Below are 57,671 nucleotides of genomic sequence, written 5' to 3'. Positions count from 1 at the left end.
TGCCGGCGTTGTATCCAAGTCTAAGTTTTCTATGACTTTGGATAAGATGGCTGGCGTTTTAATAATGACATTGTACGTATTGATAAGTTGTAAGTTCGTTTGAATATCTTGAGAGTCAAATGATTGTTTCTCTACTTGTTCTTGATTGACTAATATCTGTGTAGAAGCTTGATAAATAGGGGTTAAATAGAAATAACTAATAGCCGCCGCTATAATGGCCGCTACTATTGTCGTTCCTATAATTAAACCAAGACGTTTTTTCAATGTTGCAAATAACTCTTGTAAACTGATCGTTTCTTCCATGTTGTAAAATTGCTCCTTTTCGGCAAACTTGTGCATATTATAGCATAGCATAACATATATTCGACATGAAAAATATCGAATTTCCAATTAAATCTAAGCTTCTTGTTTTATTATGATATAATAGATATATGAAAAAAGTCTCCGCTCTTATTATCGTTCTATGTATTATCGGTAGTTTATTTATTTCTTCTAGTCAAACGTATGAACAACAATCCTTGATTCCTACATTAGAAAACGTATTACCCAACAAGCCATTTGAAACCGCACTATCCACCTTGTCCATCCCGTACTGGAATACCACCATTTCCGTAGGAGAACGTGGATATTATCATTTTGTAGAATTTCTACTACGTAAAGCTGCACATTTTATATTGTTTGGTCTACTCGCGGTTGGTATTTTCTTATCCCTACCTTCCCGTCTACCTAGACTCGTCATTGCAAGCGCTTCTACTTTACTACTTGCATGCATAGATGAAACCCATCAATATTTCACAGGAGGACGGACCGCCACTTTTCGCGACGTCCTACTGGATATGTCGGGTGCACTGACGTTCTTGCTTGTTTTGCAACTCATCATATGGCTTCGTTCAAAAAAATGAAAAACGACTAGTTTAAAAGGAACTCCTTTAAACTAGTCGTTTTTCTATTTAGTTCCCCATGATTTCGCTCTGCATACTATTACGACGTGCGTTCTTTTGTGCTTCGTATTCATCGCGTATGCTTTGAGAACTCGATTTGTTGTGGCCATTGGCCTGCAAATCCCTTTCAAGCGAGCTCATGATGCCATTAAATTCAGCATCTGTCTGCGCTTCTAGTCCCGCTATAGATGACATGTACTTGTTGTAGAAATAACCGTAGTCAATACTCTCGCCGTTCGCCTTTTTTGTACTGTAGTCTTTTTTCGCACGACTGACTAATGTATTGAGCTCACTGTCCACTTCTTCTTGAAGCTTGTTAATAGTTGGTTTATATTTACTTTTAATCTGTGCTACGGATTTTTTATCATCTGAGTTTCCCGTTTGCGTGTTTCCTGTTGCAGATTTATCACTTGTAGTGCCGCCCGTTGAAGATTGTCCAGTTGAAGTTGTTTGGTTTTCTGAGGAAGGCTGCTTTCCATTATTCGTTTGGTTGTTAGGTGATGGATTACTTCCTTTAGTACCTGTGCTGTTTCCTGTCGTGTTGGAACCTGAAGTCGTTGTTCCTTCATTTATACCATTTGACGATGATCCATCAGTCCCCTGCTGACTTTCTGTGTTTTTGCTACCCTTATTAGAGGAACCATCCGTCTTTTGACCATTTCCCTTATCGTCTTTTGGTTCTTCCCCTTCAATAAGAAGTTCGCTATTGGGTGAGTTATCGTCATACGGATTCTCTAACGTCTTATCTCCTCCTCCAATTACCCATTCATACCCCTTGGTTTGGAAATGATACACAATAAAGATACCGCCGAAAACGATAATAGATAATGACGTGATGAAGAAAATTTTAAGTTGCTTATTCATATGGACCTCCCTTGCCTGTTCCTAGTAGTTTGATTTTAACAGATTTATAGAGTGGTGGATAGCAAGTTAGCGAAGGGTAATCATACTACACACAAAATAGTAATAGCCTCCTCAAACGGCAAGGAGACTATTACTATTTTGAAAGTGTGGATTTTTAGAATTTGAATTCGTATGTGCTGTTGAATGGTTGAGATTTAATTGCGCCATCTACTGTCAACTTGACTGTCTGACCTTGTAAGATGTTTAACGCTGCATTGCGTGTTAAACCTGTCTTAGCCAATACTTTATTGAACACTGTATCGAAGTCCAGGCTGTTATCAATGTGCTTAGCTTCTACCTTAATTTCTTTCCCACCAAACATAACCGATACCGTTGCATTATTAACAACTGCATCTTCCTTCATAGAGTTAAATACTGGCTTCACTGCTTCACCAAATTCTCCAAATGTGCTTGCCGGATTCTTAACCGTTACGTTGAACGTTTTCTCTCTTAGCGCAATATACACCGCATCTGTAGATGTGTTTACTTTTGAGAGCTCCGCTTGGATCGTGCTTTGCAACAACTTGTCTCCAGCTGTTTCTACAGGTGCATTTTCATCTTTCAACGCTACTTCTGTACGTACGACGAATGTTGCCATTTGTCCTCTTGTTACTAATCCGTTCGGAGAGAATGTAGTAGGCGTTGTACCAGTTGTAATATCAAGATCCAATAGCGCCGCTACATAGCCCGCATATGCATCAGTTGGCTTTACATCTTTAAAACGATTTGCAGCTAATGGACTTTGATCCAATGCGAAACCTAATGTAAGAATTTTCGCCATCTGTGAGCGTCTCAAGTTATCATTCGGCTTGAATGTCTTCACACCGTTTTCTGTGTAACCTTGGATGTATCCACCTTGAGCAAGCGCCGCAATTGGACCATAGTATTCGCTAGACTTCTTCACATCTGCGAAGCCTGGATCTTTAACATTTACCGTATCCAAGTCCAATACGTGGGCTAAAATCTTAGAAGCTTGTGCTCTTGTTACTGAAGCATTCGGACGATATGTACCGTCATTATACCCTTTTACCACTTTACGATCTGCTAGTTCCAATACCGGTAAATAATAGTGCACGCCAGGTTTTACATCCGTGAACGTTACCGCTGCACTTGTTTCCATAGGGACCGCTGCAACAAATGCTCCTGCTGCCATTGTTGTCGCTAATGTCGCTTTAAACAATTTGTGTGATGCTTTTGTAGTTTTCTTCATCTTTTCTACCCCCTATATTTTTGATACGTTGGAACTATGCCAACTACTATTAGTATAGTGTATTTCTTGTAATGGACAAGTGTTATTTGTCTGGCTTCGAGGGTTTACGTACTGAGAATTCAGAACCACCGTAGTTACATAAAAAAAGAAAGAGAAACCGCAACGGGTTCCTCTTTCTTTTTCACTATTTTCACTGTTTCAGCGGAAGCACCATTCATATACTCAATTTCTTGAACGTTTTCAGCACCACGAATTTCTTTCACGTTCTTTCCATCTATGATTACTTTCTTCACATGCGTACCTGCAAAGTCGATAATAGCTTCTGCCTGAGCTGGTTTTACATGCACAGTCACATTCTTAAATCCTTCTCCTTGGAACTTCGCATAACTACCCGTAAACAAAATAACTTCACGGATAACGGATTGGCCGTCCAACTGTACATCGACGCTTGTCTTATTAATGATCAGCTTATTCGTCTTAAATGATTTGAAGTTATAGAATTTCTCTACTTTTGGTGACGAACTGACTAATGCGACTTGTACCATCACTGGATCATGATCACTTGCACGACCCGCCATATCGGTATAGTCCGCGTTTACGTGGAGCATATCCACTTCTGCCTCTTCCACCATATTATTCGAAACCAATATGTGATCTAGTACTTGGGAGTTTCCTTGGTATACATAAGAATACCGATCGTCTTCCGGTACTTTATTGACCAGATTCGTCATCAGTTCTCCTTCGTGAATCTTGAGTGCATCCGCAAACTGGAAGTCGTTAAAGTCACCAAGTGAAACAATATTTGCATGCGGATTCTTTTCTTTCACATCTGCGATGAAATCATAGATGATGTGCGCAATTTGTTTACGTTGAATTTCACTCTTTAAGACAGGTGGCTGAATCGCACCGAAGATCGGTGTATCTCCACCTTTTGAATTCCAGTGGTTTCCAATGACAATGACGTCATCTCCATTAAACGTGAATTCCGCTGCTATAGGTTTACGGCTACTAGTAAATGCAGGATTCGACGGATCAATTCTACCCGGATTCATCGTTAATCCATTATCTTTATATCCTAGCGCCGTCATCGCATCACCATGTGGAGCATCTTTAAGTTTCACCCGTTCAGGGTTGTACAAAAAGCCTACGCGAATATTCGCATTCGGCTGTCCACCGTCTTGATTATTAACGGGATCGATGTTGACATACTCGTACTGAACGCCTCCCGCTGTAACAATCGCATCGATCAAGCGCTCATAACTTTCATTCGCTTCAGGACCGCCAGCATCCGGACCGTTGTTATCTTGCACTTCTGTTACCCCTACAATGGCGGGGCTATGCATATCCTTCGCAAATGCACGTGCTAGTTTTTGTGTTTTATCATTAGATGTCGTGCTCTTGTTGTTCGAGAAGTTTTCCAAGTTGTACGAAGCGATTGTCAGCTTTTTGTTATTCTTCACAATCGTAGTCGTCTCAGGAACCGCATCTCCTTTAACAAATTTCTTTTTCATTTCTCCATAATCTACGTAAATCTTGTAGTTCTGGAATGAATAGCCTACTACTCCGACGATCGGCCCTTTGAATTTATCACCTGTCGCCACTTCGAAGTTTCTCGCTTCATCGTTCGGTTCTAAACGGAATTGAATCAAATCTGCATTCGGTTGATCTTTCTTTAAAAGAACGCCACCGCTTTTCGTTTCGGTTTTACGACTTTCTAGGACAGTCGTTAGGTCACCGTGTTGTTGGGGGCCTAACGACTTTATATCGCCCACTTCGACACGCATTGCTTCACGGCTTTCCCAGAAATCCCCTGCATATGTTTCAATATCAAATTCTTTTAGACCTTCACTTAGTACGGCATCTGTTGGTAAATTGCTTTCATTAATTACAAACGGTTCAGGGAGTTCCACATTCCTCTTGACTACACGGACTTGACCGCCCTGATCTTCACGTACATTTATCTGTGTAGTTTTTAAATCTGTTTGCTGACGATCGGCATATCCGTCAATGGCGTACTCACTTACTTGTCCATCCACTTCAACTAAATCACCCGTATTTAAATTCCACGCATCACGCCCGCTATACAACACAATCGCTTCCGACGTTTTCAAATTGCCGTCACGCTCGTTGTCTGGCGTTTGGATGTGATAATACGTAGAACCCGACAATACAAATTTATAGGTCACAATTCCTTCGATTCCCTCGACCGCACTTCCATTAAGCGGAGACTCATGGCCTTCGCCTTGAATATCATGGATGCGTAATGCATCTGTAATCGTATAATCATACACTTGAACTACACTCGTACGGCCATCACGTGTTACTGCCATCGTTTGTAGTTGTGTATCTTTCGTTAATTGGAATGGCCCTGTATATTTCTTCGAATTAATTGTGGGTGCTGATCCATCCAACGTGTAGTAGATCGTTGCATCCGACTCTCTCGTTTTCAACGACACTTCTACGTTTTCTACAAATGTTCCACTACCGGGACTCGCTCCGACTGGTCTCACTACCGTAACATCTGCTACGATATCGAGCTCATCCCGTGGGATGAGCTGATAGCTATCTTCAAATTGCTGAACGATACCTGTCACCGAGTCATAGGTCATCCCTGCTTCTAAGCCTAAGTCGTCGTTTTCGTCCCGAACGAGCAAGTCTCCCTTACCGTCTGTTGCAGCAAAGTTCGCCCAGCCTGGTCCCGCTTCTTTATCGGAAAGCGTAAGATTATTCACTGTGACCAATTGAGATTCTACCGCTTCTCCAACAGCGTCACCTGTGAGTACTTTTGCTTCCGGTACTGCGCCTGCGGTCTTCTCCACTAGCTGTGCTCCGTCAATCTGCAGTAAGTTTTTATATTCAGCCACTTTCCCGACAACTGTTACTTTATCGCCTATTTGCGCATCTAAGCTAGTAGGACGTAGCGTGACACCTGCCTCGCCATCTTGAATCGTGATGGAGTTTTTCAGTCGAGCAGTAACTGTTCCTTTCACTGAAACCGTTTCGCCGATCGACTTAGCACGAGCAGCTGCAATACTAATGACTTCCACTGGTTCCGGTTCTGGTTGGGCATCTGCGAAAGTGATGGCAGATGTATCTTTTAATCCAGGACTGGTGAAGTACGCTTTCAAATTACCTGTTACAAGAACTTGCTGTCCTACTAAATCAGGATTTGTTTGCAAGCCCCATTCACTGCGTAAATTAGTTGGAAGCTGAACAAACAACATCTTCGTAACGTCCGTTTCACCCGCTTTACTTGCAATGGCTATGTTCGTATCTCCCGTTGCAACTGGTACAACATTTGTCGCAGATACAACAAACCCTACAATATATCCAGAGACGGTCGCAGTTCCTTCATTATTCGCTCGCGCCTCTTCAACTGTGATAGTTCCCGATTTTACAGCGATTGTTGCTCCGGTCGCAGCTTGTACCATTGGAGTCGTCGGCAAGACCAAGCTAAACACCAAGATAAACATCAGGCTCATACGCAATACTTTTTTACCTTTCAATTACCACACCTCGATTTCATTAGTTAGGTAGATAGATAAAGCCTTCTGAAATACAGAAGGCTTTGTTTGGTACTTACAAAATGGTATCGCCTTTGACATCTACACCGTCAAAATTAAACAAATCTCCATCCAGATTTGATACATCTAGATTGCCTCCGACCTGAATGTTGGAGAATGATAGTGACTCTCCAGCAGTACCGGTTAGAATGAGATCCCCCCCTACAATAGCATTTTCCAAGCTATCCATATCCGTGACAGAAACCGTTACATTACCTGGATACACTTTCGGAGTACTTTCCGTACCTGAAAACGCGCTTCCATTCACCGTTTGATCTTTGCTATTCCTGCCTTATACTGCATACTCGCAGCTTTCATACAGGTCTACACCGTACAAGCGACTTTGATCGCATACGGCGTGCCATCAGCGGCAGTTTTCTACACTTTATTTCCCCTATCCTTACTCTATTACAATAGATTGGAAACAAGCAATGATAATAATTGACTATTTAGTTTACTCAGAACTCAACCTAAACGTATATAAAGAAATTCCAGAAAGGCATACCCATGCTAAAGATAGTTCCTAACTACTGACTATCGTAAAGAATAGACTGTTTCACGGATTGTACAAGTAATCTCGAATATAAAGAAGTCTCCCAATCGTTCATGCACGACTAGAAGACTTCTTCTAAACCTACCTATAAAACCAATTTACTTCTGCTGTCTAACTACGCTATAAACTGCTCCACCAACTAAATCGATCATTTCTTTTAGTCGATCCTTACTCACGTGTTCCATCACATCAGTCTCATTATGATAGTACGGCTCCAAGTTGTGTGTTCCAGGCTCTCTTCTGATAAAGTTTGCTGCCGCAATATCAACTTCGTGGAATGCCACATGGTCCGAAGATCCACGTTTGAACAACACAAGCTCTGATGGCGTACCAATAATTTTAGCTACTTTGTTTGCTGATTCCGTAACCAAGTTCGGTTTACCATCTACCGTATTCGTATAGATAGCTGTTGCAGGTTCCCATGCTGTCGCCACCATATCCATATTGAAGTTTGCAATACTACGAGAGACATCTCCAGCACTTAGTGATTGTGCATATACTCTTGCACCCACCAGACCAATCTCTTCAGCACCGACAAATGCAATACGAAGTTCCTTGTCTAACGGCTGATCCTTTAACACGCGTGCCAACTCGAGCGCCGCCGCTGTACCTGCCGCATTGTCATTCGCTCCTGGCGCACCCGGGACGCTGTCAACATGCGCTGAAATATAAACTATTTCGCTGTTTTTACTACCGTTAGCCGGATATTTCGTCGCAATGATATTTTCTGAAGTCTCTTTTCCTAACACATTGACCTTGATATTCACATTGTCAGTAGAATTCTCCTTCAGCGCTTCACCTTGTGCTTTTGTAATCCCAAGTGCCGGAATGGTAGATGTTGCAGAATAACTCAATGGTGTTTCTTTTTCTGCGTTGTCATAAATAATTACACCTACAGCACCAGCATTTTGCGCACGATTCACTTTATCTTGGAACGTTACGCCTCCACCTCTTGCGATCAACGCGATTTTACCTACTGCTTCTGGTTTGAAATCGGATTCTTCTCCAAACTCCGCAAAGTATAGAGGTGCCGTCACACCGTTAGCGTCTGTCGCTACGGAATTATTCGCTACTGCACTCGCAATCAGGCTATCCCCAAGTGTAAACACCGATTCTTTCTTTTCAGGTAGGTCAAACTCTTGTCGTTCTACTTTGTAACCGTATTCATTTAGACGGTCAGCAATCATTTTAAATGCGTCTTTCTCTGCTTGTGTCCCCGTTACTCTAGGACCCATTTTTGTAAGCGCTTCCGTATCAGCGAATGCTGAGTTTACATTAAACGCTTTAATGAAGTTCTTTATTGCATTTGCTTCCTCGCTATTCCCGTCTTATACCGCTTCAAGCGGCTTTCGATAGGGCCTACACCGCACAAGCGACTTTGATCGCATACGGCGTGCCGTCAGTTTATTTCCAGTATTATCTTACTTCCCCAAAACAAGTATAGTACATCCATATTTATTTACAATAACAATATAAAGAATTGTTTGTTTTAATACGAAATTGATTCTTTCGATACCCGAAGAAAACATGAGCAAAGTAACGAGTTAATGTGCTACTTTTACTTTTTATTATCAAAGTAGATAATACCGCCTATGGTAGCGCTTACTTTTGTGTTTTATGTTTGATAATATCAATCAGCCTTCTAACCGTGTGAACGATCAGAAGGCTGATTCTTTAATAAAGTCTTTACTTTAGTAGAAAAAGCATCGATTTTAGTTGCACATCGCTTTTCCCGACTCCCGCGACCAATAATGCTGTAAGGAGATTTTGATCGTATACCGAGTGTGTCAGCAGTTTTGACACTCTAATTTATTGACTGTTTCATCGTGTACCCTACCCGGAATAGACAATTAATGCGTATATGCCTATAAATTATGTAACAGTAAAGCCCAATCAGAAAATACTGATTGGGCTCTATTGCATTTACAAAGCTTAGATTTGGGGAAATAAGCTTATTAGAATAACTACCACTGACTAGGTTCCTTCGCTCCCGCCAGTTTTATCCTCCTCACATGTTACCATGCAAGTCCAAACGGCTGACGATCGACACTACTATGAACCCGCTGCCATCTTACCGGCATCTTCGGTGCTGAAACACCTCTTCCGACAAGACTTCAAACGTTCCGTTACGTCCATCCCTTGTTTTGACAACCGTAGGTCTCCACTATCCAGGCGTGAGAAAGACTAGTTTAACAGTCAATTATACTAATCTCCTATTACCATTTCAGATCATAGGATGAGTGCCGAACCCCTAGCTTAATTTCGCGACACCCACTACCTCACCCTGCCTACACGGATTCGTCTTCCTGACCGTAGTTGCCTTTTAAAGAGCCCCGCCTCAGTTCGACTGAGTACGACTTCACCTGACTTAGTCCCTTTTGCGAATTCAGCGCATCACTGGACCCAGGAGGATTAGGCACTTGCATATAGACTGTTTGGCAAGAATCGGAACTTCACCGAATAATTGGAACATAACAGTTAGAATAATGACCTCATAGAACAAAAACTAATTAAAGTATAGTCTATGAGGTCAAATTCCACTAATTTCGCTAGTACACTAGCTTATATAGTAACGTTTCGTTTAGTTTTATTGAGGAGTCAAGTTTACTTTTACTTCTTTAGTAATTCCACCGATATTAACTTTTACAGTTAACTCAGCTTTAGATACATTATCAGCCAATTGTGCTTGAGCTGCATACGTACCGTTATTTGTGATGTTCACTTCAGAAGCGTTTGCAGGTACGATTGTTACCTTAGCTGTATCAGGAGTCGCTTTAAGAACTTTCGCTCCGAACTGATCAGTTGTTACCACTTGGATAACCTTGTCATTTTGCATTGCAGTTGCAATAGTGAAAGTACCTTTTGCATCTACAGGCATAGTGATTTCTTTCGCCACTTCTACATTAGATTGTTCTGAAGTGAAGATGAAGTCTTTTACTACTGGAGCTGCATTAGAAATCTTGTACGTCTGTTCTACTGTTGAACCGTCGTTGTTGATTGTGAATGTCACTTTAACATCACGCTCAGAAACTTTTTTACCGTCAACTGTAAATACAGCTTCAAGATCTTTAGCTGCAACACTTAATTTGCCATCTACAACTTTTACTCCAGAAATGTTTGTAGTTGCTTTGTAATCATTAGCATTAAGTGCTACTTTACCGCCATCTGCAAGTACACCGGAAATTGCTAATGGGTTTGCTTTTTCAGCTTTAACATCAAGAAGTCCTAATTCTTTTACTTCATAAGATTTGAACTCTTTACCGTCAGTTACTTGAACAGATACTTCAATTGCTGAATCTGGCTTACCAGCTAATTGGATTTTTACTTTGTCAGATCCGTTTTTCTTACCAGTAATGTCTTTGCCGCTTACTGAAAGGATATCTGAGTTTGTATTCACTTGCTCAACTGTGAAATCTCCAACTTTTGCAGCTGCAAGGTCACGGCCATACTGATCTTTAACGATTAAATCAGATGCTGTTACAGTTTTAGTTCCTTTAACCACTAGTGGAGATTTAACGCCAGTAATGATTGTCGGTACTGCAGCAGCTTCCAATTTCACGTTAACTGAAGCAGTTTTATTAGTAGAAGAGATAACTAGTACCGTTACGTAGTCTCCTGCTTTTTTGTTTACAGTATCTGCTTTTACGAATGTTTTGCCGTCTTTAACAACAACTTCACCATTTGTAACGCTGATTCCTTTAACTGCAGCTTTCAATACTTTTAGATCCGTGATTTGTTTTCCTTCTTTATCTTGTACAGATAGTGGAAGTAGAACGTCTTCACCAAGGATTGCATTTTCAGGGTTTGATAATGCAACAGCGTCTGTGCGTGTAGTTTCAGCAACTGCGATATCGAAGTTAGCTGTAGCTCCATTTGCAGAAGAAATTAGGATAGCTTTTGTAGCGCCAGCTTTCTTAATGTCAGAGATTTCTACAACTGCTTCGTTAGCGTTACCGATTTTCTTGATTTCAGGCTTCGCTGCTAGTGTTAATACGCTTGAATTAGTATTAGTTACGATCATTTTTTCAACAGCTTTTGCATCTGTAACTTTCTTTCCGTATTGGTCAACCAAGTTAAGCACTAGGTATTGTTTACCTGTTGTATCTTCATTCAACGTTACTGTATTACCTTTTTCATCATAGATTCCTTTAACACCAATTTCCATTACTGCTGATGCTTTAGAAACAGTTACAACTTTAGTTGCTGTAACGCCTGTTGCTTGATGAATTAGTACTACTGGAACTTTTGAATCCGCTTTAATTTCAGATGTTCCGTTTGTAATTTCTACTGTATTTCCTACAATCTTCTGATTATCAGTATCCCCAGTAGTGACCTTGAAATTAGAGTTTGTAGTGACATCTACACCATATTGATCTTTTACGATGAATGATACTGTAGCTTTTTTGCCATCAGCACTTAGTACTGCCAAATCATCCAAGATTTCGATAGAATCAACTTTTTGTGCTTCTACTTTAACTGTGTTAGTAAGTGGTTTTTCAGTTAAGCCAGTGATGTTCACTGTGTAATCTGCAGTCTGAAGTTGTCCAGGAACTTCTAAAGTTACAGATTTCTTATCGTCAGCCCATTTAACTGTAGCATTTTGCTTGAACGTCCCGCGAAGCAATTCAACGTTAGCTTTTGAAGTGTCCTTCACAGCGTTGTTAAATGTAACTGTGATTGTTTTAGAATCTGTTGCCTTTGCAGATGCAACTTTAATATCTTCAGCTTTCACTTCGTCATAGTTCGTTTCTGCTGCCTTGTAAAGGAATGATGCGAACTGTCCACGAGTTGTTGTATTTTTTGGGTTGAATACTGGTGCAGCTGGGTTTGTGATATCGAAGAAGTCTAATACGTCAATAGCCGGACGTGCTTCAGCTTTTGCTTTATTAAGATCTGTAACATCCTTTTTCCAGTCTTGCTCTTTTACATAAGCAACTAGGTCGAAGTCATTTAGTGTGTTTAAAGCACGCACTAATACAACAGCCATGTTTTCACGAGTAATGTTGTCAGCTGGTAAAAGCTTACCATCGTTACCGTTGAATACGCCGTTGTCTTTTACTATTGCAGCCATTTGTAGAAGCTCATCATTAGATTTAGAAGTTAAATCTGTGAAACGTGGGTTAGTTTTGTAATCAGTTGGCACTTTATATCCTTGTGCGATCAACCATTTACCCATTAACTTTGCAACGTCAGAACGTGTAAGAGTTTTGTTCGGTTGGAACGTTCCGTCTGGATATCCTGAGATTACACCAGCGTCAGAAAGTGCGTCGATTGCCGCCTTGTGTGAGTTGTTGTCTTTTACATCTGTAAATTCAGCCGCGAATGCAACTGGTGCTACTGCTGATGCTACTAGTGCAGCTGAAGCAGCCCCTACTACAAACTTGCGATATTTCGTTGGTTGGTTAGCCATTAAATAATTTCCTCCTTGATGATTCTGTTTTTGCCAGTTACTACCTATGTATGAAAGTAGTAGGCATTACATATTAAAGTATAGATAAGAACAAGCTGAAAGTCAATTAAATATTAGTACACATGATAGTCTAATAGTGAGTTTTTCCAAGTAATTCGACTCATATTCTATCGGATAAATAGTCTATAGAAATATTAATATCTTTTTATGTATTGCTCGATATAGTTATTTAGCAATACATATGTTTTTAAACAAACAAAAAAGCTCGAACAGATGGGAACTGTTCAAGCTTTTTTGTTTGCGGTCAACCAACCGTAACGCTTTGCACATATTGTGCTATATACAATGAGGAAATTATTCTTACAAGTGTGATTCTATCATTAACTTAACTAGATTACAAGATAGTAATATAGCTAGGGTAGTGAATATGTAAGAGGAACGGGAGGGGAAAACCTATCCTCCCGATTCATCCCCCACTTAGAGTGAAAAACACCTAATCCGGTTCTTACTTCTTCTTATATACCTCAACCAAAAACTTCGGCAAGTTCATCTGACGCTTGATCCGACTTGGTTCAAGCAACAATCGATATAGCCACTCAGCACCTGCTTTTTGGAATGCTGCCGGCGCTCTTTTAATATTCCCTGCTAGCACATCGAAGGATCCACCTACTCCTTGGAATACTACCGGATGTAGCTGATCGCGGTGTTGTTCAATCCACTGTTCTTGCTTCGGTGAACCCATTGCGACGAACAGTATATCTGGTTTCGCTTGGTTAATCGTGTCGAGTACGACTTGTACATCTTTTTCATAGCCGTGCTGAACACCGGCGATTTGAATGTTCGGATGCATCTCTTGTAATTTTGCTGCTGCTTCTTCCGCCACTCCAGGTTTCGCGCCGTAGAGGAAAATACGTTTTCCTCGCACTGCTGCTTCTTGTACGACACGGTCCATCATGTCGATTCCTGTAACACGAGATCGGATCTGACCTTTTTTTAGCTTAGATGCGAGAATTACGCCAATGCCATCCGGAATTTGAAATTCCGCTCGGTTAAGTAATGCTTTCAGCTCTGGATCTTCTTTTGCTTTCATGAGCTTTTCCGGATTGATCGCCACGATGAGTGATTTCTTTCCTGCTTCGATATTCTCAAAGACTTTTGGAATGAGGTCATCGTAGTTCTCGGTGTTGACGGAGACGCCTAGTATTTCTTCTTTCATTTATATAGCTGCCCCTCTTTTTTGCCATCTCCTAATTTGAAGAAGCGATATTCCGCTTGCTCCCATTTATCTGCTTGGAGAGCATTTTTCGTATCCAACATGATCGGTCTCGGCTGCTTCGTCTGCAACTCTGCTGGATTCAATTCCTTGAATTGGTCATGGTCTGTAGTTAATAGAAGAAGATCAGCAGTACCGATTGCTTCTTCAAGTGTAGCAACTTGCGTCGAATGTTGTAATTCCTTGATATGCGGATCGAATGATACGACGTCAAGACCAAGTTCTAGCAGTGAATCAATGACTTTCGTTGATGGGCTTTCGCGCATGTCGTCGACGTTGCCTTTGAACGCAAGACCAAGAACCGCCACTTTACCGTTTTCGATATGGTATTCCTGTAGCAAACGCTGTGCGCGCTTCGCCGTATACATTGGCATACCATCGTTTGTTAGACGTGCTTTTTTGATGATGTCCGCTTTTTCAGGTGCTAGTTCCACTAAGAACCATGGATCGACTGCGATACAGTGACCGCCGACGCCTGGACCTGGTGTATGGATATTGACGCGTGGGTGGAAGTTTGCAAACTTAATTGCTTCCCAAATGTCTACGTCGATACCTTCTGCTATTTTTGCTAGTTCATTTGCGAATGCAATGTTTACGTCGCGGTACGTGTTTTCCATGACTTTAACGAGTTCTGCTGTAGTAGCGTCCGTTAGATGGATCGTTCCTTTGACGAACACTTTGTAAAGATCTTTCGTCATTTCTGCTGACTTCGCATTGATTCCGCCAACGATACGGTCGTTGTTGACGAGTTCTTCGAAGATCTTACCTGGAATGACGCGTTCAGGTGAGTGAGAGACAAATAGCTCTTCACCGATGATTAGATCCGTTTTACGTAATTCAGGCAACATAATGTTTTCGACAGTCTTTGGTGGGACTGTTGATTCCAAGATCACCAGCGCGCCTTTTTTGACGAATGGCACAATCGATGCGGTTGCCGCACGGATGAATTCCAAGTTCGCTGTGTTGTCCGGGTTGATCGGTGACGGGACCGCGATGATGTAGACATCTGCTTCTACTGGTGTAGTCGATGCTTGGAAGTGTCCTGCGTCTACGGCTTTCTCCAAACGCTCTTGCAGGCCGTTTTCTTCTATATGTAGTTGTTTGTTGTTGATGAGATTGACGACGCGTTCGTTACGGTCGACGCCGTGTACTTGCAGGCCGCTGTTTGCAAACATGACGGCAGTTGGGAGGCCGATATAACCTAGGCCTACTACGCATAATTTCTTTTCCATAGTGTATGATACCTTCGCTTTCTTAATTTAGGTTGTGGTTAGTAAAAGCCTGGGTAGACTTTGGATTGGGTATTGGATCTGCACTACAGGCGGACGCTTTCCTGCGGGCATGGCTTGAGCCTCCTCGTCCGCTTTGCTCCCTGCGGGGTCTCAAGGCTCATGCTATTCCCGCGGGAGTCGCCGCCTTTCGTTCCGATCCTACTTACAGTGTGGTGGCACAAAGCTACCCCTTTTTTCTTTGTGTCGAGGTCTTCAGTTCAAGATCTCAATACATTTAAACTCAAAGAGAAAGGATGAATCTCTTCATCCCTGGATTTTAATAGTTGCTTTAAAAATGATAGAGTACACTAGTATTTACGCTCTTCCTCAAAAACTCCAAAAGAATACACAGTGGATCGTAAGCGGAAGGCGGCGAGTGCAAAGATGTGCTCCTAACGCTGCGCTTACACTCGCAAAAGCCGTTCTTCGTAACGGCTCTCCCGATGGATCAGCTCGATCAGGTGAGACAACCAAAGAGAGCGTAGCGAACTGGTTGGCTCACCGCGAGCCCATGGGAAAGCGTCCGCCTGCAGCGTCGATCCACGTTGCCTTATCCGTCACTCCATCTAATAGAAGTACATAAGGTTTAAATCTATTCTATCTATACAGTATACCAACTTCCATTCATTACGACCAACTTATTTAGCTCGCACTTGCACGGTATAAGGTGTATACGTCCCCTTCACCACATTCAACCCGTTAGCCCCTGCTATGCCCGGGTGAACTACGAGCATATACTCAGCCCCAAGCGCCATCGGTCTCGCTGGCTGGATCGTCATCGTTTTCTCATCACTAGCTTTTTTAGCCGTTTGTATTGAGACGCTTCCGAACTTCACAAGTTCCATCTTGTTAAAACTTTTCGCTGGACCGAAGTTCATTTTTTGCGTGAACTCTACATTGAATACTTTTGATTGCGGTACGTCAGTTGGTCCTTTGGTCAACTTATAACCTTTTGCAACTAAGTCTGATGTGACAAGACGTTTGTGCATACCTGTATGCTCTGTGCCTGATTTCATTTTGATATTCGGCTCGACGCCTTTATGTTGTACGGGCGTTCCTTTAGGTCCTGTGTAGTGACCGGTTGTAAGTTTTAGTGCGCCGCCGTTTTCTAATTCGAATAACGACTGGACGCTACCTTTTCCTTTTGTCGTCTCCCCTACTACGTTCGCTGCGCTTTGGTCTTTGAGGCTGACTGCCACAATTTCAGAAGCGGACGCTGAGTAGCGGTTGACGAGTACGTATGTGTCTACTGGGAATTGATTTTTCGCTGGGACGACGTTACCTGATTGTGTACCCATGCGCGTTTGCAATTTGTACGCTTCTTTTACTTTCGGGAAGAAGCCAAGTAATTGTTCGGCGCTGTCTACGTAGCCGCCACCATTAAAACGTAAGTCGAGAATTAATCTCTCCGCTCCTGCCGCTTTCAAACGTCCCCAGTGGGCGTTGACGTCTTCTTGTAAATGAGCTGAGAACGTCTTGATTTTCAAATACCCGACGTTTCCGTACATCATATGTGAACTCACATTATCTTGATTGTACGGCGCCGGGATAGCTGCGACTTGCGTGGGTGCTTTGACGCTTGCGTATTGATTGAGATACTCATTATATTCAGCTGGCGTCATGTACACCGAGTATTCATCGAGCTGACGTACGACTTCGGTGACATTTCTCGCACTGCGAAGATTAGTAGGCTGGTCGCCATAATAGTACAAATCGACAATTTCTTTCACTTCGTCAAGAGTCGCGGCTTCGGTGACGGGTGTTATGCAGAGCCAGGCGAAAATAGCTACTACTGCAATAAGGGTTTGTTTCATTGCGCTTCCTCCTTTATTCGGTGGGGTTGGTAAAAGTATGTATCTTTTCACTATACCCTATACACCAGCGGTTAAGCGGCTAACTATAATTATTTTTTCGAATATAGTGTCACCCAATAGATTTTACCATCTGGATCGGGTGCCGTGCCTGCTCCCATATGCGTAAATACCGGACTTAGGAGATTCTCCTTATGCGCAGGCGACCCTAACCAAGCATTGGTGATTTCCATCGCGTCAGTGAATCCTCCACCAATATTTTCACCGAATGCCGTCCAGCTATAGTCGAACTTCCCAAGCAATTCCTCAGTCGTTCCGTATGTTGGCGTGATATGCGACAGTTCTCCAAGTTTCGCTAAATCTTCTGCTCTTGCACTAGCAATTCGGTTGAGTGCGGGATCCGCTAGCAAATTGCCAACTTTGGCGTCTTTTCTTTTAAGGTTCACATTGATGATTGACTGTGCCGCTAATGAAGGCTGCACCGGTTCTGGTTTAGGCGGTACAGGTGTCGGTTTTGGCGCTGGTGGTTTTGGAGTTGGCTTTGGTGGTACTGGTTTCGGTTTTTCAGGTGCTGGCTTCGGTGGTACTGGCTTTGGCTTTTCAGGTGCCGGTTTTTGATTATCAGGATTCGGCTTAATCAAATTTTTATCTTTATCGACATAACCCTTCTTTTGATTATCATACGTAATCAATCCACTTTTGCGATTTTCATCAAATTGCATCGTGCGGTACAAGAATGCCGCCATTTGGCCACGCGTGACTGGGTCATTTGGATTGAACTTCCCACCCGGACGCGTCGTAGTGATATTGAGCTCGGCAATCGTAATAATGTATTCATATGCCCCACTGCTCTTATGGACATCATCAAAAATAATAAAATCATTATCATCCGTGACGATGTGATAGCCAAGGACTAATAGTTTCGCCATTTGTCCGCGAGTTAGTGGTTTATTCGGATTGAATTTCTCCGCGTTCTTAAACAAGCCCCGCTGTGTCAACGCGCGGATATGCTCATACGACCCATTGTCTTTCGTTACATCCTTAAAATCCATTTTATACGCATGGCTTGGTTTCGCCCCAATGGAAACCGCAATCATCTTGGCCGCCTGAGCTCGCGTGACCGGTTTGTTCAGACGATATGTATTGTCGGCATACCCTTTAATGATGTCATTGGCTGCCATATACGTAACGGCATCGTAGGCATAATGTTTCTCGGGCACGTCTTTAAAAGTCACGGCCTTCGCGGCTTCAACCGGTACAGGATTAGCGATTCCCATTGCAGATACCGCGACCGTCGTAGCTATAGTACTTAAGAATAATATTTTGTTATTAACTAGACTCATATAAACGTCCTCCTTTTGTTAAAGTATACGGGATTTGGCAGGTGTTTTGGTAGGGGTATTGGTGAAATATGTTAGATGATTTTGCTTTTTGTCGATTGGGGGTGGATGTGAGGCTGGTTTATGAGCGGTTGGGTGGTCGGTATGAGCGGATATTTGTCCGGATTGAGCGGATTACTAGCTTGATAGAGCGTTTGAATGGGGGGATAGAGCATTGAGTGGGTTGGATAGAGCGGATCGACGTGAAGATTGAGCGGATAGCGAGAAACATTGAGCGTGCAGGAGTTTAGGAGAGCAGCGTCACCTTATGAGCGGTTGGCCGATGGGTATGAGCGGATTTTCGACTTCATAGAGCGGAGTTCTGTCTGGATAGAGCGTTTAATTGGGTGGATAGAGCATTGAGTGGGTTGGATAGAGCGGATCGACGTGAAGATTGAGCGGATAGCGGGAAACATTGAGCGTGCTGGAGTTTAGGAGAGCAGGGTCCCCTCACGAGCGGTTGGCCGATGGGTATGAGCGGATTTTCGACTTCATAGAGCGGAGTTCTGTCTGGATAGAACGTTTAATTGGGTGGATAGAGCATTGAGTGGGTTGGATAGAGCGGATCGGCTTGGAGATTGAGCGGATAGCGGGAAACATTGAGCGTGCTGGAGTTTAGGAGAGCAGGGTCCCCTTATGAGCGGTTGGCCGATGGGTATGAGCGGATTTTCGACTTCATAGAGCGGTGTTCTGTCTGGATAGAGCGTTTGATTGGATGGATAGAGCATTGAGTGGGTTGGATAGAGCGGATCGGCTTGGAGATTGAGCGGATAGAGAAAAATATTGAGCACGCACAATGTTTTTCATTAAGAAGCCAGCGCATGGAAAGCTTATGCGCTGGTTTGATTGCTTTACAAATTCAGCTTTTCTGTTTGGAGAAGTCTCGGAGAGAGTTGGTAGATGGCGTTGCGCTTTTTACCGGTCATTTCTGTGAAGGGGTTGGCTAGCATTCGTTTCGCTATGTGGCGGGAGTGGATGTTGGTAAAGTGGCGGAATTGCCGATTCGTGAGTTGCGCGCCGCCAATGCAATACCATTCCGCTAGCGTGGCATGATGGGCGTGGCGATCGATTTGGCCACACGCACGGCATTGCCAACTTCTAGTCCGCCACAGCATCGTTAATTGCTCGCAATTCGAGCACGTGACACCACTTGCTAGATCTTTTATGGAAAGTGCATATTTATCGATCAGTGGAAACGGATCGTAGTGGCGGTGTGTCTTTAAGAGTTCATTCGCTAACTTCTTGATTTGATTGGCGTTTAAAATATCTTCTTTCATTTCTAAATTCCTTAAACGATTGGGAATTTCATAAGAGAATACGAGCCGATGGGATGATGTGTTTTCAATGGTGAGTTCGTTTTGGTAAGCGAAGACGATGTAGTCGACGAGGGGGATGTCGATGTTGCGTGCTTTTAGCCAGCTGCCGAAGTAGTGTTTTTTGCGTTCCATTTCTTCGATCGGGCTTCTTAAAACGGTGCGTTCCCCGTTGATTGATTCGCGAATGAATTGTGTCGGGTTTTGTTTGATGTGTAATTTACCTGCGATGTTTTTAATTTCGAACAGAATAATCACACTTGGGGTAATCAAGATGGAATCGATTTGGAAATAGGCATGCTCGTGTTTCAGGAAAATGTCGTGGAGGATGGCGTGCGGATACGGCGGAATGAAGTCTCGTAACTGATAGTCGAATTCCCTCTCCCCTCCGAAGCCCGCTTTGCCGTTGTAGAAGTCGGTGCGGATTTTTTCGTACTTGTCGTGATTGACAGGCAAGCGTTTGAGAAGCGCCTGTTGACCGATGATCAATTTGGGAATCGTGCGCGTTTTGTAGAGTATGTTGTTTCACCTCCCTATTATGGATTGTGGGGCGTGTATTCATTGTAGCAAGAGTGTGAGTTGTTGGGAAGTATTGGGAGAAATTCGATTTTGAGTGGATTTTTAGGGGTGAAATTAGATTTTGGGGTGGTTTTGTTGAGGAGAATTCAAAACTCAGGGGTTAAATGGAGGTTTCCAGTGTGTATTTGTTTAAAAATATGTCTTTAGTCATGTGGATTTTAGGGGTTGTGAGCGGTTTATTGGCTTGATAGAGCGCTGGTTCGTTTTAATAGAGCGGATTGATGGCCATATAGAGCGAGCGGGCGTGGGGATTGAGCGGATAACAACTTATATAGAGCGTTTAAAGAAAAGTTTGAGCGCGGCACAGCGGCGGCTTCGCCTTGCTTAATTTAGTTCAATGTCCACGTGATCAAACCACCACAATAAACGAAAAAAACTGCCCCTAAAGGGCAGTTTTTTATCGTTTAATTAAATAGCGTACATAGTTTTGCCAAGGTGTCGTTTTCCATTTATTCCATTCCGGTAGATAGAGCGGAAGTGGGTGGAAGACAGATTGGTGCTCGAGACTGCTGTCCAGATCTTCGTTGTGCAATGCGACCATTCCTGGTTCGACGCCTGTTGCGAGGACTGTTCGATCAAGGGATGTGAATGGTGCGTCGACGATGTTTTGGACTGCTCGTCCGTTGTTGTCTAGCGTCCATACTTTTGCATTGTTCTCGTATTTATCTGTTAGCCAGTTCGTTTTAACACTCACCACTTGGTTGGCTTCGTTCGTTTGAATAAACGTGTTGACGTTTGTGCCGAACGGCAAGTTCATTTGCTCGTCGTACGGTGCAACGCGTACTTCGTAATATGCTAGTGGATTGTCTTTTTGTGTATTGCCTAAGGCTTTATACGCTTCTAGCCATTCGTCTTCTTTCGCAGGCACTTTGGATACCGATACGATGACTCCATTAATGGTCGAAATGTCATTCGGATAGTCCGGTGTGATGCGTTCTTGGACTTCTGCTAGTTTCTTTTCTTTATTCGTTAAAGCAGGTTTACCTTCAGGAGAATCGTTTACTTCTGGATTGGAAATAGTGCCATCCGGGTTCGTGATTGTTCCATCAGGATTTGTTGTTGCATCATCTGGATTCGGCGTAGCTTCAGGTGTTGCATCGGGATTGGTCGTGCTATCCGTATTCGGAGTCTCTGTAGTTGGCGCTGTCTCCGTATCTGGTTTGTTTTCCGTACCTGAATTATTATTCGAACTGTCGATGCTGCTGTCTGGTGTAGATACCGGTGCATCCGGCTTATCAACTGAGCCGTCCGGGTTTCCGGATGTGCCGTCGAAATTTTCTTCCGGAGCATTTGATCCATCGTTTGAATTAACGGCTGGCGGTTCTGCATCTGTTCCGTCGATTTCCGTTTTCGGATCATCGTACGGTACGGTGCTTGGTGGTACGCCGTCAGCAGATAGAGACGCTACGGATTTACCTTTCGTACTGCTCGTTCCGTCTTCCATACCTTCTGGTTCTACAGGTTCCACTTGATCTTCTGGTTGTTGATTCGGATCAACTTTCGGTGTGAACGGTGTGTGAATCGAGTCATGCTGGATTGTAACCGGCGCGCCCATTTCCACGTTTGGCCATTCGTTGTCGAGAACATATGTGACAATCGTTTGGTCCGTGCTGTAAATATCGATCGATGGTGACTCGCTATCACGTTTGATTGCTACGACATAGCCGCTAACCGGACTGGTCAATGCAGATTCATTCGGGATTTCTGCGAGCTGTGATTCAACAATTTCCGTTTTCCGCTGCACTTCCGCGAGGTCACGTTCTGCTTCCGCAATTGCTTGCGCAAACGTTCCGTCTTCTCTCACTTCAATGCCCACATTCAAATTGACACGCACTTTTTTATCGTCGTTTGTGTCGTAGTAATCGCTGTCGTTTTTCGAACCGCCCGCTGAGGATTGTTCATACTCGAGATTACTGATCGTTTGTGAAATCGAAGACGATTGATTTTGCAACGCGGTTAGTTCCGACTCGAGTTCATTGCGCTTGGAATCGATATGATCCACTTTCAATGAAGCGAGCTCCGTTCCAAAGTCCACTGTCTCCCCTTCTTGAACGAGCCATGAATCAATAGTTTGGTCGTCTTTCAGGTAGATCGTATGCAAATCTTTCGGTGAAATGAACCCTTCTTTGTCGAGCTCTTTCTTGTAGTCATCCGCAGATAGTCGTTCATACTCACCGACGTATTGCGCTTTCGGGATGACACTTTTTTCAGCGAACACCAAATACGTGTTCAATGCTAGGAACGCTGTAACGAGGACCGTCACGATGATATTTTGTGTTCTCATCTTATAGTCCCCCAATCATTAACAAGTTCAACATTTTTTCGATGGGAGCAAAGCCAACTGCCGCAGTGATCAATGCAAAGACCACATGCAAAGCGAGTAACATCCACAATGCGTGCTTGCGGATTCCTTTATGCTCTACAACTTCTTCACCGACAAGTGACGTTTCCACTTTCGAGAAGCTGATGAAGCGATACTGAACCGCCACGATCAATGCAGAGAAAATCGTAAGTTGATTGACAAAAAGAATGATGTACCAATTATCCAAAAATGTGACCGCGAGTGGTCCGAATGAAAGAATCGAAACTGCTGCTGTTTTTCCAGCAACCGCGAAAACCAGGAAATTGATGAGTTTTTCAATTAATAATAACCCCGTGACCACTAGCTGCAACTTCAGCAATGGCTTAAACGGAATTTTCGTCAGCATACTTAAAATCCATGCGACGCCCCAGAAATGGAACGACATATAGATGATGGCCCAGAGTATGGCGCCGACTAATGCGGTGATGCGGCCGATGGTGAATTCATCGAGCGAACCGTTCGCCAAGATATACGTCATCGTTCCTGTATTCATGCCCCACATATCGCGGAGGACGAACAGGATGATGCCCAAAATGAATACGCTAAACACACGGCGTTTGAATCCAGTGACGGTGCTTTGCCCAATTTCAACGGCAAGCCGGTCAGGATAAACTAGTGAACGCCAGTAACCGTAAGTAGAATACATATGTACTTCTCCTTTGCCTCCAACTTATTCGACTAATTATATCAGTTTCTATCTCTCTTACTTTATCAAAAAATGGCGAATTTGCAACGAATGTCTTGTTTTGTTGCAGAAATTGGTAGTATCGTCGAATAAAGTTAGAGAGTGAATTTGTGAGTACAGGGGGATTGAAGCTCCAGTTGGGGACGCTTTCCGGAGGGCGTGGCCCGAGCCGCTTCCCTCGCTTTCAGCTCAGTCCAGGGTCTCGAACTCACGCTGATCCTCCCGGAGTCGCCCCAGCTTCCGCTTCAATCCTATCTTTATAGTGGATGGATGTAGATCACTCACTAGAAATAGTATGTATTTTTTTCCAAATCCAAACTTAGCTCAGTTCAAGTAAAAATCCAACAGAAAAAGCGATTACAAGCAGAACTTCAATGAACCTTGATTAGTATCACCCGCTCAGTTTGCAAGGGATTGGAGCGTAGGAGGGGCGACTCCGGAAGGATCAGCCCGATCAGGTGAGATCACTAAAGAAGCACAGCGACTAGGGGGCTCACCGCGGGCCCTTCGGAACGCGTCCCCTCCGAAGCGCAAATCCCCAACCCAACAACCCGTCAGCCTCTGCCACTAAAAAACCACTAGTCCATTAGATTCATTTAATTATCTGAATGTTTCTAATCTAAAGAAATAGTATATAATAGGAAGTAATAGGGTCGGATGGCTCTAATTACAAAAAGGAGTGATGAGCGATGAACTTAGAGAAGACTATTGAGTTTACATGGCAAGACTTTGCACTAGGCCTGGGCGGATCGGGACTATTCGTAGTGGCGCTCCATTTCCTGACACTATGAGAAAACGTATAACACGACGCACATAAAAACACCTCAACGTCGACGCACATAAATGTGCTTCCAATTGAGGTGTTTTTAACGTTTTCTTGTGATCATCAAATGACACGCAGTCCTTCCATCAACTCCTTGAACAAGAGTTGGTTTTTCGTTTCTAGTGCATAATCTACCATTCTCTCCCAATTATCTTGCTCCAACTTCTCCACCAAACCGTCCGCTTCACGCATGTACTCTTCCTGTAGATGGCCTTCCAATCCCATCGCTCCTTCGAGTATAGTCGACAAATGCAAATGTAAATCGGAAACTAGCAACAATTGATAAAGTGGGATCCGTATAAACCGGTTTCCTCGCTGAAAGACGAATACTTCTCCTAAATTCTCAATCTGCAGACTTTTCGTATTGACAACGATTTCCTTCCCTTCTGCGGGGATGAATTGGAATACCTCATCATTTCGCTTAATCGAGAAATATTGATAAGCGAATACAAGGCGCAAGTTGAATTCTTCTTTCCTGGTGAAAAATGGCTTGATTCGCTGTACGACTAGCATTTCTTCCCCCTCCTCCTCAGTAATTTGAATTTTCCGATTATTATTAATATATCACATTGAAGAGGATTTTGTGCATGATATGAGTCGGAAAGCATCTAATATACCAAGAGAATTTTTCAGAAAACGGTCATAGTGGCGAATCACGCCGGCTTTTTAGGTTATTCATCACGCCCTACAAGAAAGATTTTGGACACCGGCTGATACTCGATGTTTCCCTCTTTCAATTGTTCCAGTAATTGTTCGCTTGCATCAACATTTGTTTTCTCGTAAGAAAAGATCATTTGATTGTTTGTGTAGGAGATGACGACTTGCTTGAAGATCATCTCGTCACGCGTGACGTTATACAAATATGAAACTTTCCCATTCGGATCATGGACGGATTTTTCGGAGTACTGTTCAAGAGACTCGAAGAAACATAGTTCACTGGCAATAACCGGTTCTGGTTTTTGTAATCGGTGACGTAATTGTGGAAAGTGTAGAATCAATTGCACTTTTTCTATCGCTTTCGCCTACTTTCTATTTTTTATCACAATCTTCTCATAATCTTGTAGAAAAACCTCGGAATTGTCATTTCGTCAATTCACATTGTTTAAATGACAATTTCACGAAATACCGGATTCATTTCTTATACGATGGCGAGAAAAACGGGTGATGAGAATGAGTTTCGGAACACAATTACGAGAATACCGCGATGAGTATTTACATATTTCACAAAAGCAGATGGCAGAGGATCTCGGAGTCGACGGTGCGACGATGTCTAGATACGAATCGAGTGAACGGGTTTTCCCGATTTATTTAGTGCCACTTATAAAGAAAATTTATAATATACCGGATGACGTGTTGCTGGCGATGATTTTGGACAAACCGTTAAAGACGGTACGCCCTTTTTCGAATCAGACGCTCGACAGTACCGCCACGTATGAAAAAGGTTTTCTAGCGCAGTATGGATCATTAATTGAAAGCGAGCCACTGTTGAAAGAATTTATTTTACGGGCAAATTCATTGGACCACGAAAACCGCCAGTTGTTGCTGTCAGGCATGTTGAACCTCATGCAGTTGTTCGATAATCAAACAGGTAAATGAAAATGGATTGTTTTTATGCCCCTCAAGTTGTGGTAAAGGACTGAAAAAAACGGTATAATAGGAGGAATGCTTAAGTAAGGAGTGGATTCGGTGGCCATCACTATTGAACGTATCGCAAATATGCACGAATCACAAATCGAAGAATTCATGAATCATATTAAACATACATTTCAACCGTCTGTCCCAGCACAGGCGGAAATTATACGCAAGGCTGCTTCACTTGTACGTATGAACGCAATTGGTGCGTATCGCTACACGGAAACCGAGCAATCCTTAATGGCTAATATTTCGGGTACAGAGTCCGAATTCGCACGTCTTTCTTTCATGACGATGGAACCGTACTGCACTTGTGCCGACGGAGACTGGTGCGCGCATCAGATCGCGGTCGTTTTCCATTTGTACTCGCAGTTTCATTCATTATCCGATTGGCTGAATACATGGCGCCAGTCAGGAACTGTGCAGACACAGTTGTCGATCAATGAGCGGACGCCGGAAGCTTGGTTGAACGCATTATCCGCATTAGTGAAGCCGCTAACCGAGTTGAGTCCGAGTGACGGACCGACCGGATTCTTGCATTATGCTTCAAAAATTGAACACCAGAAGACGCGGCTTTCTCCTTTTGAATGGGAATGGAAGCCGCTCTTTTCGCTGTACTATCAGCTAACGTTATTACGGGCGGCGTGGCCTTTCTTAAAAAGCGAGCTATCGGCCAATGATTCCTATCATTACGGCAAATGGCAGCTGACGATTTGGCTTAATGAACAAATGTCCGAAATTAAAGCGGGTATTAAACAGCTTAGTTCGAAATCACGTCTATTTGAGACGGATGCATTCCATGTGAAGTTGAAAGATTTGATTCATTCATTCGCAATAGACGAAGATGGTTTATTCTCGAAGCGTTTTGAAGCGTTCCGTCTTGTCTATACTGAGCTGTATTCCGATGAAGCTGAATTGACAGAGGAGATTGAACGCCTGCAAAAGGAAACGGCAGAAGACGCGCCATTGTTCCGTGCGTTTCTCTATTTGACGTCGGGACGTTTTGACGAGCTTGATGAAGAACTGAATACTCTAGACGCTACCGCTGTTCCCCAGTGGTTGGCATTTGCGCTCTATGCAAAGGAAGACGAGGATTTTGATATTGTGCAGTCGATTATGTTGCAATTGCTTCCTCATTTAGCTGAGCATTATCAGCAACTTGCGACGCGTAACCGTTCAGCATTTGCTGAGGATATCGATGAGTTACTAGCGCTATCGGATGTTTCAGAAGCGCAACGCGATCAACTATTCCAATCATATGGACCGGAAGCTAGTCGTGCGTATGGCAAGTTTTTATTCGAGCGTAATCGTTACGCCGAATGGGCTGCGCTTATGCATTTAACTCGCGGATCCGTCGATATGATCGATAGCTCGGCGATGAAGACGGCACTCGCGGAAGATTCGCAAGCGGTGTTCCCTCTCATGCATGCCGAAGCATTGAAATTAGTCAAAGAGAAAAATCGAGATAGCTATCGCCGTGCAGTACGTTTGTGGAAGCAAATGAAAACTGCTGCGAAACGCGATGGTCGCAATGAATTTTGGAACCGTTATGTCCATACAGTCCGCCAGCAATTTCCACGTCTGCGTGCACTGATGGAAGAGATGGAGAAAGGAAATCTACTTCTATGACCGATTCGAACATCTTACAACTTTCATTAGAGTTAACGTTACAAGAAGGACAGGACGGCATCTTCGTCGTGTCCGCAAATGTCGCAGGTGAAACGCGCAAGATTGATGCGGACATGTTGGTGTCGTATTTATTTTATTCGGATGAACCTACGATGTACGGCATGCTAGTTGAGCAGCGTGATAATTGGCTCGATGTATCGATCGACATGTTACTGCGCTTGTTTTCGGCTGGTAGTCATCCGTATGTGCAATACTCCGGTGCGACTTCAAGCGATCAACAAGTACTGACAGACATTCGCGAAGCCGCAACGTTGTGGAATGACGCTGCGTTGTTTTCATATGTTGAAGCGACGGAGTCTGGACTGTCGTTTGATCTCGACAAGACCCATCTATCCGAGCAGGCTGGACGCTATATCTCGCTTGCGATGCGTGGACAGATGGCGACGCTTGGTGTCTCGATGGCAGACTTCCCTGCTTTGTTGCCACACTTCAAGCAGTACGGATGGCCGAATACGGAGAAGTCGAAGTTACCGTTCCGCGTAGCCCTTCGTTTGACGGAGCCGGATATCGATGAGACGGATTGGTTGCTTGAGACGATCCTCATTAGTGATCGCGGAGCACAGTGGTCGCCAGCGATTGGTAAAATTGCAGGCTCGATTGAAAATGCTTTGCCAGCGAAACGTAAACCGTATGCAGAAGATATTGAAGAACGCCAAGCCGAGATGGTCGGGATTTTCCGTTCCGTTGAATGGTATGAGCCGAGACAGTTTATGCATGTGCCGTTAAATGATGCACAAGTGCGGATTTTCATTCAGGAAGATCTACCGCTTTGTCAGGCATTTGATTATCCGGTTATTTTGCCAGCTTGGTTAAAGACTGTCACCGAGACAAAGTTGAAGATTCGGACGTCTGCCGGTATGCAGTCGTATCGTTCGTCGGCAAGTCTCGATCAAGTGTTGTCGTTTGATTGGCAGTTTTCACTCGCTGGGGAAAAGATCGACAAAGATCAGTTCCAGAAGATGGTCGATGAGAACCGCGAGTATATCCGCGCAGGCGACGAGTGGTTCCATTTGGATCCCGCGTGGCTGAAACGAATTCGTGAGTTGATGGAGCAAGTGGACGACGGTGAGTGGACAGTGAAAGATTTGCTGTTCAATGAAGTGCCAGAAGAAATTGCGCCTGTTTATGACGAAGAGGAAGAAGACGATCCGTTAGTAGCGTTTTCGATGCAGCAGTCTTTGCGTAAAGTGATGAATATGCTGCATGACAAGAAAGGTTTGCCGCCTGTTCCGGTACCTGAGACGTTGCATGCCGAGTTGCGTCCGTATCAGCAAGAAGGTTTCGAGTGGCTTCATTTCATGCGTGATAATAAATTCGGTGCGGTGTTAGCGGATGATATGGGTCTTGGGAAAACGGTCCAGCTCATAGCGTATTTGCTGTATGTGCATAATTTACCGGAAACGGACTCCCCTTCGCTGATCATTTGCCCGACGAGTGTTATGGGTAACTGGCAGAAGGAGCTTGAGCGTTTCGCGCCTTCATTGAAAGTACATGTACATTACGGAACGAATCGTGCGCGTGAAGAACAGTTTGCGGATATCATAAACAAGCGTCAAGCGCATATTATTTTGACGACGTATGGTACCGCCACGCAAGACGGCGAGATGCTGTCGATGTATGAGTTTGCGAATGTTTCTATTGATGAGGCGCAAAATATTAAAAACTTACAGACGAAGCAGTCTCGCGCAATCCGCAAGTTACGCGGTCGACATCATATCGCGTTGACAGGTACGCCGATCGAGAACCGTTTGTCGGAGTTATGGGCTATTTTCGACTTCATTCATAAAGGGTATCTCGGCAGTTTCCGTAAATTTAGTGAAGAGTTCATCGTGCCGATTGAGCGTGATGATTTGGAAGCGGAGAAACGGAAATTGCGTGCTCGAATTCAGCCGTTCATGATGCGCCGGACGAAGAATGATCCGGAGTTGCGCTTGAACTTGCCTGAGAAGCTCGAGCAAAATGAGTATGTACCGCTGACGCCTGAGCAAGCGGCATTGTATGAGAGTTTTGTTTCGGAGACGAAATTCAAACTTGAGACTTTGACTGGATTTGAGCGTAAAGGCTTGATCTTGAAAATGCTTAGTCGTTTGAAGCAATTATGTAACCATCCGGCATTATTCCTGAAAGAACCGCCAGCCCCTGCTGCCGAGTTGACGACGCGATCCAATAAAATGGCGCGAATCGTTTCGATGGCAGCGGAGATTGCGGCGAACGGTGAGCAATGCTTGATCTTCACGCAGTATATCGGCATGGGGCAGATGATTCGTCAATGCTTGTCGGAGCTGCACGGAATTGACGTGCCGTTCTTGACGGGTAGTATGCCAAAAGGACAGCGTGATGCATTGGTCGAGGCGTTCCAAAACGGGGAATTCCCGATTTTCATCCTGTCATTAAAAGCTGGGGGCACCGGCTTGAATCTGACGCAGGCGAATCACGTATTGCACGCAGACCGTTGGTGGAATCCGGCTGTGGAGAACCAGGCAACGGATCGTGCGTACCGTATCGGGCAGACCAAATTCGTGCATGTGCATAAATTTGTAACTGTCGGGACGATCGAGGAAAAGATTGACGAGATGCTCGTCGAGAAGGCGGCATTGTCAGCTGATTTGATTCATTCGAGTCAGTGGTTGACGGAGCTCAATGATCGAGAGCTCGAGGATTTGCTGACGTTTAATTAATATTGACCATTTGGACCTGTATCGAAATCGGATGCAGGTCTTTTAGTATTCATTTTACATCGGAGGGTAGGAGGAAAGGGTTGGTGTTGATTGTTTCAAGGTAATTGATGCGCTCGTTCAGGTTGGCAATAATGCGGATCAGCTGGCCAATCTGGTCTTCAAGACGCTGGATATCTTGTTTTTGCGCGACTATAGGTGTGCTGTGCATGTGGGCTTCATCCTTTCTATGAGCGGGTATGTAATGCCGTCAGCCCGCTTCGTGGAAGTGGTCTCCGACAAAACGAGCGACGGATGAGTTGGCGTAAAATTGATTCAGTTCCTATGCTGAATGTACTCCCGGCATCACAGAGGATTGGGTCCCCACCCGCTCTTGCTTCTGCCGAGTCATGCTAGTTGGCGAATATGCTTGTAGTGTCGTGTAGTTTTCTCTTTTTTCATTTCTCTTCAGTTGTGTGTCATCCATTTCTTTTCAGGAATTGATCAGTAACGGATGTGCGACGGCGGATCTGCCCTGGTCCCCTCCCCTTTCGTTTTGGAACTGGTTAGAAAATAGGTAGTGCGGTTTCGGCTGGTTTCGCTTCTTCAAAACGTTTGGGCTCAGTAGATGAATGCGTTTTCATTTTTGCGTGTTGTGTTTTTGGTGATTTCGACAAGAAGCGGATCTCATTGCACATGACTTCCGTGACATATACTTTCGACCGATCTTCGCGTTCGTAGTTCCGGGTCTGAATACTTCCACTGACGCCTACGAGTGATCCCTTGCCACAGTGACGGACTAGGTTTTCGGCGGATCGTCCCCAGACGGAGCACAACACAAAGTCGGTTGCCACTTCCCCGTTTGCGTTTTTGAAGCTGCGATTGATAGCGAGGACGAACGTGGTGTTGACACGTCCTGATGCGTGTTCTTTTAATACGAGGTCTTTGGTGATGCGCCCTACTAAAGCCACTTGGTTCACGAGTTGGTTCCTCCTTTCTTTGTGCTGCCCTTATCGTAATCTACATAGGATCTTATTGGCAAAGCGGCAAAATTGAATTTTGATAGGATTTTCGGCGTGGTTTTTCAATTTTCATTCGAAGGAATTTCGGGGTTTTCGCGGTGGTATGCGATTTCTGTATGACGAGCAATACGGCATTTTTGAATTCTCGAGTATTTTGAGATTTTTATGCTATACTTGGGAAAATTGTACCGAGGTGATGGAATTGAAGACGTTTAAAATGATTTCGGTGGAAGTGGTTCAGGAGAGCGGCGTGCTTGCCTTTCCGCTGTTTGACGGCATTATCATCAACCAGGAGAACAGTCATCGCTTGTGGGTGCTTGAGCTTTTCATTGACGCCAAGCATAAGGACATTATGGATAAGTGGAAAGTTGAGGAGACGTTGCTGACCGTGCGCGTCGTGATTTCGTATCCTGGCAACGAGCCCGCTTCGTTCGATGTGGCGGTGGAAAACTGGCGTCAAATTGGCGACCGGATTTCCGTGTTAATGAAGGGCCGTTTGAAGCGTGTCCGATCGAAGTATCCGGAACATTTGTTAGAAGAGTTGCTGGATGAAGGTTTGGAAGGCGATGCGTTGCTCGAGCAATTCCAAACCGCTATGTGGGATCGGCCGAGGTTGAAGCGTGATACGGAGCTTGATGAGATGACGAAGTTGTGATGGGGTTTGATGGATGGATGATTGCGATGGATGGGCTACCCTTGTTTGGGTGGCTTTTTTGGTTTTGGGGTGCTGGGGATTGAGCGGTTACGAGGCTACATAGAGCACTCGTACACTGGCATTGAGCGGACAGGCGGATGTATAGAGCACTCGCCGAAGTGCATTGAGCGAATGGCGCGTGCGATAGAGCGCTTGGGAGGATACATAGAGCGGCTCGCGGAGTTTGAGCGGTTACGACACTACATAGAGCACTCGTACACTGGCATTGAGCGGATAGGCGGATGCATAGAGCACTTGCCGAAGTGCATTGAGCGAATGGCGCGTGCGATAGAGCGCTTGGGAGGATGTATTGAGCGGCTCGCGGAGTTTGAGCGGATAACGTCTTACATAGAGCACTCGCATACTGGCATTGAGCGGATAGGCGGATGTATTGAGCACTTGCGGCAGTGCATTGAGCGAATGGCGCGTGCGATAGAGCGCTTGGGAGGATGTATTGAGCGGCTCGCGGAGTTTGAGCGGTTACGACACTACATAGAGCACTAGCATACTGGCATTGAGCGGATAGGCGGATGTATTGAGCACTTGCCGAAGTGCATTGAGCGAATGGCGCGTGCGATAGAGCGCTTGGGAGGATACATAGAGCGGCTCGCGGAGTTTGAGCGGTTACGACACTACATAGAGCACTAGCATACTGGCATTGAGCGGATAGGCGGATGTATAGAGCACTTGCCGAAGTGCATTGAGCGAATGGCGCGTGCGATAGAGCGCTTGGGAGGATACATAGAGCGGCTCGCGGAGTTTGAGCAGATATCAGACCCCATAGAGCGCACACAAAAACGGCCCCAGCATTGAATATGCAGGGCCGTTTTTATGATGGCGGGAATCATCGCATTTTACGATCTTCATCGCGCAAAACGCCGTCTGGAGCAGCGTCGTTACCGTTCATGTTGCCGTCTAGGGTGTTGTCGTCGCGTGCGCCACGGTTTTCGTTGTTGTCATCGATGAGTTCATCGCGTGTTCTGTCGATACCTTCGCGAGTTTTTTCGATGCCTTCGCGTGTATCCTCAATGACTTCTTCGCCTTCTCTTTCCATGATGCCACGGTCATTGTTGTCGTCAAGACCATCGAGATCTGGACCCATACGCTTGTTGTCGTTTGGCGTATTGTCACGTTCCACATCTTCCATAGGTGTTTCGTTGTTGTTTGGTAGCGCGCCATCGTTCGTGTTACACGCGGTCAGAACGAGTGCGGATGCGAAAACTACGGGCAATGCTTTTCTGATCATAAAAAAATTCCCTCCTTTTTTACAAGCTGTGAACCATACATATCGGTATGTTCATCGATAGCTTGTGCGAAAAGGAGAGAACTATTCGTTTTAATTATTCGTATGACCTGATGTGGTTTCTAATACGTTTTGAACGTATATAGCTTCCGCTTTACAACCATAATCATAATGTGTGTCAAGATTTTGTTGTAAAATTTCAATTTGCGCGATCTGCTCTTCGGTCGGTGGATCGTTGAGAATGCGGATTAATACTTCTTCCACGCGCTCTGCTAATTGTTTATGGAACTCAGGATCTACTTTGACGTCGTCAGGAATCTTGTCGTACCAAAGTGCTTTAGTCGTAATGTATTCACGCCAGTTCGCGTAAAACTGTTCGATGTTGTATTCTTCTGCTGACCAGCCGATTTCACTCATATACTGTTCAAAAGATTGGGAAATGGAACGAGTGATGCTGCTCTTTATATTTGGAGAAAGCTTCTTTAACATGCTGTAGTATACCCTCCCACTGTATGCCAAACTGGCATTCCAATGATTATTATCTCGATTTTTTGTACGGTCTAATGATGTTATTGCTCTTGGACGGGTCCGAGTGCGAAAGTAATATCTGCTTCACATGCTACTTCGCCTTCAACGGTTGCGATGGCTTTTCCTTTGCCAATTGTTCCACGCAAGCGGACAATTTCTACTTCTAGACGAAGTGTGTCGCCCGGTGTGACTTGACGCTTGAAACGGCAGTTGTCGATACCTGCAAAAAATGCTAAGCGGCCTTTGTTTTCTTCTTTTTTCAGTAAAGCGACTGCGCCGACTTGAGCGAGTGCTTCTACGATTAAGACACCTGGCATAACTGGATAGCCAGGGAAGTGGCCATTGAAGAAGTCTTCATTAATTGAAACATTTTTTAACCCGACTGCGCGCTTGCCTTCTTCGAGTTCTTCGATGCGATCGACGAGCAAGAATGGATAGCGATGCGGGATGATTTCTTGTATTTGTTGAGCGTTCAGCATGAAATTTGTCTCCTTTATTCCAGAGTATCTGAAGAAATCAGATGTTTCTGTACTTATTTACCGTTCATGATATCAAAAATATGTTGCCATGTCTCTTTTTTGAAGACATCGCCTGCTGAGCCGTCGCCGATTATGCTGAAACCAACCATTGTTCCTGCTATAGCGGCTAAGACGAGTACTACGAGTAGCAAGAGTAATCGTAGCCAAATCGGAATTAAGCGCACTTGGACCCAGCGCATTTCACTTACGGGTTTTGAAGCTTTTTTGGAACGCTCTTTGCGTGTCCATTTCGACTTCATTGTTGCTCGGGAAGTCGCGTCGGTTTCTTCAGGCTCGGTTTCTACCAAAAGCGTCTCTTCTGAAGCGTCAGGAGCTGTTTCTAGCTCTTCTGTATCCGTTATCGGCTCAATGTCTGCCGGAACTTCCTCGTCTGTTGTAAGAGGCTCTGATAGCGTAACGGCCACTTCGTCCATGTTAGTCGGATCTGTTTCCGTAAGCTCGATCGGATCTTCCATTTCCGGTGTTTTCAATGGTTCGAATGGTTGCACGGGTGATAGTGGTTCTGTTATTTTTTTGAAGTTTTTATTTTTATCTGTCATAGTAAGTACTCCTATTGCACGCGTTAGCGAATGCCGTTAATTAAGCCCATCATCTGGTCCGCCATAGTTACGGAACGCGCATTGAATTGATAGGCACGTTGCGTCGAAATCATATCCGCCATTTCTTTTTCATACTCCACGTTGGATGTTTCGAGCGCTTGGTTTTGCAAGCCAATCTGATCTCGTCCAGCACCCGTCATTTCGGTTAATAAATCATTGGCCGTCAATCCGAGTGCGGCTAGGTCTGTAGGCAATCCAAAGCTGGTTGCCGAAAGTTGAACCATCGAATCCGGCTTTTCTAGAACGGTAACACCGAGATTAAATTCTTGCGTGCCTTGTGGTGTCGTCACTTGCAACACACCGTTCGGACGAATTTGATAATCGGTTGCTTGTCCAGAAAAGACGATTGGACGGCCTGCGCTATCGGCCACTGCGAGTCCTTCTTCATTGACTAGCGCATTGTCGCCATTGGCAGTCGGTGACAAGTAGAAATTACCTTTACGTGAATAGATGATTTCTTCCCCGCCGTCTGTTGGCTGGATTAAATTAAAATGTTGTTTCGGTTCCGTTAGCGCAAAGTCTAGCTGGCGGTCTGTTATTTGTACAGAGCCCACTTTCCAGTTCATCTGCAGGCTGCCAAGGTGTGCGCCCGTGCCCATACGAATGCCGAAGTCTGAACTGCGTTCGGCTTGATCTGCTTTGTCATTATTCATTTGCTGGAATAAAAGTTCTTGGAATGTAGCAGCCGAAGATTTATATCCATGGGTACCAACGTTCGATAAATTGTTGCCGATCAAATCGAGACGTTGTTGCAACTGGTTCATCGTGTTGGTCGCTGTAGTCATCGTGCGAATCATCAAAGGTCACTCCCTTTTCGCATGTTTCTATATGTAGTCATTAATTGACACGTCCTACTTCATTGACCGTTTTTTCCATACTGCGATCATAGGCTTGCAAGACTTTTTGATTGGCTTCAAATGCACGGTAGGCTGTTAGCATATCCGTCATCGAGCGCGCGGCGTCGACGTTAGAATCTTCGAGAAATCCTTGTTGCATCGAGTACGTACCGCCTGTCGGTAACGCATTGCCGTCAATCGTTGTGAAGAGTCCGTTGTCTTGCTTGGACAATGCATCCGCTGCGTCAGAGTAGGCAATACCTAGAGTCGCGACTTCTGTTTCTCCAGCGAAAATCGTACCTGCATCCGTCACGCGAATATCATCACTTGTCAGTTCGATCCGATTGCCGGCATCGTCAAGGACGTATAAACCGGATGGATTGGTCAGATAGCCTTCTGCGTTGACAGCGAAATTACCGTTTCGTGTGTAGAATTGGCTGCCGTTCTCACCTTCTAACGTGAAAAACACGGTTCCTGCAACGCCTGTTTCTTCATTGACTTCCATTGGTCCGTCCAGCAACGCGATATCCGTCTTCTGTTCCGTTTCACGCAACTGTCCCTGTGCGAATAAAGGCAAGGTTTCTTGCATATATACGCCTGTCGATAGCTCGCCTACTTCGGAAAGATTTCTAAAGTTCAAACCTTTTTCCGTTGGGACGCGCGTTGAATCCAAGCGAGACAACAACATGTCTGGGAATGCACGAATCGATGACTGCTCCGCCTTATAGCCTGGCGTATTCGCGTTCGCGATATTATTGGAAAGCATTTCCGTCCGGCGTTGCTGTGCAATCATGCCTGACCCTACTGTATAAAAACCACGAAACATTCATTTCACTCCTTTGCATCATTATGTCGAATAATCATTGTTTTTAGTATACACTACTTGCCGCTTGCATGGCAGTTCAAATTATGCGTGTTGAGTTTTTACCGACCGAATCCATGAGCAATCCAGTTCCTTCTACTATACAAGTAAGTGGATTTTCCGCAATGAACACTGGCACCTGGAGATGTTCGGATAATAACGTATCTATTCCCGGAAGCCATGCGCCGCCTCCGATTAATATGATGCCGCGCTGCGCAATGTCTGCAGCGAGCTCCGGCAATGTTTCTTCTAGTGCATCTCTTGTCGTCTCCACGATTTTACCGATTGGCAGACGCAATGCCTCATGAATCTCTTCCGCCGTCACTTCAATTGTTTTCGGAATACCGGTGGCGAGGTCACTGCCGTGCACATTCATCGCGCCCGGTTTCACTCCACCCATCTGCACAAGACCGATGTCTTTTTTCACTTGTTCTGCCGTTTTTTCACCTATATAAACATTATGTTTTTTTCGTATATGTTGGATAATACATTGATCGAAATGAAGGCCGCCGATATTCGTTTTCTTAAACGATACAATTTCCCCCATCGACAGCACGGATGCATCTGTCGTACCTGCACCCAAATCGACTATCATATTGCCTGAAGGCTTAGAGATGTCAATACCAGCTCCAATCGCCGCCACTTTTGATTCTTCCTCAATGACGACTTGTTTGGCTCCGGCTCCCATCATCACTTGTCGGATCACGCTTTTTTCCACTCGCGTCGTATCTGCTTTACAGCCAATCGTAACGTGCGGCCGAATACGCAAGCTTTTTCCTAGCGCTTTCTCGAGGAAGTGCCTGATCAACACACGGGCCATTTCGAAGTCCGCAATGTTCCCGACTTTCATTGGACGTATGATCTGGATATGTTCTGGTGAACGACCAATCATTTGATAGGCCTCATTACCAAAAGCCACAGGTTCATCCGTACGTTTATCGATCGCAATGACAGCTTGCTCATTAATAACGAGACCGTTGTCTTTCACATATATCAATACATTGGCGGTACCCAAGTCTATTCCAATCTCTTTCGAAAACATCGTGACCCGACCCCTTCCTCATACGCCCTATCTGATTACATTCGTTAGCTGTTCATTATATCATATTTCTACTTTTTTTGACATCGTTCGAGGGAAGGCGTTATAACAAAAAACCGCCAGCAAGTTAGCGGCGGCTAGTGAATTATTTAAAAGCAATCGTAGCGTTAATGGCTTTTTGCCAACCTTTGTAGAGATCTTCACGTACGGATTCTTCCATATTTGGTTCAAAAGGTCGATCGAGGCGCCAGTATTCTGCGATTTCATTGCGATCTTTCCAAAACCCTACCGCAAGCCCCGCAAGATAAGCCGCGCCGAGTGCCGTCGTTTCATTGATCGTCGAACGTTCTACTGGCACGTTGAGCAAGTCTGCTTGGAATTGCATGAGGAAATTATTGTCTACGACTCCCCCGTCCACCCGTAACGTTTTCAATGAAATCCCGGAGTCCGCTTCCATTGCGTCAAGGACGTCTTTCGTTTGATAGGCAAGTGATTCGAGTGTTGCGCGCACGAAATGCTCTTTCGTCGTACCACGCGTCAGGCCGAATACTGCACCTTTGACGTCACTATCCCAGTACGGTGTGCCAAGTCCAACGAATGCCGGTACGACATAGACCCCGTCCGACGATTTGACGCGCTTAGCATAACTTTCGCTTTCAGAGGCTTTACGGAACATTCGCAGTCCGTCACGCAGCCACTGAATGGCGGAACCGGCTACGAAAATACTGCCTTCGAGTGCGTACTCCACTTTCCCATCGATTCCCCACGCGATCGTCGTCAATAAACCGTTATCAGATGTCACCGCTTTTTCTCCAGTATTCATTAACATGAAGCAACCTGTGCCATACGTGTTCTTCACCATACCGCTTTCAAAGCATGCCTGGCCGAATAAAGCCGCCTGCTGATCACCCGCGATACCTGCGATTGGTGCTGCGTGACCGAAAAAGTGCCTGGCGTCGGTATGAGTGTAAATTTCGGACGACTCGCAGACGGTCGGCAACATCGTTTTCGGAACATCTAATATGTTGAGTAGTTCTTCATCCCACTGCAAGTCGTGAATATTGTACATGAGTGTACGCGATGCATTGGAGTAGTCGGTGACATGCGCTTGGCCACCAGACAATTTCCAGATAATCCACGTATCGATCGTACCAAATAGCAAATCACCGTTGTCCGCTTTTTCACGCCCCCCTTCCACGTTGTCCAAAATCCATTTCACTTTCGTTCCCGAGAAATACGAATCGATCAGCAAGCCCGTTTTATTACGGAATACATCATCATGTCCAGCCGCTTTTAACTCCTCACAAATATCGGCCGTCTGGCGAGATTGCCACACAATCGCATGGTAGACCGGGTCGCCAGTATGCTTGTCCCAAACCACGGTCGTTTCACGTTGATTCGTAATACCGATCGCTTCAATTTGCGTGGGTGTAATGTTTTTTTCAGAAATGACCGCGGCAATGACGGATAGAATCGAGCTCCAGATTTCGTCGGCATTGTGCTCCACCCAGCCAGACTTCGGAAAATACTGCGTGAATTCCTGCTGCGCCGTGTGAAAGATGTTGCCCTTCTTATCAAATAGGATTGCACGTGAGCTCGTCGTACCTTGATCGAGCGCAAGGATATACGTTTTCGTCATGATTCATTCCTCCTGTTGGTGGTGGTGTTTGGTTTTTATTATACATGTTTTTTTGGGGTGGGTGGGTGGGTGGGTGGGTGGGTGCATGGGCTGATAGAGCGGTTGTGGGGATGGATTGAGCGGGTAAGTCCGCACATAGAGCGTTTGCGAATCGGCATAGAGCGGATAACCTCGGCGATTGAGCGGAATGGCGCGAGCGATTGAGTGTCGAGAGAGATTCGACATAGAGCTCTCGCGGAGGTGGATTGAGCGGATCTCGGGGATCATTGAGCGGGTGAACCCGCGCATAGAGCGTTCCCGAACCAACATAGATCGGATAGCCCCAACGATTGAGCGGATTGGGCGACGCATTGAGCGTTCCCGGACTTACATTGAGCGGAATGGCGCGAGCAATTGAGTGTCGAGTGAAACGTGACATAGAGCTCTCGCGGAGGTGGATTGAGCGGATCTCACGGATCATTGAGCGGGTGAACCCACACATAGAGCGTTCCCGAACCAACATAGAGCGGATAGCCCCGACGATTGAGCGGATTCGGCGATGCATAGAGCGTTCCCCGACTGGCATTGAGCGTTCCCAGACTTACATTAAGCAGCCCGCCCAAATAGACAAACTACATAACTTCACCCCAAGCAAACAAAAGCTATCCAGATACACTCCTCTGGATAGCTTTTCACCATTTCAAGCTGCTTGTATAAGTACAGTATCTTACTGCTTCATTTTCAGTGTGGCTAGGCATCAGCTTTTTGTGCTTCGGATTCATTTTTCCATTTTTGGCGGGTGGCTTCTCCTCCGCGCAAGTGGCGGATAGATTTGTGATAGGCCAGAATTTCTGCGACTTTCCTTGACAAGCCTGGATCTACATTTGGTAATCGTTCGGTTAAGTCTTTGTGGACCGTGCTTTTGGAGTAGCCGGTCGCAGTGGCTAGCGCGCGCACTGTCAAGTTGGTCTCGATCAGTAGCTTGCCCAGTCGTACGCAGCGTTTTCTAATTTGCTCGTGCACGCCCTCTTCCTTTCTCTATTCACTCCTTTGACTAATGTAGTGTATGCGAACAGGTAGCAACATATGAAAAAAGCCATTCCGGGGGCTGGAATGGCTTGGGTGCTACGTATTAAAATGCTAGGAAATCGTGTGGGTTTACAGACACTCCATCTTGCTGAATTTCAAATTGCAAGTGGACACCTGCTTCGGGGTTCCATTCATTCTGAGTCGTTGTGGCAAGCACTTGTCCTTGTTGGACCGTGTCGCCTTCTTTGACAAGTACGCCTGTTAATGAACCGTAGACTGTTGTTTTACCGTCCGCGTGTTTCAATCTAACTTCCGTTCCTTTGAATGAATCCACGATGACTTCTTCGACTGTTCCACTCATTGCCGCTACGGCTTCGAACGGTTCACCATCCATCGATAGAGAAAGTCCTTTGCTGGTGACATACGTCTGGTTGAATACGAGTAGTGCTTTCTCACGCACTGCTTCGTCTGCTTCTGCATCATAAAATTCTTGTAAGATGGCGACTTGATCTACTTTTGCTTCATCGAATGGATACTTCAGTGTTTCTTTTGATGCGTTTGTTTCTACCGTGCCGTTTTCTTTTGGCTGTTCCACTTTTGCCACTTCAGACGGTACAGAATCTTCCGTCGTCAAGGCGGTGTATCCCCATACCATGCCGATGAATAAAAGCGCTACGCTCGTATAAATGGCAGGCCAGAACCAGCCGTTCTTCGTTTTCTTGTTCTCCTGAGAAGGGGCCTTTGGTTTTTCTTCTCGCATGTTCATCACCTCACTTGCATTCTTTGCAAGTTACGAGGATTTTAAACATCGATCTTCAGGTAAATTTATTTTTTGGATTTTTGTGCCTGTATAATAGTGCGATACAATTTGATCTGCAGTCCATCCTTTTTGTGCGAAAGCTTCCGCGCCATATTGACTCATCCCCACTCCATGGCCATAGCCAACGGTCGTAATATGGACGATTTGATTGTTGACGTCATACGCAATATTAAAGTCGGTGGAAGCCAAATGAAGTTTTTCACGAATTTGGCGGCCGCTCGTTTCATATTGTCCAGACATGATTTTCTGGACACGTCCGGTTTGATTGCGGACGAGCTTTAGTTCACGAAATTGATTGGCATCCCAGTTGAAACCGAGTTTACGATTCCATTCAGTCAATGTCAGTTCTTGCTTGCGCTCTACGGTAGGCGCTACATCCTCTTCACCTGGACTTTCAACGCTTTGTAAATACTCGATCGGATTGCCACTGAAGTTTTGCGCGGCTTCTGTTTTTCCATTAGATGTGGAGAAAAACATGGCCGATATGATTTCTTCCCCGTACACAATAATTTGGCCTTGCGTATCTTCTGCTGCTTTGCGAACTTTCTTTTCATTGTCTTTGAACGACTTGCCCCAGCGCTCCTTACGTTCGGCTTCTGTGCGGTACACTTGCGCAGAGACATCTTTAGCAATCGGCTTGATTCCTTTATCAGTGTTTCTTGCGGCATATGTGCGGGCTGCAATGACTTGAGCTTTTAATGCTTCGGGATGAAATTCGGCAGGCATCTCACCCGCTACCACTCCGACGACGTACTCTTCAAGCGGAATCGGCTCGTCCACACCGATCACCGTGATCATCACATCGCAGTACTTCTCCTCTCGTTGGTCTACCAGTTTAAGCACTGGTGCTTGTCTTACAAGAATGGGAATAAAAAATAATGTGAGAATGATGAATAAAAGCAGTAGTTTTTTGTACATACTAGACTATATGTTGAGGGCAGATCGTGTATTCATCGTAATATATGAAAAAACCATGAACAGTAAACTGTCCATGGTTTCGAGTATTATGCAAATTGAGATTCAGTAACTTCTTGTTCCGATGACACACGCGTTATGTCTGCGCCAAGTGCTTTGAGCTTCTTATCGAAGTCCACATAACCGCGATCTAAGTGAATCAATTCAGTTACACGTGTTACGCCTTCTGCTACGAGTCCGGCTAGGATGAGTGATGCAGCGGCACGCAAGTCTGTGGCTGCGACTTCCGCACCTTGGATTTTTGAAGGTCCTGAAACAATAACAGAACGTCCTTCGATCTTTACATCCGCGTTCATACGGCGGAATTCTTCAACGTGCATAAAACGATTTTCAAATACAGTTTCCGTTAACACACCGATACCGGTAGCTGTTAACATCAATGCCATCATTTGTGATTGCATATCTGTCGGGAAACCTGGATGCGGCATGGTCTTCAAATCGACTGCCTTTAGTGGGTGCTTCGCTGTAACACGAATGCCTTCATCCAATTGCGTGATTTCTACGCCCATTTCCGTCAATTTGGAAATTAGTGCTGTAGAGTGTTCAGGTACTGCGTTGTCGATTGTAACGTCTCCACCCGTGATAGCTGCAGCTACCATGAATGTTCCAGCTTCGATGCGATCCGGAATAATATGGTGAGTCGATGCATACATTGTCGTTACACCTTCGATACGAATATTATCCGTACCTGCACCTACTACTTTACCGCCCATTTCATTGATGAAGTTCGCCAAGTCGACGATTTCAGGTTCTTTCGCAGCGTTCTCGATGATTGTTGTACCTTCAGCGAGAGCAGCAGCCGTCATAATGTTTTCTGTTGCGCCTACACTCGGGAAATCCAAGTAGATTTTCGCGCCTTTTAATCGGCCGTCTACTTTTGCTTCCACGTGGCCGTGTCCAAATGAAATTTCTGCTCCCATTGCTTCGAAGCCTTTCAAGTGTTGGTCAATAGGTCTTGAACCAATTGCACAGCCTCCTGGTAATGCGATACGCGCGAATCCGTTACGCGCCAGTAACGGTCCCATTACTAAAATGGATGCGCGCATTTTGCGTACGTATTCAAATTGTGCTTCGTCTGCTAGTCTTCCACGTGAATCTACGATGACTTCCCCTTTTTCCGGATCATGCGTGATTTTTGCGTTCAAACTTTTAAGCACTTCATTGATCGTCCGTACATCTGAGAGATTTGGAACGTCACGAATCACGTTCACTCCTTCAGATGCTAATAAAGCAGCAGCCAAAATCGGTAATACCGCGTTCTTCGCACCTTCTACACGTACGTTCCCTTGTAAAGTCCGTCCGCCGTTAATAATAATTTTTTCCACCAGTAGCCCCTCCGAGTCCAATTTATCCTTCACTCACACAGCCTATTATCAATAATCGTCTATAAACATTTTCATTGGTGTTGCAATTCATTTGTCAAAGTCAAATTTCACATATAAAACTTATACTATTGTACCTTGTAAAACCTTATGAAACAAGTATCTTCCGGCGCAGTTTTGTGTTATTTCTTGCGTGATGTAGTATATGTGGAGATTTGACACAAAGTGATTGCATTTGACCGTTCATTTATAGCCACACTACTGTTATTACCCGCTAATCTTACATTTTACACGCAATTGAAGATATTTTTATTACATGCATATTACAAAGTTGCTACATGGAATGTCTATTTTGAGATACAATCGGGATTTTCACTCCGAACGCAGGACTCTTGTCCTATAGTCTAGCGTTGATGCCCTCGGTGTCGTCTTCTTCCTCCGTTGAAATCCCACTTATAACTTGTCGTCAGTCAGTTTCATATATTGAAGAAAGTTCATCCTACTATAAGCTGAAAAAGTATTGTTGAAAATCAATGGTGCTTTTGTGATGACACTTCTACTGTTCAACTTATATGTTTTAATTTCTTTCAGCTAGAGTTCTGATTTCCGCTGGTCTTACTGGTAGAGCTTCAGCTGAAGGAAATCAAAACCAGGTTGCCCATCTTCCTGACCAATAGGATATGTCTAAAAAGAATTTTGATACGGTCGAACCTATAGCAATACTTAACAAAATAAACAAAAGTTGTGTTTGGAATACGCGGTTTTTTCGTATGATGTTTTCTGGCAAAATTGCTTGTAGTGCAATGAAGCTGATGCCTATGAAGAAGATGTGCGATACGATCGCGAGTAATGGATTGCTACCTAACATGCTGTCCAAAGTGTCCACTCCTTTTTTTATTTCTTGGATATAGAGAAAATGGGCAGACAGAGGTTGTCTGTCCGCCCATTTCATTTATAGATTAAACACGTTGTTCATACACTTGCATGCGGTTGATTGCGCGTTTTAAATCAAGCTCTGCTAAGTTTTGAGATAGGTCGTCAGATTTTTTCTGAAGATCTTGTTCAGCTTTTTCAGCAGCTTTCTTTGCACGTGCGATATCAATGGACTCAGCCAGTTCCGCACTCTGTGCCAACACAGTGACAACTTCAGGACGGACCTCGATGAAGCCTCCGTGGACTGCGACTGTTTCTGTTTTGCCATCTGTTTTTAGGCGAAGTGCACCAATTTGAAGCGGCGCGACCATCGCGATGTGACCGGGTAGAACCCCGATCTCACCAGCTTCGGTAACTGCAATCACCATGTTCGCATCCATTTCAACAACAGGGCCGTCGGGAGTGACGATATTCACTTTGATTTTACTCATTTTTTTCCCTCCTGGTCCCTTTTCTTAGACTTCTACACCCATAGCTTTAGCTTTTGCGATAACGTCTTCGATACGTCCAACTAAACGGAATGCATCTTCCGGCAAGTGATCATACTTACCTTCTAGAATTTCAGCAAAGCCTTTGATTGTTTCAGGAACTGGAACGTAAGAACCTTTTTGTCCTGTAAACTGCTCAGCAACGTGGAAGTTTTGTGACAAGAAGAACTGAATACGACGAGCGCGGTCAACGATCTGCTTGTCATCTTCATCTAACTCGTCCATACCTAAGATTGCGATGATATCTTGCAATTCACGGTATCGTTGAAGAGTTGTTTGTACTTCACGGGCTACACGGTAGTGTTCCGGTCCAACGATTTCTGCACTCAATGCACGTGAAGAAGAAGCTAGTGGATCCACAGCTGGGTAGATACCCATCTCTGAAAGTTTACGCTCCAAGTTCGTTGTTGCATCTAAGTGAGCGAAAGTTGTTGCCGGAGCTGGATCCGTATAGTCATCCGCTGGTACGTAGATTGCTTGGATCGATGTAACCGATCCTTTATTTGTAGATGTGATTCGCTCTTGTAACTGACCCATTTCAGTTGCCAATGTTGGCTGGTAACCAACCGCAGAAGGCATACGTCCAAGTAGTGCAGAAACTTCAGAACCTGCTTGTGTAAAGCGGAAGATGTTATCGATGAACAATAGAACGTCTTGTCCTTGCTCATCACGGAAATATTCAGCCATAGTCAAGCCAGAAAGTGCTACACGCATACGTGCGCCTGGTGGCTCGTTCATTTGACCGAATACCATTGCCGTTTTCTTGATAACGCCTGAATCAGTCATTTCAAAGTACAAGTCATTTCCTTCACGAGTACGCTCTCCAACACCAGCGAATACGGAAATACCACCGTGTTCTTGTGCGATGTTGTTGATTAATTCCTGAATTAGAACTGTTTTACCAACTCCAGCACCACCGAAGAGTCCGATTTTACCGCCCTTGATGTATGGTGCAAGCAAGTCAACTACTTTAATTCCCGTTTCAAGAATTTCTACCTCTGTAGAAAGGAATTCGAATGTTGGTGCAGAACGGTGAATTGGGTCACGTTGTGAATCAGCAGGAACTGGCTCACGCAGGTCAATTTCCTCACCTAGTACGTTAAATACACGTCCGAGTGTAACGTCGCCGACTGGAACAGAAATAGGTGCGCCTGTATTAATAACTGACGTACCGCGTTTCAAACCATCTGTCGAGGACATCGCAATCGTACGAACAGCATCATCACCAAGGTGAAGTGCTACTTCTAAAGTCAATACTTCAACCACTCCGTTGGAACGATCGATATTAACCTTCAATGCGTTATAGATCGCTGGAAGTTGTCCGTTTTCAAACTTAACGTCGACAACCGGACCCATAACTTGAAGAATATGTCCATTACTCATGCTTTTCCCTCCTGTCTTACTGTTTCAAATCTATTATTCGAGTGCTGCTACGCCGGCTACGATTTCAGTAATTTCCTGAGTGATCGCTGCTTGACGAGCGCGGTTAAATTGTAATGTTAACGAATCGATTAGGTCAGACGCATTGTCTGTCGCCGTCTTCATCGCTGTCATACTGGAAGCATGTTCGCTCGCTTTTCCATCGAGTACCGCTCCATAAATGAGGCTCTCCGTATATTGTGGGAGAAGTGTTTCGAGAATCGCTTCTGCTGAAGGCTCGAACTCATAAGATGATGAAGCTGATACAGATGAAATATCTGTGAGTGGAAGCAATTTACGTTCAGTTGCTTCGTTGGAGATGGCGGAGATGAAGTGGTTGTAATACAAGAACACTTCATCATAAACGCCTTCTGTGAACATGCCAACAGCCCGATTCGCGATATCTTTTACTTCTTCAAAACGAGGGTGATCCGAAAGTCCGATCAGGCTTTCTTCAATCTGGTAACCCAGACGGTCGAAGAATTCATAGCCTTTACGACCGATCGCGATAATGACCACTTCATCTTTCGATTTATGGCGTTGTTCGATTGCACGGGTAACTGCACGGAAAATGTGCGCGTTGTATCCACCAACTAGTCCACGGTCAGAAGTAACTACGATGTACGCAGACTTTTTAACGGGACGTGCAGTTAATAGTGGATGTCCGGAATCTTTCGTTACGGCTGCAATGGCACCAACTACTTCTTCTACTTTATCCATGTAAGGTACGAATTTCTTCGCATTCACTTCGGCACGGTTCAGTTTAGAAGCAGATACCATTTGCATCGCTCTCGTGATTTGACTCGTCTTTTTTGTTGAAGCAATACGGCTTTCTATCTCGCGTAAGGACGCCACTGGCTATTCACCACCTTTATTTTAAGATCCATTTAATAAATCAATCTCGCCTCGGCGTGATTGCGTCTGGATTTTGAATTGCGCTTGCGCAATTAACTCCCAACAAAATCCCTGACATCCGCCGGAGGCCTTATCTGAGAATCAGATAAGATTATGCTTCAGAAGTCACAAAGTTTTTCTTGAATTCGTTGAACGCTGCGCTCATTACGTCATCAGCTGGAAGATCTTTCGTAGTACGAATGTGATCATACACTTCCGTATGGTTAGATTCTAACCAGCTAGTGATTTCACTTTCAAAACGCAATACGTCTTTTACTGGAATATCGTCGAGGTAACCGCGTGTCAGTGCATATAGACTGATTACTTGGTATTCGACTTTCAACGGCTTGTTCAAGTCTTGCTTCAAGATTTCAACTGTGCGGTGTCCGCGGTCAAGTTTCGCTCTTGTAGTAGGGTCTAGATCTGAACCGAATTGTGAGAATGCTTCTAGTTCACGGAATGCTGCCAAGTCCAAACGAAGTGTACCGGCAACTTTCTTCATTGCTTTAATTTGCGCTGAACCACCAACACGGGATACGGAAAGACCGGCGTTGATCGCTGGACGTACACCTGAGAAGAATAGGTCAGACTGCAAGAAGATTTGTCCGTCTGTAATAGAGATTACGTTTGTTGGGATATAAGCAGAGATATCTCCAGCTTGTGTCTCAACGAACGGCAATGCTGTAATAGATCCTGCTCCTAGTTCGTCATTCAACTTTGCAGCACGCTCAAGTAGGCGGCTGTGTAGGTAGAAGACATCCCCTGGATATGCTTCACGGCCCGGAGGACGACGAAGTAGCAAGGACAGTTCACGGTAAGCTGCTGCTTGTTTAGATAGGTCATCATAAACGATTAGCACGTGCTTGCCGTCGAACATGAATTCTTCTGCCATCGAAATACCTGTGTATGGTGCCAAGAAAAGCATTGGCGACGGGCTTGATGCAGAAGCAGTGACTACGATTGTGTAATCGAGTGCACCGTTCTTACGTAGAGTTTCAACAACTCCACGAACAGTAGATTCTTTTTGACCGATTGCAACATAGATACAGATCATGTCTTGGTCAGCTTGGTTTAGGATTGCGTCAATTGCAACAGTAGTTTTACCTGTTTGACGGTCACCGATGATTAATTCACGTTGTCCACGGCCGATAGGAACAAGAGCGTCAATCGCTTTGATTCCTGTTTGCAATGGTTCGTGAACTGATTTACGCGCCATAACCCCTTGTGCAGGGCTTTCGATAGGACGAGTTTTTGTTGTATTGATTGGACCTAGTCCATCAACTGGTTGTCCAAGTGAATTGACTACACGTCCGATCAATTCTTCTCCGACTGGTACTTCCATAATACGGCCTGTACGACGAACTTCATCGCCTTCTTTAATGTCTGTGTATGGCCCAAGGATAACGATACCTACGTTGTTCGCTTCCAAGTTTTGTGCCAGACCCATTACGCCGGTAGAGAACTCAAGAAGTTCCCCCGCCATGACATTGTCGAGGCCATGAGCAAGTGCGATACCGTCACCTACACGGATTACAGTACCTGTTTCACTTACTTCCATTTCAGACTGATAATTTTCGATCTGTTGTTTGATCAGACCGCTAATTTCCTCAGCTTTGATGCCCATGTATGTCACCCCTCTTAATTCAAATTAATTAATTGATTAATTGACGTTCCAGACGTGCCAGTTTTGCACTGACACTACTGTCGTAAATTTGGTTGCCGATCTGAAGGCGAATGCCACCGATCAAGCTTGGATCAATAATGTTTTCGATATGCAATGATTGTTTTCCTACTTTGTGCGCAAAGGCAGTAGAGATAGCTGTACTTTCTTCATCAGAAAGCAAACGTGTAGAGTAGACTTTCGCTTCGGCAACTCCAGAAGCCTCGTTAGCGAGTTCCTGGAAGTCTTCGATTAGACTGCCTATTTCTTCAATACGACCTGCATCAAGCAACACATATAGTGTGTTCAATACAAGTTGGTTTGCTCCATTGAAAAATTGCCCAATCAATTCTTTTTTCTTCTCTGTAGAGAACTTAGGTGAAATTAATAGCTCACCAAACTGCTTGTTTCCAGCAAATACTTTTTTCATTTCTTGTAGATCATTTTGCACGGAAAGTGTTTGTTGCTTTTCCTGTGCTGCTTCAAACAATGCAACGGCATAACGTTTTGCGATTACCGATTGGCTCATCGCCCTTCGCCTGCCTTCACAATCGTTTCTTCGATCAATGCGCGGTTATCTTCCTCAGAAATTTCTTTCCCAAGAACCTTAGACGCAGCCAAGATAGAAAGAGATACGAATTCTTCGCGAACTGCTGCAACGGCTTTCTCTTTTTCAGTAGCGATTTCAAGAGTTGCAGATTCTTTCATACGGTTAGCTTCAGCGCGTGCAGCCATAATCAGCTCTTCACGTTGAGTGTCACCTTGTTTCTTCGCATTCTCTACGATAGATTGTGCGCTTTCGCGTGCTTCTTTTAATAGAGCACGTTGCTCTTCAAGAAGCTTTGCAGATTCTTGACGACTTGCTTCGGCTTGTTCGATCTCAGTAGCGATTAATTGCGCTCGTTGATCCATCACGCCCATTAACGGACCCCATGCAAACTTCTTTAGAAGTACCATGAGAATCGTGAAAAATACTACAGTGACGATAATGTCGCCTAAATTTAGACGTTGGTTTAAACTAGCTAAAAATCCTGCGTCAGCGTTTGCTGATAAGAGGACGAAGGTATCCAACACGATTGTTTCACTCCCTTCAAGAGCTCATGACTCTTTCGTTTCTTACTCTAATTAGAACACTCTATTCATTCAGTACTATCAATTGTTTAGTTGTTGACATAAAGCAATGGCGAAGACCGATACTGCATGCTTCGCCATGTAACGCAATTATTATTTGTTCATTACGATAAACGCAATAACAGTTGCGATGATTGGAAGTGCCTCAACCAATGCAACACCAATGAACATTGTTGTTTGTAGAACGCCACGTGCTTCTGGTTGACGAGCGATCCCTTCAACTGTCTTAGAAACGATTAAACCGTTACCGATACCTGCACCAAGTGCACCTAGACCAACTGCAATAGCTGCTGCTAATAAACCCATACCTGCCATTTTGTATTTCCTCCTAATATTCTTTGTAGTTTTGTTCCCTGATTACAGGGTAAATATATGTTTAGTGATCTGTGCTGACCTTGTGAGCCATATAGACCATCGTTAACATAACGAAGATAAATGCTTGGATCGCCCCGATGAATACCGAGAAACCGAGCCATGCAAGTGCTGGTATAACAGCTCCGGCAAGACCGAAGATGCTTGAAGCACCCAATGTTGCAAGTAAACCAATCAAGATTTCACCTGCGAAAATGTTACCGTAAAGACGAAGACCGAGTGTCAACGTGTTTGCGAATTCCTCAATGATCTTCAATGGTGCCAAGAATGGAATTGGCTGGAAGTATGTTTTCAAATACTTGCCCATTCCGAGTTGTTTCACACCATAGTAATGCGTTAACGCAACAACTGTAGCAGCGAGGGTTAACGTGATAACTGGATCGGCTGTTGGTGATTTCCACCAAAGTTGGTCATCCCATACGATTGCGAATGGAAGTCCAATCATATTTGCAACGAAGACAAACATGATTAAAGTGATGCCTAGTACGTGGAAGCGGCCTCCCGTTTTCCAGTCCATGTTATTTTTGATGATGCCTTTGACAAAGTCCATGACCCACTCCATGAAGTTTTGCATACCCGTAGGTTTCATTTGAAGCCGCCGCGTAGATGCTACTGCAATCAGGAAGACAATCAGACACGTTACAAATAACATCAGTATATTCGATGGGTTAAACCCGATTCCGAATAAAATAAACTGTGGATTTTCATGATTCACGTTTTTGTTCACCTCCCCTTGCTAGTAAAGTGTCATTGCTTCAAATGGAACAGCAGATGACCAGTAAACAGCAATGCATAGGGTATCATTAACCCGATTACCGTGCTGATCAGATCAAACTCCTCCGGCATAACGAGTGCAATGGCCGTAGCCCCTACACCTGATGCAAAACGTAAGCCCATACCTAATGACTTCGCTCGCTTCCCTTCATCGATAGACCGGTCAAACCGTTCCATCCGTCGAACGAGAATCCAAAAGTTATACATACCGAAAAGTGAACCTAAGATGAGCCCAGCGAAGATTGTCCGGTAGTCCAAGAAGAACCAACCGAGCACGAACAATGCAAGCAAAAAAAAGAAACTCTTCTTTTGCTGTTTAAAAATTTCCTGCATACTTTGCATTGTCGATTCTCCCAATTCGTATTTTGGATTACAGCGTCTGAAGTGTTCAGTAATTCCCGACTTGTGTCGAGTTTTGAGTCTTTGTCGTTTTGAGTTTTTTCAACGACATAGATCCCTTGAAAAGGAATCTGGAAATTGTAAGTGAATCGCCTATTCCGTCCACCAGGTGACGTTGCTATGTGCGACGTCGACTAAGAAACAAGATTTGGCGCTTCCGAGTGAAGACTTGAAACCTACGAAACATGATTTCTGTACTCAATTTATGTATGAGTTCCTTATCAATCTTACCCTTTGTTAGCATACAATAGAGGGTTTTTTATGTCAATTGATTCAAGTGATTAATTTCACAATGTGTTGTCTTTGTCAAACATTCGACATATTTGTTTAAGAGCTTTCATCGCAGTCTTTCGGGCTAGATTTGAGCGGGGAATTGTTAGTGTTTTCAGTTTGATTTATTCTGAGCGTCGTTGATTTAATACTTTGAAGGCTGACGGGTTGTTAGGGTTGTGCTTTGCGCTTCGGAGGGGACGCTTTCCCATGGGCCCGCGGTGAGCCAACCAGGTCGCGAGCTCCCTTTTGGTTGTCTCACCTGATCGGCTTGATCCATCGGGAGTCGCCCCTCCTACGCGCCACTCCCTTGCAAACTGAGTGGAGGATACTTTTTGTAGTTTACTGAAGTTGAGGTTGTAAATAGCTTAGCAGTTATACTTAAGTAAGTTTAATAACCATGATTTACACTCTACTATTAGTAAGTGATCTACATCCATCCACTATAAAAGTAGGATTGTAACGGAAGATAAGGGCGACTCTGTGAGGTTCAGCGAAAGCCGTAGCGTTAGGAGCATGGTTACATTTGAGTAAGCCACACCCTCCAGAAAGCGTTCCCCATCTGGAGCGGAAATCCCGAACCACAAGCCCCCTCCCCTCTCTTAACCACTTTATTTGCAAACAGAAAAAAACAGCAGATGAATATTCTCTGCTGTTTTGGTTCTTATAGTGAATGTAAATATTTGAGTAGGGATTCTACTATTCGCGCTGATGCGTGGCCGTCGCCGTAAGGGTTGTGGGCTTTGGACATTTTTTCATACTCCGCATCGTCCGATAGGAGTGCGTCGGATAGTTGGAAGATGTTTTCTTCTTCCGTTCCCGCTAAACGCAATGTTCCTGCATCGATACCTTCTGGGCGTTCAGTTGTATCCCGTAGAACAATGACAGGTTTTCCAAGAGATGGTGCTTCTTCTTGGATGCCGCCCGAGTCTGTGAGGATGATGTGCGCACGCGCTGCGAAGTTATGGAAGTCCAACACTTCTAGCGGCTCGATCAAGTGAATACGATCGTTGTCGCCTAGTAGTTCATCCGCCACTTCACGTACAGCCGGATTCATGTGTACCGGATAGATCACTTGGATATCATCGTGTTTGTCGAGCAAGCGATTGATTGCACGGAACATATTGCGCATTGGCTCGCCGAGGTTTTCACGTCGGTGTGCAGTCAATAGCACTAAACGGTCGTCTCCAAGCGTATCAAATATCGGGTGATGATAATCTGGATCTACCGTCGTTTGCAATGCGTCGATTGCCGTGTTGCCTGTGACGTAGATACGATCCTTGTTTTTACCTTCGTCGATCAGATTTTGCGCTGATCTTTCAGTTGGTGAGAAATGAAGATCGGCAATAACCCCAGTCAGTTGGCGGTTCATCTCTTCAGGGTACGGTGAATATTTATTCCACGTACGCAACCCTGCTTCAACGTGACCTACTGAAATTTGATTATAGAATGCCGCCAGACTACCGATGAACGTCGTCGATGTATCACCGTGGACGAGCACGATATCCGGTTGCGCTTCTTTCATTATTTTATCCAAACCTTCAAGGCCGCGCGTCGCTACATCAATTAGCGTCTGACGGTCTTTCATGATATTTAAATCATAGTCTGGTGTGATTTTAAATGTTTCCAGCACCTGGTCAAGCATTTGACGATGCTGGGCAGTGACGGTAACGATTGATTCGATTTCGTCTGGATGCTTTTCAAGCTCAAGAACGAGAGGCGCCATTTTAATAGCTTCCGGTCTCGTGCCGAAAATCGTCATCACTTTCCATTTCTTAGTCAATGAATGATCCCTCCATTATTTCGTGCCGAATAAACGGTCACCCGCGTCACCTAATCCAGGGACGATATAGCCATGTTCATCCAATCTTTCGTCTAGCGCCGCGATATACACGTCCACGTCCGGATGTGCTTTCGTCAGAACTTCGACGCCTTCAGGAGCAGCAACTAGGCACATAAACTTGATGTTCACCGCGCCACGCTTTTTCATTGAATTGATCGCTTCGACTGCAGTTCCACCCGTCGCAAGCATCGGATCCACTACAATGAATTCGCGCTCAGCCACGTCAGAAGGCAACTTTACAAAGTATTCAACAGGCTTTAGCGTTTCTGGGTCGCGGAATAATCCAACATGTCCTACTTTTGCAGCTGGAATTAAATCGATGATACCGTCTACCATGCCAATGCCTGCACGTAGGATCGGAACAATCCCTAATTTTTTCCCTGCCAAAATACGTGATTTTGCTTCGCAGACTGGTGTCTGGATCGTAATTTCTTGTGTAGGAAGATCACGTGTAATTTCGAATGCCATAAGTGTGGCCAATTCGTTCACAAGCTCGCGAAATTCTTTCGTTCCTGTATCGACCTTTCGTATAAACGTCAATTTGTGCTGAATTAATGGATGATCAAATACATGTACTTTTCCCATTGGTATCGCTCCTTTTCGGAATATCTTGTACATTATAACAGAAATCAAGCGCGAGGCGCAGTGAACTTGTGTGATTTGTCATAATGAAAATATCGTGTGAAGGACATTCACTTCTGTGAATAATCTTACTTCTTTGGTATTCGCTCTATGGGTTTGCTGGAACGCTCTATGTGTTGGTGGATCCGCTCTATGTTTACGCTCGAACGCTCTATGGGTTGGTGGATCCGCTCTATCTGTTTGCTGGAACGCTCTATGGGTTGGTGGCTCCGCTCTATGTTTACGCTCGAACGCTCTATAGGCTGGTGGATCCGCTCTATGTTTACGCTCGAACGCTCTATGGGCTGGTGGATCCGCCCTATGTTTACGCTCGAACACTCTATGGGCTGGTGGATCCGCTATGTTTACGCTCGAACGCTCTATCAGCCGGCGGATACGCTCTATCTGTTTGCCGGAACGCTCTATAGGCCGGCGGATACGCTCTATATACTAATCCATCCGCTCAATCACCACGCACAACCGCCCTATAACACCCAATATCCGCTCTTAAACACCCACCACATAGAAAAACGCCCGACACAAGGTCAGGCGCTAGTTTTCTTACTTATATAGAGGATGCTGATCTGTTAGAGCTGTAACGTCTTTGCGTGCTGCTTCTTTTGCTGTTGGGTCTTCGTGGTTTTTCAACAATGTTGCGATGATACGGCCCACTTCCACCATATCTTTTTCTACGAAACCACGTGTTGTAACAGCCGGTGTACCGATGCGGATACCAGACGTGATGAATGGTCCTTCTGTATCGAATGGTACTGTGTTTTTATTTACAGTGATACCGATTTCGTCCAGTACGTGCTCTGCTACTTTACCTGTTAGCTCAAGTGACTTCAGCTTCACAAGTACGATGTGGTTGTCTGTCCCGCCAGAAACGACGTCGATACCTTCTGATTGTAGTTTTTCAGCCAATGCTACAGCGTTTTTCTTCACTTGTTGTGCATATGCTTTGAATGAAGGATCCAGTACTTCTTTGAATGCTACCGCTTTTGCAGCGATTACGTGCATCAACGGACCACCTTGAACGCCTGGGAATACTGTTTTGTCGATTTTCTTGCCGAATTCTTCAGCCGTTTCTTCATTCAATAGAATGATACCGCCACGTGGTCCACGCAATGTTTTATGTGTTGTGGATGTCACGAAGTGTGCGTGTGGAACTGGGTTTTGATGTTCGCCTACTGCGACTAGACCTGCGATGTGTGCCATATCTACCATCAAGTATGCGCCAACTTCATCCGCAATTTCACGGAATTTCGCGAAGTCGATTGCACGTGGGTATGCACTTGCACCCGCAACGATCATTTTCGGCTTGTGCTCAAGCGCTTTTTGACGAACGTCTTCATAGTCGATCACTTCTTCTTCTTTTGTCACACCGTAATCCACGAAATTATAAAGCTTTCCAGAGAAGTTAACTGGTGAACCGTGTGTTAAGTGACCGCCATGAGAAAGGTTCATCCCAAGGACTGTGTCGCCAGGCTCAAGTGCTGTGAAGTAAACAGCCATGTTTGCTTGTGCACCGGAGTGTGGCTGTACGTTTGCATATGCTGCACCGAAGATTTCTTTTACGCGATCGCGTGCGATGTTTTCAACTACGTCTACGTGCTCACATCCACCATAGTAACGCTTGCCTGGATATCCTTCAGCGTATTTATTCGTCAAGTAAGATCCTTGTGCTTCCATTACCGCTTCTGTTACGAAGTTTTCAGATGCAATTAATTCGATGTTCGAGTTTTGACGATTCTTTTCAGCCATGATTGCTTCATAAATTGCCGCATCTTCGCGTTGTACATTGCTTAAGTCCATTGGATTGTATCCCCTTTTTTCTGATAGTTTTATATTTTCTTGTATTGTACACGGTTTACTCGTATTTCGCACGACTTCCGCCAATTAATTTTGGACGAGTTGTCGCAAGTGTGATGACAGCTTCACCGATTTTATTAATAGATGTACGGATTGGTACTACAACCGGCTTCATTTGCATGCCAATTAAAGTTTGTCCGATGTCGATACCGGCATTTGCCTGTACCGCTTCCACTACGACAGGATCGCTGAATTGTTTGTACGCATAGGTAGACATCGAGCCACCCGCCTTAAAAACAGGCACGACGGATACAGGTTCCAAATGAAATTGCTGTGCCGTCTTACGTTCCAATGTGACCGCACGGTTAATGTGCTCGCAGCCTTGGAAAGCTAAATGTACATGATATTTATCCGCAAACGCTTGAAGCGGTGCGAATAATGCTTCTCCTATTTCAAGTGCGCCGTTCGTGCCGATCCGTGCACCTGCTACTTCAGAAGTAGAACAACCGACGACGAAAATCGTTTCTTCGGCAGGTGGTGCTTGTTCGGCAAATTCGGTCAATGCTTGTTCTAGTTGCAGTTTCCATAATTGAATGGCATCCACTTGTTCCACCTGCTTCCTTTAGTTCTTTTCAAGTTCCATCATTTTATTTATACGACGCTCGTGACGGCCGCCTTCAAATTCGGTTTCAAGCCAAGCGCTAACGATTTCTCGTGCTAGTCCTGGTCCAATCACGCGTTCCCCCATTGCTAAAATGTTGGAGTCGTTATGTCCGCGTGTTGCTTTTGCGCTGAATACATCATGAACGAGCGCGCAACGGATGCCTTTGATTTTATTGGCTGAAATGGACATGCCGATTCCTGTGCCGCAAATCAAGATTCCGCGGTCTACTTTCCCCGCTACGACGTCATTTGCTACTGGTACTGCATAATCTGGATAGTCGACGGAAGTGTCGGCATCCGGTCCGTAGTCGATAAATTCTATGTCGAGTTCGGTTAATAGATTGGTGATCTCTTTTCGGAGGTTATTGCCTCCGTGGTCTGAAGAAATTGCAACTTTCACTGCGCACCCTCATTTCTATTTTTACTTATCGCTTATTCTATCATTGTTCGATAAAAAAATCATCGGTTTTACTGTACTATTTTTGAATTTTTCATTTTGAAACGTTGAAGTTTTGTCATAAAGACGAATGTTATATGAATAGAATGAATGTATTGTACGTGTTTGAGGTCTATGAAGTCGTGTTAGGGGCGAGATTGCCCTTTTCCGAAGTGGGGACGTCACCCGACTGAGAAACGCGGTTGGCGGGTGAGACTATGCGGCTGCGGGTCTTTGTGACATTTTGTTGGGACGTTGCTCGACTGGTTGTTGGAAACTGAAATTAATGAGTGTTCACTTTCTGGACTCGCGCAGGCACGTGGGGGATTGCCTACAGCCAGGAGCCAGCTGGCGGTGGTGCTGCCAGTTGGCTCCTGGCCACGGCCTACCCCGCAGTTGTGCCTGCGCTGCTGAGTGGTATTTACTTTGGTTGTGGTTCTAAGTAGGATAAATTTCGAACCTTACCCAATATGGAAACGCGTTTGGCTAAAAGACTATGCGACTGCAGGTCTTTAACACTTTTGTTGGGGGGCGTTGCTCGACTGTTCGTTGGGTGTTGGAGTTAGTGAGTGTCTGCTTTCTGGACCCGCGCAGGCACGTGGGGGATTGCCTACAGCCAGGAGCCAACTGGCGGTGGTGCTGCCAGTTGGCTCCTGGCCACGGCCTACCCCGCAGTTGTGCCTGCGCTACTAAGTGGTAGTTATTCTGGTTGTGGTTCTAATAGGAAGAAGATCAGGACATCGTGATAGCTAGTATGTATTTCTTGAAAAAGAAGTGTA

At 44.8% G+C, this 57,671-nt stretch carries 52 protein-coding genes (1 of these 52 running past the window's edge); 7 read left to right on the top strand and 45 right to left on the bottom strand.

The window, feature by feature from the left end; genetic code table 11:
* Positions 1-303, bottom strand: partial view of a YveK family protein gene (locus tag CSV68_RS05340; protein WP_099661606.1) — the 5' end (the start) only. The gene continues 444 nt to the left of window position 1, outside the view; 303 of the gene's 747 nt are visible here — the first part of the coding sequence; it begins with the start codon at positions 301-303; the stop codon falls past the left edge of the window.
* A 128-nt stretch (positions 304-431) separates the two neighbouring features.
* Between CSV68_RS05340 and CSV68_RS05335 the strand changes: the two genes are divergently transcribed.
* On the top strand, positions 432-902 hold the full coding sequence (locus CSV68_RS05335; protein ID WP_099661605.1) for a VanZ family protein: 471 nt from the start codon (positions 432-434) through the stop codon (positions 900-902).
* Between the two features lie 48 nt (positions 903-950).
* On the opposite strand, the gene CSV68_RS05330 is transcribed toward CSV68_RS05335, so the two are convergent.
* The 8 genes from CSV68_RS05330 to CSV68_RS05295 all read right to left on the bottom strand — a co-directional run bounded on the left by CSV68_RS05330 (position 951) and on the right by CSV68_RS05295 (position 15,085).
* The gene (locus tag CSV68_RS05330) at positions 951-1,805 is read right to left on the bottom strand and encodes a hypothetical protein (RefSeq protein WP_099661604.1); all 855 of its coding nucleotides are present in this window, start codon (positions 1,803-1,805) and stop codon (positions 951-953) included.
* Between the two features lie 154 nt (positions 1,806-1,959).
* On the bottom strand, positions 1,960-3,054 hold the full coding sequence (locus CSV68_RS05325) for an S-layer homology domain-containing protein (RefSeq protein ID WP_099661603.1): 1,095 nt from the start codon (positions 3,052-3,054) through the stop codon (positions 1,960-1,962).
* Between the two features lie 134 nt (positions 3,055-3,188).
* The gene (locus CSV68_RS05320) at positions 3,189-6,560 is read right to left on the bottom strand and encodes a DUF6359 domain-containing protein (protein ID WP_233192860.1); all 3,372 of its coding nucleotides are present in this window, start codon (positions 6,558-6,560) and stop codon (positions 3,189-3,191) included.
* Positions 6,561-6,633: 73 nt separating this feature from the next.
* Entirely contained in the window at positions 6,634-6,885 is a 252-nt protein-coding gene (locus CSV68_RS05315; RefSeq protein ID WP_099634113.1) for a hypothetical protein, read from the bottom strand.
* A 383-nt stretch (positions 6,886-7,268) separates the two neighbouring features.
* Complete coding sequence (locus CSV68_RS05310) at positions 7,269-8,405, bottom strand: M20/M25/M40 family metallo-hydrolase (RefSeq protein ID WP_099661602.1); 1,137 nt, start codon at positions 8,403-8,405, stop codon at positions 7,269-7,271.
* Positions 8,406-9,757: 1,352 nt separating this feature from the next.
* Positions 9,758-12,580 (bottom strand): S-layer homology domain-containing protein, encoded by a 2,823-nt coding sequence (locus tag CSV68_RS05305; RefSeq protein WP_099661601.1) that lies wholly within the window; start codon positions 12,578-12,580, stop codon positions 9,758-9,760.
* A gap of 505 nt (positions 12,581-13,085) precedes the next feature.
* Positions 13,086-13,796: a WecB/TagA/CpsF family glycosyltransferase gene (locus CSV68_RS05300; RefSeq protein WP_099661600.1), complete on the bottom strand. Its 711-nt coding sequence runs from the start codon at positions 13,794-13,796 to the stop codon at positions 13,086-13,088.
* The gene (locus tag CSV68_RS05295; protein WP_099661599.1) at positions 13,793-15,085 is read right to left on the bottom strand and encodes a nucleotide sugar dehydrogenase; all 1,293 of its coding nucleotides are present in this window, start codon (positions 15,083-15,085) and stop codon (positions 13,793-13,795) included. The genes CSV68_RS05300 and CSV68_RS05295 overlap by 4 nt, the downstream gene beginning before the upstream one ends.
* A 415-nt stretch (positions 15,086-15,500) precedes the next feature.
* Here CSV68_RS05295 and CSV68_RS17050 point away from each other — a divergent pair, with 415 nt between their 5' ends.
* Positions 15,501-15,707: a hypothetical protein gene (locus CSV68_RS17050; protein WP_143560987.1), complete on the top strand. Its 207-nt coding sequence runs from the start codon at positions 15,501-15,503 to the stop codon at positions 15,705-15,707.
* A gap of 55 nt (positions 15,708-15,762) precedes the next feature.
* Here the strand turns inward: CSV68_RS17050 and CSV68_RS05290 are convergent, their stop codons facing one another.
* The 7 genes from CSV68_RS05290 to CSV68_RS05260 form a co-directional block, all read right to left on the bottom strand.
* On the bottom strand, positions 15,763-16,938 hold the full coding sequence (locus CSV68_RS05290; RefSeq protein ID WP_099661598.1) for a S41 family peptidase: 1,176 nt from the start codon (positions 16,936-16,938) through the stop codon (positions 15,763-15,765).
* An 89-nt stretch (positions 16,939-17,027) separates the two neighbouring features.
* Positions 17,028-18,278 carry a CAP and S-layer homology domain-containing protein gene (locus CSV68_RS05285; protein ID WP_099661597.1) on the bottom strand — a complete coding sequence of 417 codons (1,251 nt, stop codon included), beginning with the start codon at positions 18,276-18,278 and terminating at the stop codon, positions 17,028-17,030.
* Positions 18,279-19,165: 887 nt separating this feature from the next.
* The gene (locus tag CSV68_RS05280; protein WP_158233494.1) at positions 19,166-20,116 is read right to left on the bottom strand and encodes a nuclease-related domain-containing protein; all 951 of its coding nucleotides are present in this window, start codon (positions 20,114-20,116) and stop codon (positions 19,166-19,168) included.
* 487 nt (positions 20,117-20,603) lie between these two features.
* Positions 20,604-22,490: a hypothetical protein gene (locus CSV68_RS05275; protein ID WP_099661595.1), complete on the bottom strand. Its 1,887-nt coding sequence runs from the start codon at positions 22,488-22,490 to the stop codon at positions 20,604-20,606.
* Between the two features lies 1 nt (position 22,491).
* Positions 22,492-23,214, bottom strand: coding sequence for a hypothetical protein (locus tag CSV68_RS05270; RefSeq protein WP_099661594.1), 723 nt, complete (start codon positions 23,212-23,214; stop codon positions 22,492-22,494).
* A 925-nt stretch (positions 23,215-24,139) separates the two neighbouring features.
* A complete protein-coding gene (locus CSV68_RS05265) occupies positions 24,140-24,589 on the bottom strand; it encodes a transcriptional regulator (RefSeq protein WP_099635620.1) in 450 nt (149 codons plus the stop codon).
* 158 nt (positions 24,590-24,747) lie between these two features.
* Complete coding sequence (locus tag CSV68_RS05260) at positions 24,748-25,080, bottom strand: hypothetical protein (RefSeq protein ID WP_099661593.1); 333 nt, start codon at positions 25,078-25,080, stop codon at positions 24,748-24,750.
* Positions 25,081-25,246: 166 nt separating this feature from the next.
* On the opposite strand from CSV68_RS05260, the gene CSV68_RS05255 reads away from it, so the two are divergent.
* From CSV68_RS05255 to CSV68_RS05245, 3 genes are all read left to right on the top strand, one after another.
* Positions 25,247-25,672: a helix-turn-helix transcriptional regulator gene (locus CSV68_RS05255; RefSeq protein WP_099635618.1), complete on the top strand. Its 426-nt coding sequence runs from the start codon at positions 25,247-25,249 to the stop codon at positions 25,670-25,672.
* A gap of 90 nt (positions 25,673-25,762) precedes the next feature.
* Positions 25,763-27,337, top strand: coding sequence for a hypothetical protein (locus CSV68_RS05250; RefSeq protein WP_099661592.1), 1,575 nt, complete (start codon positions 25,763-25,765; stop codon positions 27,335-27,337).
* A complete protein-coding gene (locus tag CSV68_RS05245; protein WP_099661591.1) occupies positions 27,334-30,075 on the top strand; it encodes a DEAD/DEAH box helicase in 2,742 nt (913 codons plus the stop codon). Before CSV68_RS05250 ends, CSV68_RS05245 begins: the two co-directional genes overlap by 4 nt.
* A 49-nt stretch (positions 30,076-30,124) precedes the next feature.
* On the opposite strand, the gene CSV68_RS17130 is transcribed toward CSV68_RS05245, so the two are convergent.
* A complete protein-coding gene (locus CSV68_RS17130) occupies positions 30,125-30,283 on the bottom strand; it encodes a hypothetical protein (protein ID WP_158233493.1) in 159 nt (52 codons plus the stop codon).
* Between the two features lie 334 nt (positions 30,284-30,617).
* Positions 30,618-31,031, bottom strand: a complete 414-nt coding sequence (locus tag CSV68_RS05240) for a single-stranded DNA-binding protein (RefSeq protein ID WP_099635615.1) — start codon at positions 31,029-31,031, stop codon at positions 30,618-30,620.
* Positions 31,032-31,275: 244 nt separating this feature from the next.
* Between CSV68_RS05240 and CSV68_RS05235 the strand changes: the two genes are divergently transcribed.
* A complete protein-coding gene (locus CSV68_RS05235) occupies positions 31,276-31,728 on the top strand; it encodes a YwpF family protein (RefSeq protein ID WP_099635623.1) in 453 nt (150 codons plus the stop codon).
* An 883-nt stretch (positions 31,729-32,611) separates the two neighbouring features.
* Here CSV68_RS05235 and CSV68_RS05225 read toward each other — a convergent pair.
* The 24 genes from CSV68_RS05225 to upp all read right to left on the bottom strand — a co-directional run bounded on the left by CSV68_RS05225 (position 32,612) and on the right by upp (position 53,945).
* Positions 32,612-32,998, bottom strand: a complete 387-nt coding sequence (locus CSV68_RS05225) for a hypothetical protein (protein ID WP_143560986.1) — start codon at positions 32,996-32,998, stop codon at positions 32,612-32,614.
* A gap of 105 nt (positions 32,999-33,103) precedes the next feature.
* The gene (locus CSV68_RS05220) at positions 33,104-33,499 is read right to left on the bottom strand and encodes a hypothetical protein (protein WP_099661589.1); all 396 of its coding nucleotides are present in this window, start codon (positions 33,497-33,499) and stop codon (positions 33,104-33,106) included.
* 80 nt (positions 33,500-33,579) lie between these two features.
* Positions 33,580-34,017, bottom strand: a complete 438-nt coding sequence (gene fabZ / locus CSV68_RS05215) for a 3-hydroxyacyl-ACP dehydratase FabZ (RefSeq protein ID WP_099661588.1) — start codon at positions 34,015-34,017, stop codon at positions 33,580-33,582.
* Positions 34,018-34,070: 53 nt separating this feature from the next.
* On the bottom strand, positions 34,071-34,616 hold the full coding sequence (locus tag CSV68_RS17385) for a DNA-directed RNA polymerase subunit beta (RefSeq protein WP_233192858.1): 546 nt from the start codon (positions 34,614-34,616) through the stop codon (positions 34,071-34,073).
* Positions 34,617-34,639: 23 nt separating this feature from the next.
* Entirely contained in the window at positions 34,640-35,473 is an 834-nt protein-coding gene (locus CSV68_RS05205; protein ID WP_099635448.1) for a flagellar hook-basal body protein, read from the bottom strand.
* A gap of 40 nt (positions 35,474-35,513) precedes the next feature.
* The gene (locus tag CSV68_RS05200; RefSeq protein ID WP_099661587.1) at positions 35,514-36,338 is read right to left on the bottom strand and encodes a flagellar hook-basal body protein; all 825 of its coding nucleotides are present in this window, start codon (positions 36,336-36,338) and stop codon (positions 35,514-35,516) included.
* A gap of 76 nt (positions 36,339-36,414) precedes the next feature.
* A complete protein-coding gene (gene mreB, locus CSV68_RS05195) occupies positions 36,415-37,416 on the bottom strand; it encodes a rod shape-determining protein (protein ID WP_099635446.1) in 1,002 nt (333 codons plus the stop codon).
* Between the two features lie 142 nt (positions 37,417-37,558).
* Complete coding sequence (gene glpK, locus CSV68_RS05190) at positions 37,559-39,052, bottom strand: glycerol kinase GlpK (protein WP_099661586.1); 1,494 nt, start codon at positions 39,050-39,052, stop codon at positions 37,559-37,561.
* 729 nt (positions 39,053-39,781) lie between these two features.
* Positions 39,782-40,054 carry a sporulation transcriptional regulator SpoIIID gene (locus tag CSV68_RS05185; protein ID WP_099635444.1) on the bottom strand — a complete coding sequence of 91 codons (273 nt, stop codon included), beginning with the start codon at positions 40,052-40,054 and terminating at the stop codon, positions 39,782-39,784.
* 109 nt (positions 40,055-40,163) lie between these two features.
* Entirely contained in the window at positions 40,164-40,820 is a 657-nt protein-coding gene (locus CSV68_RS05180; protein WP_199168608.1) for a M23 family metallopeptidase, read from the bottom strand.
* A gap of 30 nt (positions 40,821-40,850) precedes the next feature.
* Entirely contained in the window at positions 40,851-41,678 is an 828-nt protein-coding gene (spoIID, locus tag CSV68_RS05175) for a stage II sporulation protein D (protein WP_233190508.1), read from the bottom strand.
* Between the two features lie 206 nt (positions 41,679-41,884).
* On the bottom strand, positions 41,885-43,180 hold the full coding sequence (gene murA / locus CSV68_RS05170) for a UDP-N-acetylglucosamine 1-carboxyvinyltransferase (protein ID WP_099635442.1): 1,296 nt from the start codon (positions 43,178-43,180) through the stop codon (positions 41,885-41,887).
* Between the two features lie 640 nt (positions 43,181-43,820).
* Positions 43,821-44,045 (bottom strand): DUF1146 family protein, encoded by a 225-nt coding sequence (locus CSV68_RS05165; protein WP_099635452.1) that lies wholly within the window; start codon positions 44,043-44,045, stop codon positions 43,821-43,823.
* Positions 44,046-44,136: 91 nt separating this feature from the next.
* A complete protein-coding gene (locus CSV68_RS05160) occupies positions 44,137-44,541 on the bottom strand; it encodes a F0F1 ATP synthase subunit epsilon (protein WP_099661585.1) in 405 nt (134 codons plus the stop codon).
* 24 nt (positions 44,542-44,565) lie between these two features.
* Positions 44,566-45,981, bottom strand: a complete 1,416-nt coding sequence (atpD, locus tag CSV68_RS05155; RefSeq protein WP_099635440.1) for a F0F1 ATP synthase subunit beta — start codon at positions 45,979-45,981, stop codon at positions 44,566-44,568.
* 33 nt (positions 45,982-46,014) lie between these two features.
* Positions 46,015-46,872, bottom strand: coding sequence for an ATP synthase F1 subunit gamma (gene atpG / locus CSV68_RS05150; protein ID WP_099635439.1), 858 nt, complete (start codon positions 46,870-46,872; stop codon positions 46,015-46,017).
* Between the two features lie 151 nt (positions 46,873-47,023).
* A complete protein-coding gene (atpA, locus tag CSV68_RS05145) occupies positions 47,024-48,535 on the bottom strand; it encodes a F0F1 ATP synthase subunit alpha (RefSeq protein ID WP_099635438.1) in 1,512 nt (503 codons plus the stop codon).
* 28 nt (positions 48,536-48,563) lie between these two features.
* Positions 48,564-49,100, bottom strand: coding sequence for a F0F1 ATP synthase subunit delta (locus CSV68_RS05140; protein ID WP_099661584.1), 537 nt, complete (start codon positions 49,098-49,100; stop codon positions 48,564-48,566).
* Positions 49,097-49,648, bottom strand: coding sequence for a F0F1 ATP synthase subunit B (gene atpF / locus CSV68_RS05135; protein ID WP_369802736.1), 552 nt, complete (start codon positions 49,646-49,648; stop codon positions 49,097-49,099). Before atpF ends, CSV68_RS05140 begins: the two co-directional genes overlap by 4 nt.
* Before the next feature lie 147 nt (positions 49,649-49,795).
* Positions 49,796-50,008: a F0F1 ATP synthase subunit C gene (atpE, locus tag CSV68_RS05130; RefSeq protein WP_029053447.1), complete on the bottom strand. Its 213-nt coding sequence runs from the start codon at positions 50,006-50,008 to the stop codon at positions 49,796-49,798.
* A gap of 70 nt (positions 50,009-50,078) precedes the next feature.
* A complete protein-coding gene (atpB, locus tag CSV68_RS05125) occupies positions 50,079-50,789 on the bottom strand; it encodes a F0F1 ATP synthase subunit A (RefSeq protein WP_029053448.1) in 711 nt (236 codons plus the stop codon).
* A gap of 32 nt (positions 50,790-50,821) precedes the next feature.
* Complete coding sequence (locus CSV68_RS05120) at positions 50,822-51,190, bottom strand: ATP synthase subunit I (RefSeq protein WP_099627792.1); 369 nt, start codon at positions 51,188-51,190, stop codon at positions 50,822-50,824.
* A 991-nt stretch (positions 51,191-52,181) separates the two neighbouring features.
* Entirely contained in the window at positions 52,182-53,300 is a 1,119-nt protein-coding gene (wecB, locus tag CSV68_RS05115) for a non-hydrolyzing UDP-N-acetylglucosamine 2-epimerase (RefSeq protein WP_099635436.1), read from the bottom strand.
* Between the two features lie 15 nt (positions 53,301-53,315).
* Positions 53,316-53,945: a uracil phosphoribosyltransferase gene (gene upp / locus CSV68_RS05110; RefSeq protein WP_099635435.1), complete on the bottom strand. Its 630-nt coding sequence runs from the start codon at positions 53,943-53,945 to the stop codon at positions 53,316-53,318.
* A gap of 189 nt (positions 53,946-54,134) precedes the next feature.
* Between upp and CSV68_RS05105 the strand changes: the two genes are divergently transcribed.
* Positions 54,135-54,554 (top strand): hypothetical protein, encoded by a 420-nt coding sequence (locus CSV68_RS05105; RefSeq protein WP_099661583.1) that lies wholly within the window; start codon positions 54,135-54,137, stop codon positions 54,552-54,554.
* Here the strand turns inward: CSV68_RS05105 and glyA are convergent.
* From glyA to rpiB, 3 genes are read right to left on the bottom strand one after another with little or no spacing between them, the layout of a single operon-like run.
* Positions 54,543-55,796 carry a serine hydroxymethyltransferase gene (gene glyA, locus CSV68_RS05100; RefSeq protein ID WP_099635434.1) on the bottom strand — a complete coding sequence of 418 codons (1,254 nt, stop codon included), beginning with the start codon at positions 55,794-55,796 and terminating at the stop codon, positions 54,543-54,545. The two genes, CSV68_RS05105 and glyA, sit on opposite strands and share 12 nt — an antisense overlap.
* Positions 55,797-55,851: 55 nt before the next feature.
* The gene (locus CSV68_RS05095) at positions 55,852-56,397 is read right to left on the bottom strand and encodes a TIGR01440 family protein (RefSeq protein ID WP_199168606.1); all 546 of its coding nucleotides are present in this window, start codon (positions 56,395-56,397) and stop codon (positions 55,852-55,854) included.
* A gap of 18 nt (positions 56,398-56,415) precedes the next feature.
* A complete protein-coding gene (gene rpiB, locus CSV68_RS05090; protein WP_099635432.1) occupies positions 56,416-56,856 on the bottom strand; it encodes a ribose 5-phosphate isomerase B in 441 nt (146 codons plus the stop codon).
* Between the last annotated feature and the right edge of the window lie 815 nt (positions 56,857-57,671).

The organism is Sporosarcina sp. P29, assembly GCF_002743265.1.
GTDB lineage: Bacteria > Bacillota > Bacilli > Bacillales_A > Planococcaceae > Sporosarcina.
Note: the sequence above shows the minus strand (reverse complement) of the source record. Positions and strands in the feature narration are given on the sequence as shown.

Coding starts and splice junctions, on each gene's coding strand:
- CSV68_RS05335 (WP_099661605.1), top strand. CDS start 432: ATGAAAAAAGTCTCCGCTCTTATTATCGTTCTATGTATTATCGGTAGT.
- CSV68_RS05330 (WP_099661604.1), bottom strand. CDS start 1,805: ATGAATAAGCAACTTAAAATTTTCTTCATCACGTCATTATCTATTATC.
- CSV68_RS05325 (WP_099661603.1), bottom strand. CDS start 3,054: ATGAAGAAAACTACAAAAGCATCACACAAATTGTTTAAAGCGACATTA.
- CSV68_RS05310 (WP_099661602.1), bottom strand. CDS start 8,405: ATGGGTCCTAGAGTAACGGGGACACAAGCAGAGAAAGACGCATTTAAA.
- CSV68_RS05305 (WP_099661601.1), bottom strand. CDS start 12,580: ATGGCTAACCAACCAACGAAATATCGCAAGTTTGTAGTAGGGGCTGCT.
- CSV68_RS05300 (WP_099661600.1), bottom strand. CDS start 13,796: ATGAAAGAAGAAATACTAGGCGTCTCCGTCAACACCGAGAACTACGAT.
- CSV68_RS05295 (WP_099661599.1), bottom strand. CDS start 15,085: ATGGAAAAGAAATTATGCGTAGTAGGCCTAGGTTATATCGGCCTCCCA.
- CSV68_RS05290 (WP_099661598.1), bottom strand. CDS start 16,938: ATGAAACAAACCCTTATTGCAGTAGTAGCTATTTTCGCCTGGCTCTGC.
- CSV68_RS05285 (WP_099661597.1), bottom strand. CDS start 18,278: ATGAGTCTAGTTAATAACAAAATATTATTCTTAAGTACTATAGCTACG.
- CSV68_RS05275 (WP_099661595.1), bottom strand. CDS start 22,490: ATGAGAACACAAAATATCATCGTGACGGTCCTCGTTACAGCGTTCCTA.
- CSV68_RS05270 (WP_099661594.1), bottom strand. CDS start 23,214: ATGTATTCTACTTACGGTTACTGGCGTTCACTAGTTTATCCTGACCGG.
- CSV68_RS05265 (WP_099635620.1), bottom strand. CDS start 24,589: ATGCTAGTCGTACAGCGAATCAAGCCATTTTTCACCAGGAAAGAAGAA.
- CSV68_RS05255 (WP_099635618.1), top strand. CDS start 25,247: ATGAGTTTCGGAACACAATTACGAGAATACCGCGATGAGTATTTACAT.
- CSV68_RS05245 (WP_099661591.1), top strand. CDS start 27,334: ATGACCGATTCGAACATCTTACAACTTTCATTAGAGTTAACGTTACAA.
- CSV68_RS17130 (WP_158233493.1), bottom strand. CDS start 30,283: ATGCACAGCACACCTATAGTCGCGCAAAAACAAGATATCCAGCGTCTT.
- CSV68_RS05220 (WP_099661589.1), bottom strand. CDS start 33,499: ATGTTAAAGAAGCTTTCTCCAAATATAAAGAGCAGCATCACTCGTTCC.
- fabZ (WP_099661588.1), bottom strand. CDS start 34,017: ATGCTGAACGCTCAACAAATACAAGAAATCATCCCGCATCGCTATCCA.
- CSV68_RS17385 (WP_233192858.1), bottom strand. CDS start 34,616: ATGACAGATAAAAATAAAAACTTCAAAAAAATAACAGAACCACTATCA.
- CSV68_RS05205 (WP_099635448.1), bottom strand. CDS start 35,473: ATGATTCGCACGATGACTACAGCGACCAACACGATGAACCAGTTGCAA.
- CSV68_RS05200 (WP_099661587.1), bottom strand. CDS start 36,338: ATGTTTCGTGGTTTTTATACAGTAGGGTCAGGCATGATTGCACAGCAA.
- mreB (WP_099635446.1), bottom strand. CDS start 37,416: ATGTTTTCGAAAGAGATTGGAATAGACTTGGGTACCGCCAATGTATTG.
- glpK (WP_099661586.1), bottom strand. CDS start 39,052: ATGACGAAAACGTATATCCTTGCGCTCGATCAAGGTACGACGAGCTCA.
- CSV68_RS05180 (WP_199168608.1), bottom strand. CDS start 40,820: ATGCGAGAAGAAAAACCAAAGGCCCCTTCTCAGGAGAACAAGAAAACG.
- spoIID (WP_233190508.1), bottom strand. CDS start 41,678: ATGATCACGGTGATCGGTGTGGACGAGCCGATTCCGCTTGAAGAGTAC.
- CSV68_RS05165 (WP_099635452.1), bottom strand. CDS start 44,045: ATGTTAGGTAGCAATCCATTACTCGCGATCGTATCGCACATCTTCTTC.
- CSV68_RS05160 (WP_099661585.1), bottom strand. CDS start 44,541: ATGAGTAAAATCAAAGTGAATATCGTCACTCCCGACGGCCCTGTTGTT.
- atpD (WP_099635440.1), bottom strand. CDS start 45,981: ATGAGTAATGGACATATTCTTCAAGTTATGGGTCCGGTTGTCGACGTT.
- atpA (WP_099635438.1), bottom strand. CDS start 48,535: ATGGGCATCAAAGCTGAGGAAATTAGCGGTCTGATCAAACAACAGATC.
- CSV68_RS05140 (WP_099661584.1), bottom strand. CDS start 49,100: ATGAGCCAATCGGTAATCGCAAAACGTTATGCCGTTGCATTGTTTGAA.
- atpE (WP_029053447.1), bottom strand. CDS start 50,008: ATGGGTTTATTAGCAGCAGCTATTGCAGTTGGTCTAGGTGCACTTGGT.
- CSV68_RS05120 (WP_099627792.1), bottom strand. CDS start 51,190: ATGCAAAGTATGCAGGAAATTTTTAAACAGCAAAAGAAGAGTTTCTTT.
- upp (WP_099635435.1), bottom strand. CDS start 53,945: ATGGGAAAAGTACATGTATTTGATCATCCATTAATTCAGCACAAATTG.
- CSV68_RS05105 (WP_099661583.1), top strand. CDS start 54,135: ATGTTTACGCTCGAACGCTCTATGGGTTGGTGGATCCGCTCTATCTGT.
- glyA (WP_099635434.1), bottom strand. CDS start 55,796: ATGGACTTAAGCAATGTACAACGCGAAGATGCGGCAATTTATGAAGCA.